The sequence below is a fragment of the Vineibacter terrae genome (assembly GCF_008039615.1).
In the GTDB taxonomy this organism is placed as follows: domain Bacteria; phylum Pseudomonadota; class Alphaproteobacteria; order Reyranellales; family Reyranellaceae; genus Vineibacter; species Vineibacter terrae.
Map to the genome: position 1 here is coordinate 1 of NZ_VDUZ01000033.1, position 55,144 is coordinate 55,144.

Genomic DNA, 55,144 nt, shown 5'->3' on the forward strand with positions numbered 1-55,144 from the left:
CGCCACGGCGCCGTCACGCCAAGACCCAGTGCCAGCACCCGATTCCCGTCCAACCCAACCCCCGCTCCGTCTCTCGGCGAAGGTTACCAACAATTCCCCCCAATTCCATTCGCCACGTCGAGGAGCCAATATTTTCCGCCACAAGCTCCTTCCGGGTCTATCGTGCAGCATGATGCGCAAACGGTAGATCTTCCAGAAGGCGCTGTGATTTCGAGTGACCCGCCGTATTATGACAACATCGGTTATTCGGATTTATCGGACTTTTTCTTTTGTTGGTTGCGACCGTCTCTGAGGAAAATTTTTCCAGATATTTTTGGCTTCTTGGCCACGCCGAAGACGGAGGAGCTTGTTGCAACTCCATATCGTCATGAAGGTAAGGGCTCTGCCGAGACGTTTTTCTTGACGGGAATGCGTTCTGCCATCCGCAATATGGCCTTGAAATCGTCTGATAAGTTTCCGGCGACGATTTACTATGCCTTCAAGCAGAGCGAAGTCTCCCAAGAAGGTATTAGTTCGACGGGCTGGGCGACCTTTCTTCAGGCTGTGATTGAGGCCGGTTATGCTGTTGTCGGCACTTGGCCGGTCAGAACGGAGATGGCAAGCCGGATGATTGCTTCCGGCACGAACGCTCTTGCAAATTCGGTCGTCTTGGTTTGCCGGAAGAAGGAGAACACGGCGGAGGTCGTCACCCGTGCCGAGTTCATTCGCGCGCTGAAACGGGAGCTACCGCCAGCGATTTCCGAACTTCAGGCCGCGAACATCGCGCCGGCCGACATGCCGCAATCTGCGATCGGACCCGGCATGGGCGTGTTCTCGCGCTACAAGGCTGTGTTGGAGTCGGATGACAATCCAATGAGCGTGAAAACCGCGCTTCAACTCATCAACAAGGAACTCGACGAATACCTGGGCGGTATTCAGGGCGAGTTCGATCCTGACACCCGGTTTGCCATCACCTGGTTCGAGCAGAACGGGCTGAAGACGGGCGACTATGGCACGGCCAACAGCATCGCCACGGCGCGCGGCATCTCGGTCGAAAGCGTCAAGCATGCCGGAATCGTTGACAGCGCCGCCGGCAAGGTCCGCATCCTCGCGCGTGATGAACTCGACGACGATTGGGACCCGGAAGAGGATCGGCACCTGACGGTGTGGGAGTGCCTCCAGCATCTGGTCCGTCTGCACGAGAAGGACGGCATCTCCCATGACACCGCCGTCCTTTTGAAGAAGATAATCACCCAAGCCGAGGCGGTGAAGGATCTCGCCTACTGCCTCTACGACATCAGCGCCAATAAGCGGAAGGATGCGAAGGAGGCCACGGCCTACAACGCCCTGATCGCCGATTGGACTGAGCTGACAAAGGCCGCCGCGGCCATCCACGACACAAGCGGCGATCGTCAGATCCGGCTGGATATTTAAGGGGGAACGGGACGTGGCAAAAAGCACGCGCCAATATGTGTTTGAAGGGATGGAACTGCTGCCGGCGGCGTTGATCCCCTTCGTCGAAAAGCGGCTCGAAACCTCGCTCAAGGGGCACTGGCAAGTCCAGGTTCTGGAGAAGTTGCCGAGCCTGCGCCCCAACAGCAACGGTGAGGTTGGCTGGGACCAGGCCGCGCTGTTCAACGCGATGGATCGCTTCTGGAGCGAGGCGTTCAAGGCGGTTCTCGGCCGTGCCGAACGCTCGCTGGTCAACGAGCTCGGCGACGTTCGCAACAAGCTCTCGCACAACGAGACCTTCACCTATGACGACGCCGAGCGTGCGCTCGATTCCATGCGCCGGCTGATGGAGGCGATCAGCGCGGGGGAGACGGCGGAGCAGCTTGGCAAGATGCGCGACACCATCCTGCGCACGAAGTTCACCGAGCTCGCGCGCAACGAGGAGCGGCGGAAAACCCAGCGCCTCGAAATCTCGGTCGAGACCGTCGCGGGCCTGCTGCCGTGGCGCGAGGTGGTCGAGCCCCACCAGGATGTCGCCACTGGCGAGTTTCAGCAGGCAGAGTTCGCGGCCGACCTCGCCAAGGTGCATTCCGGAAGCGCACCGCCGGAATATCGTGACCCGCGTCAGTTCTTCAGCCGCACCTATCTGACCGAGGGGCTGAGCGCGCTTTTGGTCGGCGCCGCCAAGCGGCTGTCGGGCAGTGGTGGCGATCCGGTTGTCGAACTGCAAACCAATTTCGGCGGCGGCAAGACGCACTCGATGCTGGCCCTCTATCACATGTCGGGGCCGACGCCGGTGCAGGATCTGTCGGGCCTGGATCAGTTGCTCGACAAGCTCGGTCTGACCGTGCCGAAGAGCATCAACCGTGCGGTGCTCGTCGGCACGTCGCGGGGACCGCAGGACGTGCTCCACGCCGAGGGCGATCGGAAGATCCGCACGACCTGGGGAGAACTCGCCTGGCAGCTCGGCGGCGCCGACGCCTTCGCCATGGTGGCGGAAAATGACGCCAGCGGCATCGCACCGGGCTCGAACCTCCTGGAGGCGCTCTTCAAGAAATATGCGCCGTGCCTGATCCTGATTGATGAATGGGTCGCTTACCTGCGGCAGATCTACAAGGTCGAGGGGCTGCCATCCGGGTCGTTCGATGCGAACCTCTCGTTCGTCCAGTCGCTGACCGAAGCGGTCAAGGCCAGCCCCGGCACGCTGCTGGTCGCCTCCTTGCCGGCCTCGCAGATCGAGGTTGGTGGTGAAGGTGGTCAGGAAGCGCTGGCCCGCCTCAAGCAAACCTTCAGCCGCGTGGAATCTTCTTGGCGGCCGGCGAGCCAGGAAGAGAGCTATGAGATCGTCCGACGGCGGCTGTTCAAGGACATCCCCGGCGACAAATTCCATCACCGCGACAACACACTGAAGCAGTTCGCCAAGCTGTACCGGGAGAACGCCAACGATTTCCCGCAGGGCTGTGCGGACGAGGACTACCGGCGCAAGCTGGAGAAGGCTTATCCGATCCATCCCGAGCTGTTCGACCAGCTCTACACGAGCTGGGGATCGCTCGAAAAATTCCAGCGCACGCGCGGCGTGCTGCGTCTGATGGCGCAGGCCATTCACGAGCTTTGGATGAACGCCGATCCGTCGGTGATGATCATGCCAGGCAGCGTGGCCGTGAGTTCGCCGCGCGTGGAGCCGGAATTGCTCCACTATCTCGACGTGAGCTGGCAATCGATCATCGCCGGCGATGTCGATGGCACGGCGTCCACTCCCTACAGGGTCGATCAGTCGGCGCCCAACCTGAACCGCTATTCGGCGACCCGGCGCGTCGCGCGCGCGATCTTCATGGGGACGGCGCCCACCCATCAGCAGCAGAACACCGGCCTCGACGACAAGCAGATCAACCTCGGCGTCGTGCAACCGGGTGAGCGTCCGGCTATTTTCGGCGACGCGCTGCGTCGGCTGACCAACCAGGCCAAGTTCATGCACGCCGATCTCGGCCGGTACTGGTACTCGATGTCGGCGAGCCTCAACCGCATCGCAGCGGACAAGGCGGCGCAGATGGAGGCGGCGTTGGTCGACGTGACGATCGACGCCGAACTCGGAAAATATGTGAATGGCCTTGGCGATCGAGGGCATTTCGACGCCGTGCAGGTTGCGCCGACGTCATCGGCCGAAGTCCCCGATGAAGCGGGCGGTGTGCGCGCCGTCGTGCTCGGCGTCAGACATCCACACAATGGGCGCGATGGCTCGGAGGCGCTGGTCGAGGCGAAAGATATCCTCACGCAACGCGGCAGCACGCCGCGTGTCTATCGTAACATGCTGGTGTTCATCGCCGCGGAAGCCCGGCAACTCGACCATCTGAGAGATGCCGTGCGCGCCTCCCTGGCCTGGGGCGAAATCGTCCGTGACAAGGAGCGCCTTGAACTCCGACCGAGCGACCAGAAGCTCGCTGAGGCCAAATTAGCCGAAGCTAAGGAGACGATGAAGACGCGCATGAAAGAGGCGTGGTGTTATCTGCATTATCCGGCCCAGGAGAGCGCCCAAGCCGATTGGGAATGGGTGTCAGGCAAGATTCCCGCCCAAGACGGATTGCTAGCCCGCGCGAGCAAGAAGTTGGTGGCGGAAGAAGGTTTGCTCGTCGAGTTGGGACCGTCGCGCCTCGACCGTGATCTTCAGAAATACATCTGGAACGACAAGTCGCGACTGTCGCTGAAGGATCTGCGGGAATATCTCAACCGCTACATCTATCTGCCGCGCCTCAAGGGGCAGGATGTTTTGGTCAAGGCCGTGCAGGCAGCCGTGAGCGGTATGCTGCCCGGTCCCTTCGCCTATGCCGAACGATGGGACGAGAAGTCGGACGCCTATCTGGGGCTGGCGATCGAGCGGGCGGTAAGCGCCGTGGTCGTGATCGACAGCGACAGTGTCATCGTGAAACCCGATGTGGCGGAGGCACACCGCCCGATGCCAACGCAAACTGGGTCGCCTGGCGATCCGGAAGCACCTGGCGAGAAGCCGGGGGAGGCCGGGGAGCTGCCCGCCGGTGCAACAACGACGAGCTCGCCTCCTGCAGAGAAGAAGCCGACGCGATTTACCGGGAGTGTGATGATTTCGTCGGAGCGGCCGGCGAGGGACATCCATCAGATCGTTGAAGCGATTGTCGAGCAGCTTACGACGTTGCCGGGCAGCCAGGTGAAACTCAGGCTCGAGATCGAAGCAGAAGTGCCCGGTGGGCTTGAGCGTACCAAGGTGCGGACGCTGGTCGAAAACGCCAATACGCTCGGCTTTATCGACAAGTCGGTCGAGTAACGACAGCACATATTGCATGTTCGACACGCCCAACTGTCCTCAAGCTTGAGGATTCAGGCACGACGAAGAGTTGGACAATTCACTTGGACATAGCGCCAGCCCAGGTTGGCGAAATACTTGTACTAGTGTTGTTGCCTTGTCGAGCGGTAGTGAAGAATTAGCGGCGACAAACCAGCAAGACACGCCAGAATGCAGAGCCCAGCGCAGATCAGAACAGTCTCGATGCCAGGCCATGGGGTTGAAGCACGGCGCACCACAAAGAAGTCAAATCCCGTCACAGCAAGTCCCGTCAAAGGAATTGCGCTGCCAATTGTGGCTTGCAAACGAGCCTTCCTCAATGAACGATAGCTTCCCCGACTGACAAAGATGGCCGTTACAACGAGGCTGATCACGGCCCACGGCAGGACCATCCCGAAGGTATACAGAAATGAGAAAGTGCCGGTTGGATCGGAAGCAAAGGCCGGCGACGCGGTCAGGACCGCATCGCCGACGGCGCAGAATCGCGACACAAATCTAACGCAGGAAATACGTTTCAAGACATTTCCCGTTGAACTAGGCGACGCCTATCCATTCTTACTACCGTGCGGCCAACGTTGCATCCAAATGCATGAGCGACAAAAGCGCTCTTCGCTCCCGACTGATCCAGATACTCAGGCCTGTAACGACAAGCGCCAGCCGAATTCGGTCAGGTCTGGCTGATGGCCTTCAAAAGCGTGATCAAATCTATCTTCCCAAGGGAAGATGCCTTGTCGATCAGGCCACACGATCTGGAGGCAAGGGAAATCGTCTCCGCGGTAGAAAAAACGGGTCCACCCCAGAAACTCTCTGTAGTATCTCTTGGAGACTGGGAACACGTATGCTGCGAGGTTGGCGAATGCTCGCTCCGTCCGAGCGCGCGGCAAGAGTCGGCTACCATTCTTGGCGTCCCTGTAGAGGCCCCAAAGCACGCCATGCGCAATTTCATGCTTCAGCCCGAACACGATAATCTCCGGATGGTTCGCGGTTATCCAAAACCCGGTTGAATAGTTAAAGCTTGGTCCTTCGGCGTCCGCAAAAACGTGGGTATCGAACCATCCGTGTTCTCGAATTTCAGCTACGAAATTTTGTTCGGCTTGATCAAGCTCTTCATGGGGCGTGTCCAGGGCGGTTATTGTCTTCATTGCATGTCGCTCTCGAAGAAAGACTCAAATTCCAATCTTCCCGACACGTATCGGCGCAAAGCTCGCGGCCGGTCATCGCGCGCAGGTCGCGAATGGCTTTCTGGATTGATCGAGAAGTCCCGCTCGACCGACGGGAACTGGACATCTGGAGACGTCCTATCTGCAGTCAGCAGCGAAGTCAGCGACCGAGCGTGAATCCAACCGGATGACAGCATATCACTACGCAGCGTGAGACGACATGGATTGGAACGGGACAATGAGGAAGGTTGGCGTTCAAGTGTAAACTCATGACTCTCTTTTCGGGAAGAAGGCATAGCGCAAGGCCATCGTTCATTTTGGAAGGGCGCTCGAAGTCAGCAAGTTAAATTGCGAGGTGAGAGACGAGGATTATGCTTCTCAAACTTAGCTCGACCCTTCTCGTTGTGACCAATGTCGCGATCCTCATTTTTGGGATGGTGATGGTGGTCTATCCGCAAAGCGCAAGCCCCCATGATGGGCAGTTGTTGCGATCGCTCGGTGCGGCGGCCGTTGGGATGGGATTGTTCGGTGCGATGATCAGCGTCGTGCCCTACAAACAGAAACAGAGATGGTCGTGGTTTACCCTTTGGTATCTACCGGTGTTCTGGACAGCGCATCTGGTCGGGCAATTGCCGCCGGGTAACGATCATGTTCACCAGTATGCCCTGATAGCGGCATCGATTTTGGGGCTGATGTTGCCCGTTAGGGAATTCTTCCCCGGAGGTGACACGCGAGGTGATGCCGGCTGAAATGTCACGGAGCTAAGTGGAAGCATCCTCCGGCTCGCTACGCGCGGCGGTGTGAACACGACCACCGTCGCGATATGGTTCCCCGCGATCACAACAAATCCTGGCGCGTTCTTCAGCTTCTTTGATGCCATGTCGAGCCTCCGCGTTGTCGAGCCAATCCATTGCATCGACAAAGGGATCGACCGGAGTTTGTGGCGAGGATTGGAACCGAGATCATCCAACACGCGCCGAACCACACGCCCATCTCATCCTCGGTATCATCGCAGCAGCAGGACCGAGAGGCATCGGCGATGCTTCCCATTCAAGCCATCAGCGTTCTGATTAGTGTCTCAGCCAGCCAACTTTCGTATTCGTCGGACGACCAGCCACGCTCCAATACGAGCATGCGATAGACGTCCCGACCGGTGTACATCCACAAGATATCGCGCACGCGATCGAGGCCGAGACGGCGAGCGGCGGGCACGAGCTTCACGAGTCGTTTGGCGCGCGCTGCCTGAAGCGTGAAGCGAACGGTTTCCAGTTCTGCTTCGATGGCTCCCAGTTCGGGCGACAGAACAGAGAGCCCCCGCATGAGACCGATCTCATTGCGCTCCGTATCGAGGATAACCCGCGAGATCGAGGCTGTGATTCGCAATATTTCCTCGGGATCTCGCACCTTCTCGGCCCGCTGCGCGATCTCGACGTAGCGTGGATTGAAGAAGGAACGCTCGACGACCGCTTTCAGTATGCCGGCTTTTGATTGGAACAAGGCGTAAAGGGTTGGCGCAGAGACGCCTGCGACCGATGCGATTTCGCTGATCGTCACCTTATCCACGCCGCGCGCGGTGAAGAGCTCCTTCGCCGCATCGAGAATGCGCTCACGCGTGCCTAGCGCGCGCTCGGCGCGAAGGCTGGCGTCATAGCGCCTGCGGGCTGTTGGCTTGCCAATCATATTAGATGTAGTATACTATATCGAAATTGCGATGCAAGGACGAAAGTCAGGAGCGGTTTGGCATCGGAAGACATGTCGGGCCGCAGCAGTCTCGACCGTCCTCGGGTCACATTGGGTCGGTCAACGGAGTTTCACCGATGTCACGCGTAGCACCAACTTCGACGAACGCCGGCCCGCTCAATTTCCGCACGAAAGTTCTTACTGCGGGAAAGACAGCGACTGGAATCCAGATTCCCGACGAGGTGATCGACAAGCTGGCGGCCGGGCGAAAGCCAGCGGTGAAAGTCACGATCAACGGCTTCACCTACCGCAGCACGGTGGCCGTCATGAACGGACGCTTCATGGTCGGCATCAATGCCGAGAACCGCGAGAAAGCCAAGGTCGTGGGCGGCGATACCATTGATGTCGGAATCGCTCTGGATACCGAGGTCCGCAAAGTCGTCGTGCCGGCCGACTTCCAGCAGGTGCTGGAGCGCGACCCGGACCTGAAGAGGGCGTTCGACAGCCTCTCCTATACCAAGCGTCGCGTGATCGCCGAAGCCATCGCGGGCGCCAAAACGGCCGAGACGCGCGAACGACGGATCAAGAAGGCGGCTCGCGATCTCAAAGACGCTTTGGACAAGAATAAGAAATAGCAACGAGACGGGAGAATTCGGCATGGCTGACGGTGCAATTCCAACAACGGGCGGCAAGTCCCGAATCGCGGGCTACGTCCTGAGCGGGCTCGCCGTCGCTTTCATGATGTTCGATGGCGGCATCAAGCTTGTTCCGATCCAGGCGGTTACGGATTCGATGCAGGAATTCGGCTTCCCGACCACCGACGGATTTGCGCGTGGCCTCGGTGGCCTGCTTCTCGTCTGCACGGCGCTCTACGTCTATCGCCGCACCTCGGTGCTGGGAGCCATCCTCCTGACCGCCTATCTCGGCGGCGCTGTGGTTACCCAGTTGCGGGCCGGGACTCCGATCTTCTCTCACCTTTTGTTCGGCGTCTATCTCGGCCTCTTCGTGTGGGGCGGACTCTATCTGCGCGACGGCCGTATTCGCGCGCTAATCCCATTCGACGCAGCCGATCGCTGACCACCGGCCAATGGCGATCCACTGGAAAGGAGATCCAACGTGAAACAGATCAATCCCTATCTGAAATTCAACGGCAACTGTCGCGAGGCCATGACCTTCTACAAGGACTGCCTCGGCGGAGAACTCACGCTCAACACCGTCGCGGGATCGCCCATGGAGGCAGCCATGCCGGCCGCGATGAAGGACCTCGTCCTTCACGCGGTCTTGAGCACCGGCGCGGCCACCGTGATGGGCTCGGACATGTCCGGTCCGAACGGCGTCTCGGCCGGCAACAACATGACGATCTGCGTCGTCTGCGAAAGCCGGGAAGAAATCGAGACGGCTTTCGCCAGGATGGCCGAAGGCGGCACGATCAAGCAGCCGCTCAGCCAGCAGCCGTTCGGAATGTACGGCGACCTCATCGATAAATATGGCTACGCGTGGATGTTTCAGTTCACCGGTGCTTGACCTTTGGCGCAGCTTTTCTCGCAACGCTGGGAAAGCTACCGGTACGCAAGAGTCCACCGGCAGGCGCGTCCGCGAGTTCGAGGACCAAGCCGTTTCCGCGGCATCCATCTCGGCGTTACAGACTGGTTCATCCAGCGGGAGCGTTCCAATGTCAAAAGATGGGCTCACCGCCGCCCTAACCCTGCAATTTGCTAAATGAGTCGGGCTGCCAGACGTGGGAGAAGTAGCAGTTATTGAGTTACGCCATCTACGTTATTTCATTGCTGCGGCCGACCATGGCAGTTTCCGCAAAGCGGGAGCGGACATAGGCGTTCAGGAATCGGCGATCAGCCGTCGTATCCGCGATCTCGAAGATGCATTGGGAGCTTCGTTGTTCCAACGACACAGTGGCGGTGTACTCTTGACACACGCCGGCCAACGTTTTTTGTGCCGGGCACGCGCTGCTCTTCAACAGATACACCACGGCGCCAAGGACGTTGCCGCGATAGGGCGCTCCGAAGATGGGCGGGTCAAGGTCGGTATCTTCTCTTCACTCGCATCCGGCTTCCTCGCCGATCTCCTGCGAGCATATGATAGAGATCATGCCGGCGTGATGGTTGACTTGGTCGACGGCAATCCGCCCGAACACGTGGCTGCGGTTCGGCAACTTCAGCTCGACGTTGCGTTCATCACTGGGACGTCTCAGTGGCCGGGGTGCGAGACGGAAAATCTCTGGTTTGAACGTGTCTTTGTAGTTTTGCCAATCGATCATCCGCTCACAGCCAAGAGTAGGCTCGATTGGCAGGACCTAGCCCACGAGACCTTTATCGTCAGTGAGGCAGCGCCCGGACAGGAGATTCGCGACTACTTGGTGCAACGGTTGGCGGCTCTCGGCCATCATCCCGATATCCAGCTACAATTCGTGGGCCGTGACAATATGTTGTCACTCGTAGCTGTCGGGCGTGGATTGACGCTGACCAGCGAAGCCACCACCGTCGCGCGATTTCCAGGCATCGTCTATCGACCCGTTGCTGATGAGATTCTTCCGTTTTCTGCGGTGTGGTCGCCACGAAATGATAATCCGGCCTGCCGTCGCTTGCTGAGCCTCGCACGTTCGATGTCACGGTCGGCCGCTGCGACAATTATTCAGGCGACCGCGGTGATCCTTTTAACCTCCTCGCCGCTACAAATCCCCGATCCGTGGCTATGAACCGCTCCAGCATCGGGACGATCAGGCGAACCGGATCGGCCGATGGCTGTCCCGCCTCGCGGCCGAGAATCTCGGCATAGGCGACGAGATCGCGGTGAAGGCTCGCCGGCAGCTCCATCGTGACCTTCACGGGCTTGTCGTCAACGATCGGTCCCAATTTCAGCTTGGCCATCTCAGCCTCCGTAAGGTTCGAGCACGAGATCGCGCGTGACGATGACGCGGACGGGGAAGCCTGGCCGGATGGTGAGCGTGGGGGCGATGTTGAGCTGGCGCTGTACGATCTGCTGGCCGGTTTGGCTAACGCTGTTGGACGCGCCCTGTCGTAGCGCCCGCAGGATGTCGCTTTCCTGGCTAGACGAGCCGGCCTCCGCGCCAACGCTTAGGAGCGTGGAAAGCGCAGCGGCCTTGAAGAGTTCGCCCCAATGATAGTCGACACCATCCTCGAGCCCAGCGTAGCCCTCCGCGTCTGTACCAGGCTGACGCTCCAGCACGATGGAGCGGCCATTGGGGAAGATCAGCCGATTCCAGACGAGGAGAATGCGCCGCTGACCGAAGCCGACGCCGCTGTCATACTGTCCGATGACCCGCGTGCCCTGGGGCACGAGCAGGATCTTGCCGGTCGGGCTATCATAGATGTTCTCCGTCACCTGCGCGGTGATCTGACCTGGCAGGTCCGAGCGGATGCCGGTGATGAGGGCGGCTGCGATCACAGCGCCCGCCTGCAGGACGCTCTTTGAGGCCGGCGCCGCAACGCGATCGGGCGAGACGGTGCGCTTGTCGGGCGCCTGGTTGAGGAATGCGAGCTGGCGGTCCTGTGCCGAGGGCGTGGCCGGCTGTGGCGCGAGGCCGAGGCTCGCGAGATCGGCCGGCGGCGTGGCGGTCGCGGATGGTCGTGCCGAGGCCGCGGCACTGGCGGATCGAGTCTCGGTCGAGGCGAACAGCCTTGCGGTCCGCGCAGCCTCCAGCTCCTGGGCCCGGCGTTGTTCCTCCGGGCTTGGCCCCACAGGGCCTGTCGCCGGCACGCCGATCGCCGGCACGGGAGCGCCATTCTGCGCATTGAGGATTGGTCGGCCGAGGTCGCCGGGCAGCGGCGGGCCGAGCTTCGGAACGCCGGAATAATCCTTCGGCAAGCCGGCCAGTCCATCGGGCGTCGAGCGGTTGTCCGTCGAGTACAGCTCCTGACCCTGGCCACCGTGACGGGTCTGAAGCGCATAGATCAGCGCCCCGCCGACACCGAGGCTCGCGGCGAGCCCCAGACCAACCAGCACTTTGCGGGACAGGCGGGTCACGCGCGGCGGTTCTGCGCGCAGCCGCATCGTCGCCGCAGGCTCGCCGGTCAGCGTCCGAGCGTCATCGTCCGTCAGCTGAGGCTGGGGCGCCCGACCCTGCGCCCGCCCTTCTTCCTTCTCGGGATCGCGTTCGTCGCTCACGATGCTGGCCTCCCATCGGTGCGGGAGATGCGGACGCGCTTCTGGCTCTTGCCCGCGCCGAACCGCAATTCTGCGGCGGCGAACAAGCGATCCACGATCATGTAGTTGCCGCGCACGCGATAGTTCACCAACTCGGAGGTGTCGCCCTCCGGCCCGACCACGAACAGCGGCGGCATCTCGCCTTGGCCGATGCCGCGCGGAAATTCGATGAACACCTGCTTGCCGTCATCGAAGGCGCGTAGCGGCCGCCACGGCGCGCGGTCGCCCGTCACCTCGTATCGGAAATTGACGCGCGCGAGATCGATGCTGCCCGACACCGGCTGCGCGGCCTCGGCCTGTTGGTTCTGACGGCGCAGTGCGATGAGCTGGTCCTGCGGATATTGCCACGATACCGACGCCATATAGGTCGAAGGCGTCGCGCGCAGCTCCATATGATAGGTGCGCCGATCGGTATTGATGACGAGATTGGTCATCAGCTCGGCTCGCGTGGGCTTCACGAGGATATGGATCTGCTTGGCCGCGCCAATGCCGCTCTCGGTATCGCCGATGATCCAGCGCACGGTGTCGCCGGCGGCGACGGGACCGGAGCCGACGAGTTGCTCGCCGGGCTGAAGCGCGATGTCGGTTATCTGCCCCGGCGAGGCGTAGACCTGATAGAGCGCGCCATCGACGAAGGGATAGACCTGCATCGAGTTGATGAAGCCGTTGCGGACGGGCTGGACGCGCGCGGCGGCGTTAGCCTGGTTGACGCGCGCGGCGGGATCGGCAGGCTCCGGCTCTGGCTTGCCGTCCTTGCCGAGCGGCTTCAACTGGCCAGGCAGCGGGAGCGGCTTCGGCAATTCCACGACCCGCACGGGTTTCGGCGGATCGGCGGCGATGACAGCGGGCGCGGCATCGTCATAGGAAATCTCGGGCGGCGGCGTGTGTCCGGCGCAGCCGGCGAGCGCCGATGTGCAAAGCAGGAGAAGCGGCAAGCCGGATTTACGGAAACCCGGAACGGCATGGTTGAGGAAAGCCGGCCTCCCGGCTTTGCGGAAGGTCGGTGTCATTGTCCAAGCTCCTTCGACCAGTTGATGGCGTTGATGTAGATTCCGAGGGGATTCTTCCGCAGCGTGTCGGCGTCACGCGGGGGCTGCACGACAACGGTGAGGATGGCGGACCAGCGCTCGGTGGAAGCCAGCGAGCCGTCCTGATAGCGGCGCTCTATCCAGGCAATGCGGAAGCTCGACGGCGAGGCGCGGATGACCGAGGACACCTCGATCGCGATCTGCTGCTTGCCGACCTTGGTGAACGGGTCGTTGGCGCGAGCATAGTCGTTGAGTGCGAGCGCGCCGCCCTGTGTCGTGAAATCATAGGCGCGCAGCCAGTTCTGCCGCACGATGATGGCGTCGGACGGGATCGAGCGGACCTGCTCGATGAAGCGCGCGAGGTAGAAGGCGATCTGCGGGTCGTTGGGCTGATAGTCGGCGGTCGCTGGCGCGATTGCCTGCGCCTGGCCGAGCCGATCGACCTGCACCACCCAGGGCACGATCGAACCGTTGGCCGAGTGCCAGACCAGCGCCGCCGAAAGCCCGCCCGCGAGCGTCAGCGAGCCGAACGCCATGTAGCGCCAGTTGCGGGCCTGGACGCGAGCGGAGCCGATACGATCGTCCCAGACCTGAGCGGCGCGCTGATAGGGCGTTTCGGGCTGCGGGGATTTACCGTAGTGGGTCGATGGTCGCTTGAACATGGTCAGTCGCTTTCGGAGAGGTTGACGGAGGAGCCGCCGCCGTGGCTGTCGCCGCTGCGCACGGCGTGGGCGGCCGCGGAGACGCCGTGGGACATTTGCTGCGAGCGTTTCATGCGCTTCGCCCAGGCCGGCGGGCCGTCGCTGGTGGAAGATGCGGCCTCCGCGGTGGCGGCGGGCGCGGCCCCCGATGCGCCCGTGGCGATGTCCGTCGCGGCCTGGCCACCGGCCTGATAGCTCCGCTTCAGGCTGTCGGCGGCGCGACCGGCTGCGCGCTTAAAGGGCGAGACGGCGGCCTTCGCGCCGGTGCTGGCGACACTGCCGAGGCCGGAGGCGACACCCGATGCGCCCGACTGTCCGGCCGCGCCGAGGCTGTAAGCGGTGGAGGCCCCGCCCGCGAGGGCAGCGCCTCCACGAGCAGCGGCCGCAGCGCCGCCAGCAAGAGCAGCGCCGCCTGACACGATGGCGCCGGTGGCGGCCGCGCCCGCTGCGACAACGCCGCCGGCGGCAAGACCGGTGCCAGTGGCCGCGCCGGCGCCGAGCTGCGGGCCACCGGAGATGAGGCCGTTGGCGATGCCGGGGCCGAAGATGCCGAGACCGAGAAGCGACAGCGCGGCGAGCACGATCGCCATGGCGTCGTCGATCGATGGTGTTGGGCCGGTGAAGCCCGAGGTGAACTCGGAGAACAGCATCGAGCCGATGCCGATGATGACGGCGAGCACCAGCACCTTGATGCCGGAAGAGATGACGTTGCCCAGTACGCGCTCGGCCATGAAGGTGGATTTGCCGAACAGGCCGAAGGGAATGAGGACGAAGCCGGCGAGCGTGGTCAGCTTGAACTCGATCAGGGTGACGAAGAGCTGAATCGCGAGGATGAAGAAGGCGAGCAGCACCAGCGCCCAGGCGAAAAACATGCAGGCGATCTGGATGAAGTTCTCGAAAAACGACCAGTAGCCCATCAGGCTGGAGATGGAGTCGAGCAGCGGGCGGCCGGCATCGAGGCCTGTCTGCGCCACCTTGCCTGGGCGCATGAGATCGCTGACGGCAAAGCCGGTGCCTGACGCCTTCAGGCCGAGGCCCGCGAAGCTCTCGAAGACGATGCGGGCGAGATTGTTCCAGTTGGAGATCAGGTAGGCGAAGACACCGACGAAGAGCGTCTTCTTGACCAGCCTCGCCATGATGTCGTCGTCGGCCCCCCACGACCAGAAGAGCGCGGCGAGCGTGACGTCGATGACGATCAAGGTGGTGGCGATGAACCCGACTTCGCCGCCGAGCAGCCCGAATCCGCCGTCGATGTAGCGGGTGAAGACCTCGAGGAAATGGTCGATGACGCCGGTGCCGCCCATGTCAGCGAACCTCCGGCCGGGCGGGCTCGGCCTGCATCGCAGGCCCGGTCACGCCTGCTGGCGCACTGTCGTTGTGGATGGGATCAGCCGACGCCGGCGCACTTGGAAACATCGTGGTCGGCGCGACCGGCGACGGTGATGAAACCGGGGCCGGCCGGCCGAGGAAGCGGCGCCGGTTCTCTGCCCATGCCTTCAGGCAATTGGGATCGCGCGTGCCGGCTTCGCCGATCTCGGAACAGCGAAGCAGTTCTGCGGCGAGAGGATCTGGTGCTGTGACCGAACGGCCCTGCGTCGCGAGGACGTCCGGCGCCACGTCCTTGCGGTTCATCTCGATCGCGGTCGCCATGATGGCGACCGCGACGAAGACGATGGCGCCGACGCGAGCAAGGGTCTTGCCGTCCATCGCGCCAGCCTCAGTTGCCGCTGTTCGGGAACATGCGGGCGTTTCCGGGCTGATAGCCCGAGCCTGGCGTCAGGAAACGCCGACGCTGCTCGCGGCCCTGTTCGGCGGCGGCAGCCTGCTCGGCCGACTGCAATGCCTGCGCCCGACCGTTCGCCGCCACGACTGCGGTGAGGTCGGCGAGCTGCTGCGCCTGGAGCGCGAGGAGCTGGTTGCCGGCCTGCGTGGCTTGCAGCGCGCCGGTCGCGCCCTGGCTCTGACCGATCAGCGCCGACATCTGCGTGCGGTTGGTGTCGATGTTGCCGACGACACCCGCCTGCACCCGCATCGCGTCCTGCAGGCCACCGACCGTATTCTGCCAGCGCGAACGAGCGTCAGTGACGAGCTGCTGATCGCTCGCCGACATCGGGACGTTCCCGTATTTCTGCTGGAACATCTGGTCGATCTTCTGAACGTCGAAGGCGATGTTTTGCGCCTGATTGAGAAGCTGCTGGGTCCGCTGAACCGACTGCTGAAGCTGTTGCAGCGACGAGTACGGCAGGCTCGCAAGATTGCGAGCCTGGTTGATCAGCATCTGTGCTTCGTTCTGAAGCGAGGTGATCTGGTTCGTGATCTGCTGGAGTGAGCGCGCGGCCGTCAACATGTTCTGCGCATAGTTCGACGGATCGAATACGATGATGGCGTGCGCGGGCGGCGTGAGCATGGGCGCAAGCGCGACGGGAGCGATCAGCAGCGCGGCAGCAAAACGCGCTGCGCGGGAATTGCGCGGTTTCATTGGGACGTCTCCTTGTTGGTGAGCGTGGGGATGAGATCGACGGCCCAGCCGACCTCACGATGATCGAGCCAGGCGGCGAGGAAGCCGTCGTGGCCGTGTTCGGCGACGATGCGGGCGATGGCCGCCTGGTCGGTCTTCGACGATGCGGCGCAAAGCGCGAGCGCGACATCGGACAGGCCGAGCTCGAACAGCCGGTTACCGCGGCGAGACTGGCAGTAGTAGTCGCGCTTCGGCATCGCCCGCGCGATGATCTCGATCTGGCGATCGTTGAGGCCGAAGCGCCGGTAGATCGCGGTGATCTGCGGCTCGATCGCGCGCTCGTTCGGCAAAAGGAGCCGCGTCTGGCAGCTCTCGATGATGGCGGGCGCGATTGCCGAGCCATCGATGTCGCTGAGCGATTGCGTGGCGAAGATGACGCTGGCGTTTTTCTTGCGCAACGTCTTCAGCCATTCGCGGAGCTGGCCGGCGAAGCCATCATCGTCCAGCGCCAGCCAGCCCTCATCGATGATGAGAAGAGTCGCCGAACCGTCGAGCCGATCTTCGATGCGATGGAAGAGATAGGAGAGAACCGCGGGCGCCGCGCCGGTGCCGATCAGCCCTTCAGTCTCAAACGCCTGGACGGAGGCCGAGCCGAGATATTCACGCTCGGCGTCGAGCAGCCGGCCATAGGGACCGCCGACGCAATAGGGCCTGAGCGCCTGTTTGAGATCGTTCGACTGGAGCAGCACGACCAGGCCGGTGATCGTGCGCTCCTCGACGGGCGCCGATGCGAGCGAGGTCAGCGCCGTCCAGATATGCTCCTTCACCTCGGGCGTGATCGCCACACCCTCGCGGGTCAGGATCGACACAATCCAGTCGCCCGCCCAGGCGCGCTCGGGCACGTCGTGAACGCGAGCGAGCGGTTGAAGGCTGACGCTATCGGTCGCGCCGTCGCTGAGATCGCCGCCGAGGTCATGCCAATCGCCGCCCATGCCGAGCGCCGCCGCACGGATCGAGCCGCCGAAGTCGAAGGCGAAGACTTGGGCGCGGGCATAGCGTCGGAACTGCAGCGCCATCAGCGCCAGCAGGACCGATTTGCCAGCGCCGGTCGGGCCGACGATCAGCGTGTGGCCGACATCGCCGACGTGAAGCGAAAGCCGGAACGGGGTCGAGCCTTCAGTCTTGCCGAAGAGCAGAGGGGGCGCTGCAAAATGCTCGTCCCGGTCCGGCCCCGCCCACACCGCCGACAGCGGGATCATGTGGGCGAGATTGAGCGTGGAGATCGGCGGCTGGCGGACGTTCGCATAGACGTGGCCGGGCAACGAGCCGAGCCAGGCGTCCACCGCGTTGATGGTCTCGGCCATGGCGGTGAAGTCGCGGCCTTGGATGACCTTCTCGACCAGCCGCAGCTTCTCGTCGGCTATGCGCGGATCATCATCCCACACCGTCACTGTCGCGGTGACGTAGGCCATGCCGGCATAATCGGCGCCGAGTTCCTGCAGCGCCATGTCGGCGTCGGCGGCCTTGTTCGCGGCATCGGTGTCCACGAGGACGGACGCCTCGTTGGTCATCACCTCCTTGAGGATCGCGGCGATCGACTTGCGCTTGGCGAACCACTGCCGCCGAATCTTGGTGAGGAGCTTGGTGGCGTCGGTCTTGTCGAGCAGGATCGCGCGCGTCGACCAGCGATATGGAAATGCGAGACGGTTCAGCTCGTCGAGCAGGCCAGGCGTCGTCGCCGTCGGAAAGCCGGTGACTGTGAGGATGCGCAGATGCGACGCGCCAAGGCGCGGCTCAAGCCCGCCAGTGAGTGGCTGGTCGGCGAGCAGCGCGTCGAGATAGATCGGCGTTTCGGGGACGCGGACCCGATGCCGCTTCGTTGAGACGCAGCCGTGGAGATAGGTGAGCGTCTCCGCGTCATCGAGCCAGCGGCATTCCGGCATGAAGGCTTCGACCAGGCGCAGGATGCGATCGGTGCGATCGGCAAACCCGGCCATCATCTCGTTGGGGTCGACGCCCGACTTTTCCCGCCCCTCGTAGAGCCAGGATTCTGCACGCGCGGCGTCTTCGGCCGGCGGCAGATAGGTGAAGGTCAGGAAATAGCTCGACTCGAAATGGGCGCCGGCTTCCTCGAAATCCGCCTTGCGCTCGGCATCGACCAGCGCCGAGGCGGGATCTGGAAAGCGGCTGTCGGGATAGAGGTTCGAGGCATGGCGCTGTGCCTCGACGAAGATCGCCCAGCCGGAGCCGAGACGACGGAAGGCATTGTTGAGCCGGCCGGCGACCGCGACCAGCTCGGCCGGGACGGCGCTGTCGAGGTCGGGGCCGCGAAACCGGGCGGTGCGTTGGAAGCTGCCGTCCTTATTGAGGACGATGCCGGCGCCCACCAGCGCGACCCAGGGCAGGAAGTCGGCGAGCCGGCTGTTGCGGTCGCGATATTCGACGAGGTTCATCATCGGCGCGCTCCCCCTCAAACCGTGAGGAGCGCGGGGACGCGCAGATGGCGGCGCACCACGTCGACGAAGAGCGGATCGCGTTTGGCCGCCCACACCGCCGCGACATGACCGATCGCCCAGATGGCGATGCCGACCAGCCAGAGGCGAAGGCCGAGGCCGACGGCGCCAGCGAGTGTCCCGTTCATGATGGCGATAGCGCGCGGTGCCCCGCCGAGCAGGATCGGCTCGGTCAGCGCCCGGTGAACCGGGACCGTGTAACCCGGAACCTCGCCGCCCTGTTCGACACCGCCCGTCATCAGACCAGCGCCCCGCCGCCGAACGAGAAGAACGACAGGAAGAAGCTCGACGCGGCGAAGGCGATCGAGAGTCCGAACACGATCTGGATCAGCCGTCGGAAGCCGCCGGACGTGTCGCCGAAAGCGAGCGTCAGGCCAGTGACGATGATGATGATCACCGCGATGATCTTGGCCACAGGGCCTTCGATCGACTGCAGGATCTGTTGCAGCGGTTGCTCCCACGGCATCGACGAGCCCGAGGCGTGGGCGGGCGCGGCCATCACTACCGACAGCGTGGCGACGGACACGGTCATGGCGAGGTGACGGCGCGCGAGGCGCAGGCGTTGGATCACAGGCTTTCTCCTTCAGGGCTTCGGGTGAACAAGGTCGGGCCGCCGTCGCCCTCGATGACGGCCGGCGCGATGCGGTAGTCACCGTCGAGGCCGAGGCCCTCGACGCGCGCGAGTTCAGAGAGACGGCGAGCGGCGCCGCGGCCGGAGAGGACGGCAACGATGTCGATCGTCTCGGCGATCAGCGCGCGCGGGACGGTGACGACGGCTTCCTGGATGAGCTGCTCCATCCGCCGCAGCGCGCCGATCGCGCTGCCGGCGTGGATCGTGCCGACGCCGCCGGGGTGGCCTGTGCCCCATGCCTTGAGCAGCTCCAGCGCCTCGGCTCCACGCACCTCGCCGACCGGAATGCGATCGGGGCGCAGGCGCAGCGAAGAGCGGACGAGATCGGAGAGCGAGGCGACGCCATCTTTGGTGCGCATCGCCACGAGGTTCGGCGCGGCGCATTGCAGCTCGCGCGTATCCTCTATGATGACGACGCGATCGGCGGTTTTCGCGACCTCGGCAAGCAGCGCGTTGGTGAGCGTGGTCTTGCCGGTGGATGTGCCGCCGGCGACGAGGATGTTGGCGCGAGAAGCCACGCCCTGGCGCAGCATCTCGGCCTGTCCGGTCGACATGATCCCGGCGTGGACATAGTCGTTGAGTGTGAACACGGCGACCGCCGGCTTGCGGATCGCGAAGGCCGGCGCTGCAACGACTGGTGGCAGCAGGCCCTCGAACCGCTCTCCCGTTTCGGGCAGCTCCGCCGACACCCGCGGCGCGCCCGCATGAACCTCGGCGCCGACGTGATGGGCGACCAGGCGAATGATGCGTTCACCGTCCGCCGCAGACAGCCGTTCGCCCGTATCGGCGAGCCCTTCCGACAGGCGGTCGATCCACAGCCGCCCATCGGGGTTGAGCATCACTTCAACGATGCTGGAGTCATCGAGGTAGCGGGCGATCGCCGGGCCGAGCGCAGTGCGCAGCATCCGTGCGCCGCGCGCGAGACCTTCCGCATGTTGATGTGAAGCTGCCACATGACCCCCGATTCCATCGGGGTCGAGACAGTCCTTCCCCGGACGGGGATGATTAAAAGGGCCTGATTTTGGGCCGATTCAACAAAGATTCATCGGCGTAGTAGTCTGGCGTGCAAATACAGGAGAACGGCGGCGCAGGCTTTGTCTTGAACGCCAGGCGCCAGACACTATTCGTCGCGTGCGAGCCCCATTCCTGTGTGTGAGTCGCTGAAGTCTTCAGCGATTTCCTGCCGCAGCTTCGGCCCCTTCGCTAACCTCCTCCCGAGGGCTGTCACGAATTGATCGTAGCGCTCGCCAGCTTTGGCACGGGCGGCTTGCACGGCAGGTTCAGGAAGTGCTGGCGTGGTGGCGACCCAGAAGCGCACGAATACGGCAAGCATCTCGACGGAGATGCCGACATCGCGTTCCATTCGCGTCATACGGCGATCGAGCTGGTCGAGGCGCTTGGTGATGGCCGCTTCCTGCCGTTCGGCCGCATCGGGCGATAAGAAGGACTCGATGGCGGCCTCCGCGATCAGCGATCGGGAGTGATCGCGTCGCGCGGCATGTTCGGCGAGCCGACGCATCACGGCCGGATCGAGATAGACAGACAGGCGCTGTTTCTTCGCGGATTTCGTCATAGCGACCCTCACAGCTCCATCCCATCACCGGGATCGAGCGAGACCTGACGGGCGACACCCTGCATCAGTCGGTTCATCCGGCTGTTGCGGGCGGCGTCATCCTCGGCCTCGTCGGCAAGGCCGATCTCGAATTCATTCTCGATCGGCGCCTTCTTCTCGACAGGCTTCACGCGGCTCAATTCGGGCTGCTGGCGACGCTCGGACTCGGTCGGATCTTCGTCGCCCGTTTCCCTTCCCGGCTTCGCTTCGGCGATCACAGGCCGAGCCGGGAGCGGGAGGGCGATCCAATCGTCAACATGACCCTGTTTCGGTTGCGCGAGCGCCGGCGGCGGCAGGACACGCTCTTTGAAGCGGGCGTCCTCGTAGTAGCGCGCCTTCTTCGCTCGGATCGGTGGCGTCCCTGCGACCATTACGATCTCGTCGGTCGGCGGGAGCTGCATGACCTCGCCGGGTGTGAGTAACTGGCGGGCCGTCTCCGAGCGCGAGACCATAAGGTGCCCGAGCCAGGGCGACAGCCGATGCCCGGCATAGTTCCGCATCGCCTTCATCTCGGTGGCTGTGCCGAGCGCGTCTGACACGCGTTTGGCGGTTCGTTCGTCGTTCGTGGCGAAGCTCACGCGCACATGGCAGTTATCGAGGATCGAATTGTTCGCTCCGTAGGCTTTTTCGATCTGGTTGAGACTCTGGGCGATCAGGAAGCTCTTGAGGCCATAGCCCGCCATGAAGGCCAGCGCGGACTCGAAGAAGTCGAGCCGCCCAAGCGCCGGAAACTCGTCCAGCATCAACAGCAGCCGATGGCGGCCCGCCTTCGCCTGCAGATCCTCGGTCAGGCGTCGGCCGACCTGATTGAGGATCAAACGGATCAGCGGCTTCGTGCGGTTGATGTCGGAGGGCGGCACGACGAGGTAGAGCGTGGTCGGGTGCCTGCCGCCCACGATATCGGTGATGCGCCAGTCGCAGCGCCGCGTCACCTCGGCCACCACGGGATCACGGTAGAGGCCGAGGAACGACATGGCGGTGCTCAGCACGCCCGACCGCTCATTGTCGCTCTTGTTGAGCAGCTCGCGCGCCGCGCTAGCGATGACGGGATGCGGGCCGGCTTCACCGAGATGTGCCGTCTTCATCATCGCCGCGAGGGTGGACTCAATCGGGCGCTTCGGGTCCGACAGAAACGCCGCGACACCAGCGAGCGTCTTGTCCTCCTCGGCATAGAGGACATGGAGGATGGCGCCGACCAGTAGCGCGTGGCTGGTCTTTTCCCAGTGGTTGCGCTTCTCCAATGAGCCTTCGGGATCGACCAGGATGTCGGCGATGTTCTGAACGTCACGGACTTCCCATTCGCCGCGGCGCACCTCGAGCAGCGGATTGTAGGCCGACGATTTGGCGTTGGTCGGATCGAACAGCAGCACCCGGCCATGCTTGGCGCGGAAGCCGGCGGTGAGCTGCCAGTTCTCCCCCTTGATGTCGTGGACGATGGCCGAGCCGGGCCAGGTCAACAGCGTCGGCACCACCAGTCCGACGCCCTTGCCGCTGCGGGTCGGCGCGAAGCACAGCACATGCTCCGGCCCGTCGTGGCGGAGATAGTCGCGATCATATCGGCCGAGGACGACGCCATCGGCGCCGAGCAGACCGGCGGCCTGCACCTCCTGCCGTTCGGCCCATCGCGCCGAGCCATAGGTCTCCACCTTCTTGGCTTCGCGCGCCCGCCAGACCGACATGCCGATGGCGACAGCGATCGAGATGAAGCCGCCCGACGCTGCAATGTAAGCGCCCTCGACAAAGATCGCCGGCGCATAGGCATCGAAGCCGTACCACCACCAGAAAAATGAGGGCGGCAGATAGAAGGGAAACCCGAACAGCCGGAACCATGGTTGCCCCAGCTCGGGCTGGAATGCCAGCCGCCAGGCCACCCACTCGGTCGCGCCCCAGGTCGTGACCAGCACGATCGCGAAGACGGCGAGAATCTGGCCCCAGAGGATTTTCGTAGCGGACATAGCGGTTAAGTCTTTCTGCGAGGGATCAGAGGCCGAGGCTGCGCTTGCGGCCGAAGCTCCAGTCGATGCCGCCGTCATCGCGGGCGACGCCGGAGACGTGCTTGCCGAGCTGCTTTTCGAGGGAGGGCGTCCACGGCACAAGCTGGAAGCCGAGGCCGTCGTCGAGCATGGCGAACCGGCCCGAGGCGAGCGTGAAGCGCTGACGGTAGGAGCCGGCGACGTATTCGCCGCTGGCCGCGCGATTGAACGGCTGGCCGGTCTCGGCGGCGAGCTTGTCGCCGAGCGCCTCCAGCTCGCGGCGGCGCAGCGTGTCGATCAGATTGCGGGTGAAGGTAACACGCTGGCCATGACGCTCGCCGAAGCCTTGTCCGACTAGGTGATCGGCCCGGCGCTCCAACGCCTGTCGAACCTCAGCGCCGAAGCCGCCCTCGGACAGCGCAGCCGGCTCGCGGGCGATGTTCTGCCGGTCGAGCCAGGTTGCGCCTGACGCGATGACCTGGCGGTCGATATCGAGATCGGAGCGGATGGCGATCGCCACGCGCCGCTGCCCTTGAGCGTCTTCGAACCTGCGCAGCTCGACGATCGAGCCGGGCGCGCTGTCGCCGGCCGCAGCGAGGTCGGGGAGCTTGATGTGATGGGTGCGGCCATCGACACCATCGACCACGGCATAGGCCGTGCCCTTCAGCTCGTCGTCGAGGCCGCGATCGACCAGCCGACCGATGATCGGCGTGTCGAGACTCTCTGCCGCGAGCACATAGCTGGCCGAGCCGCGCTCGATGCCGCGTTCCGTCAGCGCGCGGTGCATCCGCTTGATGATGTCACCGCGCTCGCCGAGCTCGCGCAGCGTCACCTCGGTTCCGCCGTCGATCATCCATTGGCCGGGGCCGACCTGCTCGGCGAGGCCAAGGGTTTCCAGCTTGCGAAGCCGCCCAACCTTCAGGGCGTGATATTCGTCGGGCCGGGTGCTCGGATCAGGCGCCATGTCAATGACGCCGGCCTCGCGGCCGTCGCGGACGAGCTGCCGGTCGAGCTGGGTCCAGCGCTCCGCCTCGACCTGGCGCTCCAGATTGCGACGGATGTCGAGGTCGGTGCGCGGCCCCAATTCCTGTGTGACCAGATCGGCTGCGCGGGCGCGCATCCCTTCCTTGATATAATCGCGCGCGATGACAAGGTCCTGCCCGTCATCGGCGCGGCCGCGCAGGATGATGTGGACGTGCGGGTTGTCGGTGTTCCAGTGATCGACCGCGGCCCAATCGAGCTTGGTGCCGAGATCCTTTTCCATCTGGGCCATCAGGTCGCGTGCGAAGGATTTGAGGTCGGCCATGTCGACGGCGTCTTCGGGCGAGACGATGAAGCGGAAGTGATGCCTGTCGTCCTGGCAGCGCTCGGCGAAGCCGCGGCCATCGACGTCATCGGTCTCCGGCCCGAACAGCCGGGCTTTCTCCCCGTCGCGGGTCACGCCCTCGCGGCGCAGATAGCTCAGATGGGCGGCAAGCGGCGCGGCGCGCGCGTGATGGCGAACGAGCCTGGTCTTGATGACGACGATGCGCGATCGGCCCGTCAGCAGACGATTGGCGCGCACGCTCGCCGTGCGGCCGCGCCCGAAGGTCGAGCGGTTGCCGGAGCTGATCCGGCCGGTGCGAGAGATACGGGCACCGGCCTTCTGCGCGGCGGCGAGCGCCTGCGCGATGAAGGGTCGGGCGCGCTGTGCGTTGGATGAGCGGATGCGACCAGGCCGGATGCGGAAATTGTCCTCGCCGCTCATGGCTGAGAGCCCGCACATCGCGCCAAGCGCATGAAATCGCGGAGGAACAGACGTCGCCGCGAGGTGCGCGGAAATCCCGCACCTCGCGAAAGCGGGCCATAACCTATTGAAACAGAACAACCGACCGACGCCGCACCTCGCGGCTTTTTATCTCGCCATCGTGCGGTTGTGGTGCCTGCCTCCACCTTCCACGCACGCCATGACACGCCGGAGGCCGCTATCGTGCGATCGGGAACCGTGCCGCTCATGGCGCATTCCTTCCGCCCGAGCGCGGAACAAACAGCCCATCCGACTGCGGCTCGATGGCGGAGACGTCGCGCACGGATGATGCCGTCATCGTGGCATCGGAAGCGCGCTCACCCGGCACGGGATCGGCGGCCGGTCTGCGCTCGGGCTGCGCGATGAACAGCGGCGCGCGCGTCCAGGCGAGCGGATCGACCGCCGCGACCACGATGGACCTGGCCGCATCGCCACCGTCCACGGACGGCGCGACGATGGCGACATAGGCGCGCGTTTCTGCGGGCAGCCCACGGCCCTTCAGCGAGTCCTCGTAACGACCAGGACCGGCATTGTAGGCCGCGATCCAGCCGGGCGATCCGTAGCGATCGAACAACTCGCGGATATAGCCGGCGCCGGCGATGATGTTGTCATGCGGATCGTAAGGATCAGCGCCGAGACGGTAGCGAAGGCGCAAGCCTGCCCAGGTCGGCGGCATGATCTGCATCAGGCCCATCGCGCCCCTCGGCGAAAGGGCGCGTGGATCGCCTGCACTTTCGGCACGCATCACCGCCCTGATCCATGCGATCGGAATGCCGTAGCGCCGCGAAGCCTCGGCGATATGATCGCCATACGGATCGCGTGGCGACGGTTGAGCGGCGCCCAAGTCCTGCGCCATCGTGATCGCCGGCATGATGCTCGCGAGGGTGAGGCCGGAAAGGAGAAGGAGAGCCATGCGCCGAGCAGCGCAGCGCGGCCCGGACGCAATCGAACGGCTCGTCGGTTGACGAGAGCCAAGCATCGGTCAGTCCTTCTCGCCGCGATCGCGCGGACGCGACCAATGCAGCGAACAGGCCGAGCCGGCATCGTCGTCGCGGAACAGGTTGGCGCGGATCGGGTGCGGGAATGTTGGATCGTCGATCAGCAGCGCGACGTATTCGCCGGCCTTCTCGCCGGAGCGTTTCCATCCGGCGCCGATCTCCGCGCCCGGCTCATTGTTCATGCCGTCGAAGACATGGACGCGATACTGCGGTGCGTTCTCAACCTCGGTCGGTTCGGTTGCGATGATTATGACGTCCTGGTTCAAAACCAGCGTCGTCAGATGCCCGACGAAGCCGGTCTCGTCGTGCGTGAACTCGCCAATCTGGGGCATGTCAGTCTCCTTCGCGGTGGGATTGGGATAGCCATCGGCGAGCACCGCTCCCGCCGAATGGGAAGGCGGTCAGCGTGTCGGCGCACGCCATTCGAAGCGGCCGGTGCCGTCTTCATCAGTCCACAGCGGGACGGCACGGCCGATGATCTGGTCGGTCGAGATCAAGCCGAAGTAGCGGCCGTCGAGGCTGTCGCGGACCTGCCAGTTCATGAGGAAGACTTCGCCAGTCTGGACCCGGCGGCAGCCTTGCCAGACGGGAAGATTGCGGCCTGCGCGATCGCGCTCCAGTGCCGCACCGACCTCCACACCATCGACGGTGATAGTGAGGTTCGAACGGCAAACGGTCTGTCCGGAGACGGCGAGGATGCGCTTCATCAGCGGCACGCCCTTGGGCAGATAGCCGCGCTCGGCGAGGAAGGTCGCGAGCGGCTCGGGCGCGTCGACTGCAACGAGATCGGTGATGTCGAATGGCCCGTCGAAGTCGATCGAATAGAGGCCGATCGGCGCGCTCGCTGAAGCGTTCCAGATCAGCTTGATCGGCATCGGCGTAAGGCCGGGATAGCCAACGCCAAGCGCTGCGAGCGTCGTCACGAGGAGAAGCACAGCGCGGCTCACGGCTCGGCCCTCCGGCGTGCCAAGAACGCGCGATGATGGTCGAGCGTGTAGGTGCGCGGCTCCTGTCCGGCGGTCAGCCGGTTGTGGACGTGACGCCAATGATCGGGCGAGACCGCTTCGGGATCGATGCCGATGTGCTCGATGGCGTCGATCGCCTGCAGCACGCGCTCGACCCTGGGCCAGCTCTCGATCTTCAGCAGGATGTCGCCGCCAGGACGGACGAACGGCAGTGTCTGGTAGGCCTCGCCGTGCGCAACCGAGCACACGACGTCGATGCGCGAGATGATCGTGCCGAAGTCGTTCGAGGCCCAGCGGACGAAGGCGAAGACGGCGCCAGGGCGGAAGGATAGGACGCGCCGTCGACGGTCGAGAATCTGTTCGTGGGCGTGCGAACCGAAGCGGATCCAGTTCTCGATTTTCTTCTCGACCCACGTCAGCTCGACATGGGTGAGATTGTCCTGCGGAAGCGCGCTTGGCGTCGGGCCGCCGCGCACGCGGGGGGCCGCGGCGCCGGTCATGAAGGGTCTCCTTCAATCGGTGGGAATTCCCGCGCGAGCAGATCGCGCAGCATGTCGGCGACGGTGACGCCGCGCCGGAAGGCGGCGATCTTGATCCGTCCGCGCAGGTCGGGCGTGACGTCGATGGTCATGCGGGCGGTGAAGGCTTCACCGTCCGCCGCGCGCGCCGCGGGGGCATCGGCGGCCTTGATCCAGGCGTCAGGATTGCTCGGGCGCGCCGCGAAGCCGCGCCGTTGGGATCGCTCGCTCATGGCGCGATCCTTTCGATCTCGGTGACGAGCGCCGCGATCTCGCGCGCGGCGGGTCCGTTGTCGTCGATCTCGAAGGCGAGCCGGCCCGATTGCGCGGCGTCGGCGTAGATGACGCGCTGTCCGATCGCCGTGCGCAGCACTGGCGGATCGTGATCGGCGAGCGTCTCGGCCGTCTCGCGGGCGATCACGGTGCGAGCACCGCAGCGATTGAGGATGAAGCGGGCGCGCAGCTCCGGCCGATAGATGCGCGCCTCCGACAGGAGCGCCAGCATCTCGGCGGATGCCCAGCCGTCGAGCGGCGACGGCTGGACTGGGATCAACACCAGGTCGGCGGCGAGCAGCGCCGAGCGCATCAGCCCGGCGACACGCGGCGGCCCGTCGATCACCACATGATCGACATCGCGCGCCAGCTCGGGCGCCTCACGATGGAGCGTGTCGCGCGCCAGGCCGACGACGCCGAACAGGCGCGGCGCGTGCTCGCGGGCGCGTTGCTGCGACCAGTCGAGCGCCGAGCCCTGGGGATCGGCATCGACCAGCGTGACACGCTTTCCCTTACCGGCCCATTCGCCGGCGAGATGCAGCGCTAGCGTCGTCTTGCCGACGCCGCCCTTCTGATTGAGGAGGGCCACGATCATTGGCGGCCTCCCGAGCGTGGGCCGAAGGGAAGCCGCGGAGCGTCGGAGGCCCCGTTTCTCGCTGTGTCGGTGTTGGTGAGAGCGGTGCTGCTTGTGCGCCGTTTGCCAGCGGCGCTGAGCGCGTTCGCGGCCTGCCGGACGAGGTTTTCCACCTGGCGCGCGCGCTCTTCAAAGTTAGATTCTCTGTTAGATTCTAAGTTAGGGGCGCGATTTTCGGTTTTGCTGTCGTGGGTTAGGCCGTATTTCGGTTCCCGTTGGCACGAGGGGCCGGTTCCTGATGGCACGCGCTTTCGGGTTCCCGATGGCACGAAGCCTTTCACAGCTTTTCCACAGGGCGGCGTCCGCTCGAAAGCGAGCAACGTCCGGCCGCCGGCCTCGATCTCTAGGAACAGCGTATAGCCGGGCAGCGGCTGGCGACGGATGATGTCGCGCAGCTCGAAGGCGAACCGTTTGAACGGCGAGAGCGCACCGGATTTCTGATGGAGGTGGCGGAAGTCGAACCGCCAGCCATTGCGCTGGCGCCCGCCGTGCTTGCGCACCAGGCGGTAGAGCCAGCGATCGAGTCCGCCCGTGAGATCGAAATAGGCCCGGTCGATCGTCAGCACGAGCGCATCGTCGAGAACGGCCTGATAGAACCAGTCGGGCACGATCATCTCGATCCCGTTCGGCTTGCCGTTGCGGTTGGTGCGCTCCTTCCACTCGTTGATCCACGAGAAGCGATGACGCCGGCTCTCGGCGGGCTGGCGGATCGAGGTGCAGACCGTCGTGGATTGCAGGCGGTCGAGCGCCGCCTTCAGGCGCTGATAGTCGCGCAAGGACGTGCCGCGTCCGATGAATTTGAGGATTTCATAGGGGGTCGCGACCATCAGGCGTGAGGTGCGCAAGCCTGCGTCACGCGCCTCGACGATCTGGCTCGCCGCCCAGATCAGGATGTCGGCGTCCCAGATGGTCGCCATGCCGTGATCGGGCACGGCTTCCACTCGGATCGACACATCACCGGCGGCGAAGTCGATCGGCGCGACGCGGTGGGATTTGGAGAGGGAGAAAAACGGATAGGCCATGAGATCCTGTGCGTCTCGGGCTGCGAACTCACCGGGGAGCGCACGGAACAGATCGAGCTGCCCGCACTCCGAGAGGGATTGGTGTCGCGCCGCCATTCGGGAATCCGGGGGCGGTCAGCGCGCGTATCGTCCGGCATGTGCCGGTGGCGAAGGCGTATGGCGCTTGGCCGGAAGCACGCTGCCGCGCGGATCGGAGGTGGAGGTGACGGCGCCGCGCTCGGCCCAGGCCTCGAGATCGTCGACCGCATAGACGACGCGGCCGCCGAGCTTGCGATAGGCCGGACCTGTTCCGTAGGTCCGATGCTTTTCCAGGGTGCGGGCCGACAGGCTGAGGAATTCGGCGGCTTCCTTGGTGCGCAGGTAGCGCGGCGGGAGAACGGCGAGATCAGGTCGCATGGGAGGGCCTCCGTGGGTTCGTTGGGGCCGCCGGGAAGCGGCGGGTAACGAAGGCCACGTTGGCGAAGCAGGACCGGCGAGATGCAGGGCGAATTCAGGGGGGCCTAAATTCGCCCACCAAGAGTCGAAGCGAAGCCGGCTAGAATTGCCGGCGATGACGAAGCAGCGCGCGATACCCACCCACGATCATTGCGCGGGCATCCCGGAGCAGGGATTTGATGGCGTGGCGGGCGGAGGATGCCTGCCACTCGTCGCGGTCGAGCGGGCCAACACGAAATACGATCTGCGCGATCTCCTGCTGCGTGGCTCCAGCGCGATGACCGTCGAACGCTTGCAGCATCCGGCACAGTCGCGCGCGCTGCTGCCGCGTCAGGCGGGTGTCGGGAGGTATGGCACGGCCGTGGAGAGCGGCGAGCAAGCGGGCGACGGATTCGAGCCGGTCGAAGCCCTCCAGGCCGAGCGGGATGAAGGCGCCGAGAGGTTTGGCGGGTCGTGTGGCGGAGGGATGAACAAGCCCTACGCGCTGGCCATTGCCGAGATCGAAAACCAGATAGGTCTCGCCGCCGGTGTCGACGCTGACGGCGGCGTCGATCGTCGGTTGCGGGTCAGCGCGTGCGGACGGAATATCGGGAGGCGCGCCAAGAACGATGGCGCTTGTGTCTTTCTGGGGAAGCCAGATCACTCGCGCTTCGGGTGGTGCCTGCATCGGGTCCACCGGGAAATCGCAACCCCCAGCGCTGCCCGATTTCGTCGGTCAGCGCGTGCGGTTCGTCTTTGCTGGCGGCCAGTGCCTGAAAATCGCTGTCATAGGATTCGTTGCGACGCAGCCATTCCCACGCGATGTCGGACGCGGTCATGTCCGCGACATGCGCATAGCGTACCGAGGAGCGCCAGCCGGAAGCATCTGGTGTCATCGCGATCCTCCCTTCGTTCTTGAACTTGTGGGAGAATCAGGATTCCCGGCTGGGTTGTTCTGCGGAAGTCACGGAGCCGGCAAAGGGTGGTGCCGAAACGGCATCGCGGTGATCACTGCGCCGAGCGCACCAACTCGCGATAGCCGTGCTCGGTCATCCACTGCGCGCGGGCGAGATGCGTGTCATGGACCTGGCGGCACCGTTGCGGCTCACGCTCCGGATCGAGGCCAAAGAGTACCTGGACGGCTTCGCGCCAGTCGGCGCCATCGCGCGAGGAGTCGAGCAGGCGCAGATAGAGGACCATATGCTCGCGGTCATAGGCCGTAAGCGTTTGGCTGATCGGTGGCGCGTCCAGAAACGGCGGCATCGCGTGTCCCATGAGGCGACTATATTCGCGTGGAAAGCATTCGTTAACACATGCGCCTGGTTATCTTGTGACAAAGGGCGATGGACGATGTCCGCCACGCGACAGGAGGGTCGCTAGCGCTTTGCTGGTCGATCATCCCGCTCATGGAGCAACAGCACCCCTTCGCCCTTGTCGGTGGAGAGCAGGACGATGCCGGCTGCCTCGAATGCCCTGCGGACCTGATCGCGTGTCGATTCGTACACCTCCATTCCATTCTCGGATTCGAGGCGCTTGAGCGCGGTCAGCGATGTGCGGGCCTTGTCAGCGAGCGTCTCCTGTGTCCACCCCAGCAACGCGCGCGCGGCCCGTGATTGTCGGGCGGTGATCATGCATGATCACCTCCCACCGACGCGAACGCACTTGCCAGAACTACGACTATAATAGTCGTTCTTGGGGTTCTGAGCGAGGAAAATCGCCGTTAGACGGCTGGCGCACGCAAATCGGGCAGTAGGACTGATTCGGGCGCGTCATTCGCCGTTGCGGCGGCTTGGTCGGGGTCAGATGAGCAAGTGTGTTTTGGGCTTCACCAATCCGAGCGGCCAAGCGAGCGCTCAGCCCGCACAGCACGACAGCTTGGTGACGTCCTTGCCAAACGCCAGCGCCGTGAGCTTCAGGCCCTCGACGGTGGTGAGATACGGAAAGATTGTGTCCGCGAGATCGTCGACGGTAAGCCCTTGCCGGATCGCGATCGTCGCGGTTTGGATGCTGTCTGCTCCTTCCGGCGCGAGGATATGCGCACCGAGCAGCCGGCCGCTGCCAGTGTCGGCAACGAGCTTGATGAGCCCGCGGGTGTCGCGGGCGGCGAGCGCGCGTGGCACCTGGTCGAGACCGACTATCGAGACGCAAACCGCATGTCCGGCGGCGCGCGCCGCGGTCTCGGTCAGCCCGACACTAGCCACCTGCGGATCGGTGAACACGATGGCCGGCATGGCGCTGTTGTCGTAGCGCAGGCTGTTACCGTTGAGGGCGTTCTTGGCCGCGAGCTTGGCTCCGTAGGCAGCCATGTAAACGAACTGGTCTCGTCCGGTGACGTCGCCGGCGGCATAGATGCCGGACCGGGTCGTGCGCATGCGGTCGTCAACAATGATGCCGCCTTTCGCCGAGATGGCGATGTCGTGCTCGGCGAGCCCAAGGCCTTCGATGTTAGGCGTGCGGCCGGTCGTGATCAGCACCCGATCGGCGTTGATCGCAATATCCTGACCGTTGCGCGTGGCGGTCAGGGAAACACCGTCCTCGGTCTTGCGGATCGCGCGGTAGGCAATACCTGAGACGACGGCGATCCTTTCCTCTTCAAAATACCCCGTGAGCGCCGCGCCGATCTCTGGCTCGGCCTCGGGGAGGAGACGGGATCGGCACACGAGCGTCACCTTGACGCCGGCGCGGGCAAACATCTGGGCGAGTTCCGCCCCGATATAGCCGCCACCGATGACGAGCAACGATCGCGGCAGCTCCTCGAGGTCGAGCGCGGTCGTGCTGGTCAGATAGGGCACAGTCTCGATCCCAGGGATAGCGGGCACCGCTGGCCGCGCGCCGGTCGCGATGATGATCTTGCCAACGGGAATGCGGGCGCCATTCACCTCTACGCCGCCGTTGACGAGTCGCGCGGCGCCCTCATGATACGCGATGCCGTTATAGGCCGGGAGCAGGTCGGCGTATTTGGCCTGGCGTAACTCAGCAACGAGCGCATCCTTCTGACGGACGGTGCCGCGCCAGTCGGTCAATTCGGCCTCGGCCGTGATGCCGGCGAATCGTGCCGCGACGCGCGCGTTGTGAAGCGTCTCGGCAGCGCGGATCAAGGTCTTCGACGGCACGCAACCGATATTGACGCAAGTGCCGCCGATGGTGCCGCTGCCGATGAGGGCCACCTGCGCACCTTGATCGACGGCGGCGATCGAGGCAGAAAAACCGGCCGAGCCGGCGCCGATGACCGCGAGATCGTAGGCGCCACCATTGCGACCGTTGGTGCGGAGCGGTCGGTCTGCCAACGAGGCGACCTTCGACGTCGAGCCGGTCGACGGCCGCGGCCTCATGCCGAGGCCAGCGAGGCTCGGCCCGAACAGTGCCCGGCCAGCCTCCAGCCCCTCCTCGATCGACAGCCGAAATCCGGGCTCGCCGGCGGAACGCTCACGGCGCCAGGCGGAGAGATGGTCGTCCGAGCAGAAGAAGGCCGTGGTCGCGCACAGCGAACTTGCGGCGCATCCGCCATCATAGCGGACGCTCTGCCACATGACGGTCGTCGCTGGCTCAATCTGGGCCAGCGCTCGCCCTTGGTTCCGCGTGGCGATGCGGATGGGCGTACCGCAATGGCGGCAGCGCGAGGCTATTGCGATGTCGCGATCGGTCATCGCGCCGATGCCAAGCGCGTCGACCGCGCACATCGCGTTAACGACGCGTCCGCCCAAGGTGACCTGATGGTCCGCATCCCGGTCGGTAAAGGGATAGGCGCCGACGATCCGATCGCCGTCGAGCACGACGAGATCACGACGGTGGAGCTCTTCGAGCTGCGGCTGAACGGCCGTCTCGCTCAGCCCCGCGCGCTTGGCAATCGCGCTTCGGGTCGGTGCTCGCCCTGCCTCGGCGTAGAGCATCAGCAGCGCAACACGAACTCGATCCACGAGACGGTCGCCGCCGTTCCAATGATCGGCGGCCCGGTTGGGTCCAGCCATGATCCGTAGAACATCGTTCATGGCCAGCAATGCGTCTTTGGCCCGGAGAGATGTGACCACCGACCAGTCCGGAAACGTCACACCGGGCCGCACGCGGTAACTCGGCAATGTCGCGGATGCGGAAGCGGTCACCTGGGACGAGGAGGATGCGCAGCAATCGTTCATGGCTTCACCCTTTCATTCGGAACCTTCATGTTGGCGGAGGCGGCTCTCGCCCGACGATGATGCATGCTCCACACGACAAGCCCGAGGCCCGCGATCATCAGAGGAAGCACCACAAGATCCGCACCTATCAGCCACGAGCCGAGCCCCGCCAACGGTAGGCCCACGGCGAGAAGTGGCGCCACGCAGCAGATCGCGGCGAGAATGGCGCCAGCCATGCCTGCGCGGACCAGGGCGCGGTCACTCATCTCAACTGCCCTTCTGTGTCGGATGGGCCGGATAGCCGGCATTCATGCTGGCAGCCGCAATGGCGTCCGGACTCGTCTTCGCATCATCGAAGGTCACGGTCGCGGTCCTGGCTTGAAACGAGACGGCCACCTTCGCAACGCCGGGGACCGCCGCCATCGAGCTCTTCACGATGTAGGGACATGAAGCGCAGGTCATATTGTCGACAGCGAACGTAACTGTTCGCTCGCCCGCGAAGGCGGCTGGAGCCGCCAGCACCGAGCTGACCAGGGCGAGCGTGCTCAAATACTTGTTCATGGGATCAGTCTCCTAGTGATGTCAGGCGCGAAGCAGTAGCGGGGCGACGTAATCGAAGGCAAAGGCGGCGATTACGAGCAGTGTCGCGATCCAAAGCGCGAGCTGCACGAGGCGGTTGGGAATGGGGCGTGCGCAGGCGGCATCCTCGGCACAAGCTCGCCGCGGCTTCCAATAAACGAGGTAGAAGCCGTAGCCGAGGATGCCAGCCGTTCCAGCGACGAAGAGCGGTTTGTAGGGCGCAAGCGCCGTCAGATTGCCGATCCAGGCGCCGCCGATGCCGAGGCTGAACAGGATGAGCGGCACGATGCAGCAAGAGGAGGCGGCGAGCGCGCCGAGGATGCCGCCGACGGCGATCAGACGTTGCCGTCCGACCTCGCCTCGTTCAGCGGCGGAGACGTCCGTTGCAAGCGGCGCTGCGCCTGCAGTTCCCGATCGCAACGTGACCATATCTAACCTCTCTTCACCTTGCCGAAATCCCAAGTATGCCGTAGCATGCGGTCTGTAGTAACTACAGGGTCAAGAGGGTATTTTGCGATGCGCGATCACGCCGTGGTGAAAGGCCTGCAGCGCGCCGAGCTCGCCGAGCGGACGGGCTGCAACCTGGAGACCGTCCGCTATTACGAGAAGGTCGGCCTTTTGCCTGAGCCGCCGCGCACGACCAGCGGCTATCGCAGCTACGACACCACACATGAGCGGCGCCTTCGCTTCATCTTGCGGGCGCGCGAGCTCGGCTTCTCTCTTGACGAAATCCGAGAGCTGCTACGCCTTGTCGACGAGCGCGACCAGCCCTGCTCCGAGGCGCGCGCTGTCGCCGCTACGCACCTTGACGACGTTCGCGCGAAGATCGCCGATCTGAAACGCATGGAGCGGGTGCTGAAGGATGTGGTTGCGCAATGCGCAGACGGGACGTTACCGGAATGCCCGCTGATCGAGACATTGTTCGGCGAAACCGCGAACGTTCGTAAAACAAATGCAAGTTCGGGCGGTGTTAAGCGCAACTAGTGTTGATCGGTGTCCGCCCCGAATACCCCATCTATAATAGTCGCTCTTGGCGCCCGTTGCGAGGGAAATCGGCGTCTCAGGGCTGGCGGTGCCCTCGCTGGGCGGCCAGAGTGATTCGCGCTAGCAGGGGAAAGGCCCCGGCCTGTTCGGCCGGGGCCTTGCTCGGGGCTCAGTCGCCGCGGCGGGTCGGGCGGGACCAGATCAGCGAGTGGGTGTCGCCATCCTCGTCGTCGAAGAGGTTGGCGTAGATGGGAGCGTTGAAGCTCGGATCGTCGAGCTTGAGGCCCAGATATTCGCGCCCTTCGTTGGAGCGCTTGGACCAGGCGGCGCCGATCTCCGCGCGACCGACCAGAACCCGATGGCTGGGGGCGTTTTCGCCGGTGGCGCGCTGGTCGGGGACGATGCGCACGCCCTTGGCCTGGACGCTGAGGGTGACGATTTCGCCGGTGAACTCGTTCGAGCCGGTCTTCTTGAAGGTGCCGATGGTCGCCATTGTAAGTCTCCGTTTCGTTTTCGGGACCGCTCCATTGCGGCCTCGATGGCGATCGACAGGCCGGAGGCGACCGACGCCGCATCGCTTGCGACCGGAGCAACGCGGAGGATGGCGCAGGTACGACTTTGTTGTTTCGCGAGGAATGACGGCCTTGGCCGGCAGGGGAAGAAAGTCGGGACGCGCCGTTGCGGCATAGGCGGTCGAGGCGCAGCCGTCCTTCGGTCAGATCAGGCCATTGAAGAGGCCGTATGGAGCGGTCTGGATATGATCAGGAACGACAGATCATGGCGCCCCGGTCGCAACCAGCAAGAGGCGCAAGTCGAAGATCTTCCGCAACTCGTCCTCCCCGCGCAAAGGCGAGGATCCAGCTTTCGTTTCGAGACGGGCCAGTGGAGATGATGGCCCTCGACTTCGTGTTGCACCGTTCCCGCGCACAAGGGCGCCGAGCAGAAATCCGGGCGCTCTTAAAGGGGGCGGTCGCATGGTGGCTTCAGTCAGATTCCGATGATACGGCTCCCTCTCCAACTGCACAACGCGGAGGGCTGAAGTCCCCGATCTGGTCGTACCGGCGACGCTCCCGTTGTGGTGTCAGGCTGATGCAACGCCCTGGCTGGACGGGCCGGTGCCTGCCATCCCAGCGACGCGCGCGAACGCGGTGACGCCGACCGCGACCGCACCGATGACGGAGAGCACGAGCTGCCAGGTCTCCGACGGCATGGTGTGTTTCACGATGCCATGCGTGGCGTGGAAGCCGGCGATCGCCGCGGGTGCGACAAATGCCAGCGCGATCAGTAGGCGCGCCCAGAGCGGGCGGACAATTCCGAGCAGGAGCTGCCCCGCGCCCAGCGTGAGGCCGGCGCCGAGCATGCCGACGAGGATCGCGCCGAGCCAGCCCGCGCCAGTGTCGTAGGCCCAAGAGCCGGCGGTCACGCCCGCGAAGAATGGCAGCGCGAAGACCGCGAGCGTGAACAGCAACCAGCACAAGATGCCGATGGCTGCGAAGGATAGGACGATGCCGAGGATAATCATGGTGGTGTCTCCGAAAGAACAAAATCTGACGGTCGCGCCTTCCACCACCACCACGGCGCACTCGGGAGCATAGCAAAAGCTATGCTCCAGCGGGAGCGGAAACCGCGGGGGTCTCCGCGTCGCCTGAAAGGGTGGCGCGCCGTCATGGCGCGAAGGGATCGACCTCGTGGATGATCTCCGAGACGTCGCCGTCGTATTCGCTGGCTGGCGAGACTGACAGGGTGCCGTCGCCGGCGCGGAAGATCACGATGGCGACCATCAAGGTGGCGGCGAGGCTGAAGGCGAAGGCATATGCGTCGGGGAAAGACATCGAACCGGCTCCTGTTTCGAGCGGAGGACCATCCCCCGCTGACAGGCGCCCGATGTGTTCGGCCGGTGGCCGCAATCACCGCGCGGGCGAAGCCGGCGCGGCGGCACGCTCTGCGTAGTCCGACCCCTTGCGGGTTGATGGCGTCAGGCCACCGGCTGGACCAAGGATCAGCGACATGAAGCGGGGGTGGTTCTTTCCGCCGTGGGGCTGGCGAGCACTGTTCCTCGACCGTATTGTCTTTATCGGCGTCTGTGCTGCACCGGTATTCGCCAACTGATCGATAAGAAGATGACGGCGGTCGGCATCCACCGCCCTTGCGTGGAGTATGACGTTTGAGATTTAGAGAGTTTGCGAGCCTCGTAACTTTGAGTGACGTTCTCGTTTCCGACGACGATGTTGGGTTCGAGCGACTGGACGAAGGCAAATGGGTGAAGGGGCGCTTCGACAGCAGCATTCGCATAGATCAGCCGACCCACGGTGTCGGGCAGACTCACGCGCATGTTTATGGGCGTAAGGGCGACGAAATCGGTGTCGTCAATTTCGACGGCTCCTCAAGTCATGGCACGAAATGCCGCTTGAGTGACGCCGATGCTGACGCTCTGCGAGAGCGTGGCTTTAAGATTAAGGCTGGCAATATCGTCGAGTGGATCGTGCTGCCCGATCAGCCCGAACTACCGTTCGGGTGATGGCGGCGCTTACGCGCCGCCGAACCTCCAGACCGGAATGCCGAGCTTCTTGGCCTTGTCGGCGAGGTTGTCGTTGATGCCGGTGCCGGGGAAGTGCAGCACGCCCTTCGGTACGATCTGCAACATCTCGTCGTTGCGCTTGAAGGGTGCGGCCCGGCCATGCTTCGTCCAGTCCGGTGCGAAGCCGATCTGCGGGACATTGCGATTCCTGGCCCAGAGGGAAGCGATCTTCTCGGCGCCCTTCGGCGACTTGCCGTGGATCAGCACCATGTCGGGGTGCTTTTCGTGGACCTGGTCGAGCTTGGCCCAGATCAGACGATGGTTGTCGAAATCGAGCCCCCCGGTGACGGCGATCTTGGGGCCGGGCGGCAGGAGCACTTCCTGCTCGGCACGCTTCTTCGCCATGATGAAGTCGCGGCTGTCGATCATCGCCGAGGTGAGGTTGCGATGATTGACCTTCGATCCGGACCGCGGGAGCCATGCTTTGCCGACCTGACGTTCGTAGTGCTCGGCGGCTTGGTCGCGCATCAGTTCGAAGGCGGTCTGGCGTTCGACCAGTGTCTTGCCCTCGGCGGTGAGGCGCTCAAGATCGACCGACTTCACCTCGCTGCCATCCTGTTCACGCTGGGAGCGTTTCTGGGCCTGCTCGTTGTCGTCGAGCTCGCGGTTGATCCGTTCGGCAGCGCGGTGGAAGACGTTGACGGTCGACCAGAGGAGATCGTCGAGGTCGGGTTCGAGGCGCGTGTCCTCCAGGGTCACGATCAGGGCGTCGAAGATGTCGGCGATCGCGCCTGCGACTGCGTTGCCGTCTGGCAGAAGCCGCTGATCGGGTTCGTCGGCGAAGGGCCGGTAGCCGTGGAGCTGCAATTCGTTGAGGACGTGGTCGGTCGGTGAGGATTCGTGGTGCGGTTCGTAGTCGTCGAGATCGCGCATCGGATGCTCCGTCGGATGGACCGCGACCGTCGCGGCCTTCATGGCGACGAAGCCCACCGGCGGGACGGCGCTGCACCCGGAGCGCGAGCGAGGGGCCGGAGCGTCAGCGGAGGATGGCGGAGGCCGGCTATTTTGTTTCGCGATGGAAAGCGGCCTCTTGGGGCCGCGCCGGAAAATAGTCGGCCGCAGCCATTGCCGGGCCGGCCCGCCTGTGGGCCGATCGCCCTCTCGAAGGCCGAGGCGCGGTCCTCTCCGATGCCCTGCATCTGTGTGAACACGGCGAAGGCGCCGCCACCGCGTCCTTGCCGGCTATGCCGCCAGCGCCATGAAGCGTGCGACGTCCTGCGGCCCGAGCTGCACCCGTGTCTGGCTGCGCAGCGTCGCGAGGCCGAGGGTGCGGAGATCCTCGTTGAAGTCGCCGAGCTGTGGCGAGATCACGATCGCCTCGATCCCGGCCGTATTCGCCCGTTCGACCAGGCTGTCACGCGCACCATCGCCCGCCGGATCGTCATCGCGCAGGATGTAGAGCCGCCGCAACGTGTCCGGGAACAGGATGGCGGCGAGATGTGCTGCGGAGAGCGCCGCCACCATCGGCATGTTGGGCACGACCTGTCGGACCGAAAGGACCGTCTCGATGCCTTCGCCGGCCGCCATGACCTCGCCGCCGACGCCAAAGCGGACCGCGTTGCCGAGGAGATCGCCCATCGCTCGACGAGGGGTGTCGAGTGGCGCCTTGTCATGGCGTTGCGGGTCGAGCCAGGTGCGATGCGCCCCGGTGATCCTGCCGTGGAGATCGGTGACGGCGGCGATCATGGCCGGCCATGTCTCGGTCGGCGCATACTCGTCAGGCCGGTAATAGCAGCGCGGGTGGTAATACAGATTTCCCGTTCCACGCAGATCCGTAATGCCGCGTTGCCGCAGATACGCCGCCACGATCGTGCCTGGAATCGGTTGCGACATGTGGATGAGACGCCGTGCGGCTTCGGGCGATCCATGCGGTGCGGGCGCCAGGGGCTGGAAGGTGGACGGTTCCGGCGCTGGTGGTGGCATGCTGAGGAAGAGCCGAGCCTCGTCGGCGACATCCTTGAAGTCGATGAGGCCGCAGCTCTCGCGGATCACGTCGAGAAGATCGCCATGCTCGCCAGTCGCCGCGTCGGTCCATTTCCCGGCGGGGCCTTTGGGCGAGTCCTTGAGCCGGACGTACATCGAGCGGCCCTTGGTGTTGCGGACGTCGCCCACCTGCCAATAATTGCCCTGGCGGTGGCCATTGCCGAGATAATGGCGGCACACCGCCTCGGCCTGCCGGCCGAGACGTTGCGCGAGATCGGATGCGTCGAGACGGGCCATCACGCCGCCTCCCGCTCGTCGACGCGCTGGATCGGATAGCTGTCGATCAGCTTGCCGATGATGGCCGCGCCGTCCGCGCCGACGGGCACGAAGAAGCGAAGCTTCCACGAGATGATCTCGCTGAAGAGGCCATAGGCGCGCAGGCGTTCGCGCATCGCGCCAGTGAAGCCCGTGAGTTCGATGCGATCGCCGCCCATGACGCGCACGCGGCGAAGCTGAAGACCCTCGGCGAGATCGAGGATCGTTTTGCCCTCGACCAGCGCGCCATAGGCATGGTCGGCGGACAGGTTCGTCGTTCCGACCGTCGTGGCGTTGGCGACCCACGCGGGCGACACGCGGCGGCCGATGATCCGTTCCCCGTCATCGGTCTGGAGCCGATAGACGCGGCTCGATTCGTTAGGCAGCCGCTTCCAGATCGGCAGCAACAGGCCCGCGACGATGTGGATGGTGGAATCGGACCAGGCCGGCACGTCTGCGACCTCGGCGTTCCAGGCAGCCGTGAATTCTGCCCGACTGGCGGCTATCCAGTGGCTTTCGTCCATCATGCGCAGCGAGGCGTGATGCTGCTCCATCGGCCGGATCAGCCGCACGCGGCGTTCGATCTCGCCATCGTCAAGCATGAGCGAAGGCGCCGGAAGCTGAACGGCGGCGCGGTGCGAGCGTTCGTTGACCAGCAACATCGCGGCCGGATCGTCGAGCCAGGCCATCGCTTCCTCGGCGGTCATCGGCCGGTTGCGCTCGCGCTGCTGGATGGTCAGCAGGCTGGTTTCCGCGCCTGTGCCCGGATGGGTGTAGATGGTCTGGCGATCAGTGACGACGAAGCTCTCCGCGCGCAGCGTCTCAAGCCCGACGTCGTAGATGCCGGCGGCGATCGCGCCCTCGACCTTGGCAGTCAGGAGCTGCTCGAAGGCCGCGAACAGGACGTCCTGCAGGTCGATGGTCAGCGCGAGCAGGCGGTTGAGGAAGGTGGTGATCGGCGGCAGCTCGTCTTTGATGCCGTTGTCGTCCATCAGTTTCAGGCCGGTCGTGTCCTCAAACCGGCGGAGCGAGCACCCCTCGACCTTGCCGCGGACGATCAGGATATAGAGCTGGCGCAAGGCATCACGCGCATAGTGGCTCTCCAGATTGTCCTCGGGCCGGAACAGGCCCTGGCCGCCGGTCTGGCGCTGGCCGCGTGTGATCGCGCCCAGCGTGTCGAGCCGGCGTGCGATGGTCGACAGGAAGCGCTTCTCCGCCTTCACATTGGTCGCGATCGGACGGAAGAGCGGCGGCTGCGCCTGGTTGGTGCGGTGGGTGCGGCCGAGGCCCTGGATCGCGGCGTCGGCTTTCCAGCCCGGTTCGAGCAGATAATGGACGCGAAGCCGCGTGTTCCGCGCCGACAGCTCGGCATGGTAGCTGCGTCCCGTGCCGCCGGCGTCGGAGAAGACCAGCACGCGCTTCAAATCGTCCATGAAGGCCTGGGTCTCGGCGAGATTGGCCGACGCGGCGCGGGTCTCAACCACAAGGCTCTGTCCTTTGCGCACGATTCGACGCGAGCGGCCGGTGACCTCGGCCACCATGTCCACGCCGAAGTGCTGGACGATCTGGTCGAGCGCGCCAGGGACCGGCGGAAGGCTCGCGAGCTTCTCGATCAGCTCGGTGCGGCGGGCGACCGCCTCGCGGCTTTCGACCGGCTGGCCGTCGCGATAGACCGGCCGCGAGGACAGATTGCCCTCGCCGTCGGTGAAGGGCTCGTAGAGCTGGACCGGGAAGGAATGGGCGAGATAGTCGAGGACATATTCGCGCGGCGTGATGTCAACGCGAATGTCGTTCCATTCCTCGGTCGGGACTTCTGCCAGGCGCCGTTCCATGAGCGCCTCTCCGGTCGAGACGATCTGGATGACGGCGGAATGCCCGGCCTCCAGGTCCGCCGCGATCGAGCGGATCAGCGTCGGCGTCTTCATCGACGTCAGCAGATGACCGAAGAAGCGCTGCTTGGCGCTCTCGAAGGCGGAGCGCGCGGCGGATTTGGCCTGGCGGTTCAATGTGCCGGTCGAGCCGGTGATGTTGGCCGCCTCCATGGCCGCATCGAGGTGGTTGTGGATGATGGCGAAGGCGCCGGCATAGGCATCGTAGATGCGCCGCTGCTCGGGCGTCAGCTCATGCTCGACCAGTTCGTATTCCACCCCGTCGAACGACAGCGATCGCGCGGTGTAGAGACCGAGTGCGCGTAGATCGCGAGCCAGCACCTCCATCGCCGCGACCCCGCCGGCTTCGATCGCCTCGACGAACTCGGCGCGGGTGGAGAATGGAAAATCGTCGCCACCCCAGAGGCCAAGGCGCTGCGCATAGGCAAGATTCTGGACCGTGGTGGCGCCGGTGGCGGAGACGTAGACGACGCGGGCATTGGGCAAGGCATGCTGCAGGCGAAGCCCCGCGCGCCCTTGCTGCGAGGGCGTGACGTCGCCCCGTTCTCCCTTGCCGCCGCCGGCGTTCTGCATCGCGTGCGCCTCGTCGAAGATGATCACTCCGTCGAAATCGGAGCCCAACCATTCGACGATCTGCTTGACCCGCGAAACCTTCTCGCCGCGGTCGTCGGAGCGCAGCGTGGCGTAGGTTGTAAATAGGATGCCTTCCGGTAGCGCGATCGGCTTGCCCTGCGGGAAGCGCGAGAGCGGTGTGACCAGCAGGCGCTCCATGCCGAGCGCGGACCAGTCGCGCTGGGCGTCCTCGATCAGCTTGTCGGATTTGGAGATCCAGACCGCCTTGCGCCGGCCCTGCATCCAGTTGTCGAGCACGATGCTGGCGGACTCGCGCCCCTTCCCGACGCCGGTGCCGTCGCCGATGAAGAAGCCACGACGGAAGCGGATGGCGCCGCGCGCATCATCCGCGGCGGCGGCCACGACATCGAAGGTGGCGTCGACGGTCCAGGAGCCCGCGAGAAAATCGGAATGGGCTTCGCCCGCGAAGATCAGGGTTTCGAGCTGGGCGTCGGAGAGCGAGTCCAGGATGGTTGCCGGAAGCGTCGGCCGATAGCTCGGCTTGGGCAGGGCGACCGAGGCCATGGCGGCGGATTGCACGAGCTTGGTGGGATGGGCCTGAGAGCCAGGAATACGGATCGTCTGCAATCCGTATTGCTCGTAGATCGCGTCGCTGAGGCGGGCGCCCTCAGCCGGGGTCCAGTCGACGGTCTCATAGGCGAGCGGCACGCCCTCGGGATCGGCGAGGCCCACGCGGGTCGCCGATGTCGCCGCGGTGCGCGTGAGATAGCCGCGAACGGTGCGCGGTGCGGCGGCGAACGGCGTAACTTGCATCGCGTGTGCGACCGGCGGACGCGGCGGCACATGATCGGCGATCCACGTCATCAGCGTGGCGATGTCGGGAGCGGTGCCGGGGGACGCCGGAAAGGCGGATGGGTCGGCGGCTGGGATCTTGTCGATCACGGTCAGCCGGGTTTCGACGGTCGTGCCGTGCTTGGCATAGACTGAGCCATGGACGGCGGCGGTGAAGACGACGCGGCCCCGCTCCTGCAGGCGGACGAAGGCGTCGCGCCAGGCCGGTATGTCGGGTCCGAAGTTCGCGCCGGTGATCGCGACCAGACGCCCGCCATCGGCGAGCCGCGCGAGTGCAGAGGCCAGATGGCGATAGGCGGCGTCAGCGACACGCCCCTCGACATTGGCGAGCACGGAGAATGGTGGGTTCATTACGACGACGGTCGGGACGGTCGCCGGATCGAGATGGTCGTCGATCTGGGCCGCGTCGAAACGGGTCACGGGAACGGCCGGAAAGAGGGATGAGAGGAGGGCGGCCCGGGTCTCGGCGAGTTCGTTGAGGACGAGCGTGCCGCCGGCGATCTCGGCGAGGATGGCGAGCAGGCCGGTGCCGGCCGATGGTTCGAGCACGCGATCGGCGGGTGTGATGGCGGCAGCCGTGATCGCGGCCAGGCCGAGCGGGATCGGCGTCGAGAATTGCTGGAAGGCCTGGGATTCTTCGGAGCGGCGCGTATGGGTAGGGAGCAAGCTCGCAATCTTGCTGAACAGGGGCGCGGCCCCAGCCGCAGAGCCAGCTTTGCGCAGAAGCGTCTGTCCGTACTTGCGGAGCATGAGGATGGTTGCGGCTTCGCAGGCGTCGTAGGCATCCTTCCAGTCCCAGGCACCGGCAGTATCGGACGCGCCGAAGGCGGTCTCCATAGCGGTGCGCAGGATTGCAGCGTCGATGCGCTCGCCGCGCTCGAGATGGGGCAGAAGGTGGCTCGCCGCCGCGAAGATCGCTGCGAAAGATTCCTGATTGAAGCCGAGCCGAAGGGATGCGGCGGCAGGCGCCGCCGATACGGACATCATGTTCATGGGAAAGCCTTAAGGAGAGCGGGACAGGATCGAGCCCGCGCAGCGCTCTCTCTCGACCGCACCGGCTCAAACCCGTCCCGGCCTTCCTCTGCCTCTCATCCGGCAGGCCGTGGCCCCATGACAAAAGCGCCCCGGCGGTGCGGCGGGGGCGCTTTGCGATGTCATTTCCAATGTCCGTCCGCGATCTCGGAAGCAATCAGCGCGCGCGCCCTCCGCATCAGGTCATCGCCGCTGGTGTCGATATGGCCGAAGAATCTGGCTCGTCCGCCGTTCACGGTCCAATCGGCATAAGCGCAGTATTCCCGAACATCGGATCGGAAGGCCCGCATGTCCCTTGCCCAATGGGGTTTCGGCTCGATGACGACAGTGACGCAGTCCTTCGTTTCGGACCAGGGTAGAGACCGCTCGTGTGGCGGTCGTTCACGATCGGCCGTGAAGATAGCGTCGATGTTCATCATGACGTCTCTCCCTGCACGTCGGGGCGCACGAAGCCGTCTGGATCGCCGGGATCTGGTGGCAGATAGGCATCGTAGGGATTGCCGTCCGTGAGATGGCCAAAAGGGGTGAAGACGTAATCGCCATCGTCCCTCCCTACGGCGCAGATGACGTAGCGGGGGCTGCCCGTCTGCGCGTCGAGGCACGCCATCAGCGCGAGGTTGCCGTCACCCGCCGCGCGTAACAGCGTCTGGAAATTGCTCCGGGCATAAGCGGGGATGCTCATATCCGCTCTCCATCGCCAGAGAGCGTGTCGGCGAGCCAGCCATCGGTATAGGTCCAGGCGACAGTGTCGCCGGTCGCGAGATCGATGACATGTGCGCCGCCGCCGAACCGATCGAGCCGAGGGCGCGAGCAGGTGTTGGCGTATTGGAACCCCCAACGGCCCGTCAGCCTGAACTCGGCGGCGCAGATTTTCACGAACTGAAGCAACCGTTCGGGATCGCCGGTGACGTCATCGCGCATCCATAGCTGGGTGCCGCCATGTTCGGGCTGGATCGACAGAAGGAAGCCTTCTGAGGGCGGTTCTTCCGATGCGCCGTCCTTGGACAGCTTGATGTAGAGGTCGAGCGCGCGGGCGGCGTTGTCGGGCGTGCCGACGTCGAGCAGGCACGAGAAACGGGTGTAATAGTCAGCCATGACGGCCTCCTGAAACGAAAATGCCCGGCGCGATGGCCGGGCTGATGAACGGATTAGGAAGGAAGGCGCGGGACGGCTGAAACCGCCCCGCGCCAGTGCGCTACTCGGCGGCGATGGCCTGCAGACCTTCGTCCTCTTCGTCGGACAGCTCATCATCGTCGGCGAGGAAGGCGGGCAACGCCTCGTCGCCCTCGGCGCTCGTCGCGGGCTCGTTATGCTCCGCCATGCGCAGCGGCTCGGGTAGCCAGCCGCTGTCGGCGAGCAGACGTTCGGCCTCCTTCGCCATGTCGCCTTTCTTCAGATGGTCGATGAGCTGGGCGGCGCGCTCGCCGGCACCTTCGCGCACCGCGGCGAGGATGCGCGGCTTCGTCACACGGCCGAGATAGTTCCCGACGGTCGGGCGGAAGCCCACCCCCACCATATCGAGGCCGGTTGCGCGTGCCAGCCGATCCGCCTCGGCCATGCGACGGTCGAGGCCCGATTGCGAGACGCCGCTGCCGCTGAACGGATTGGGCCGCTCATATAGGGCGTTGACGCCGTAGCTGACGCAATGGGCAAGGAGCGCCAGGCGACTGGCGTCATCGAGCATCGCCAGCCAGTCCCACAGTGCGTTTTCGTCCGCGGGCAGGTCCGCCTTCCAGTCTTCGTGCCGCTGGGTGATGGACTTGGCATAGGACGTCTCGGCAAGATCCTTGCCCTGTTCGCGGAAGAAGACGTGATTGACCGACGCCTGCAGGCTCGCGCCGGAGGTGCCGGTGCGCTGGAAGGTGTCGCGCACCAGCTTATGCAGCAGGGCCGTGAGCGCGACTTGCGGATTGGCGCCGACCGCATCGCGAAGCGCGAGCGTGCGATGCGCAGTCAGCTCGGTGACGAGCCGTTCGGGCAGCGGCTTGATGACGTCTCCCTCGTCATCTTCCTCCGGCTCGGCCGACTGGCCGCCGATGGTGATGATGGCGCGCTGGACGTTGCCCGCGTTTTCGGCGCCGGCGGGGTCGGTGACGCCGTCGATTTCATGGCCCTCGGCGTCGATCGGCGCCTCATCCTCCGGTCGGACATAGCCGCGACGGATGACAACCTGTCCATCGCGGTCGATGCTGACGAACACGCCGGCGCGCAGGATCTCGGCGGGATCGTAGATGACCGGCCGCTGTTCGAACGCTTCGAGCGCCGCTTCGATCTCGCCCAGGCGCTGGTCGATCTCATCGGGCAGTTCGTCGGCTTCCGAATATTCCGCCTCGAGCCGGTCATACTCCGCGCGCAGTGCCTCGCGTGCGGCACGCTCATCGTCCGCAAGATCGACGGGGGTGCCGGTCAGGACGCGAAGGCCGTGATCGTGGCCGTAAGGCAGGTCGGTGTCGACGCTGATCCATTTCCAGCCTTCGGCCGCGATCTCGTCGGCGATCGCCTTCAGCTTGTCGGAGACCAGACGGTCGAGCAACGCCGGGTCCTGAAGCCAGCCGCCATCATCAGTCTCGAACAGGTCGCGCAGGATTTCGCCGCCGGCTGCCTGATAAGCTTCGATGCCGACGAACTGCGCCCGCTTGTCGGACGCGGGGAGGGAGGTTTCGGTGAGGAGCTGTCGGATGTGCCAAGGCTGGCGGTTATAGGAATGCTGAATCGCCTCCCAGACCTGCTCCTGACGCGCGTGGTCCGGGTTGACGGTGAAAGCCATCAGCATCTCCAGCGTCATGCCGTCCTCGGCATAGATGCCGCAGAGCGTGGGCGAGACCGCAGCCAACCTCAGGCGCTGCTTCACGATCTGGACCGTGGTGAAGAACGCGGTGGCGATTTCCTCCTCGGTCATGCCTTTGGCCCGCATGTCGAGGAACGCCCGGAACTGATCAAGAGGATGGAGGGCGACGCGCTGTGTGTTTTCGGCCAGGCTGTCGTCCTCTGCCAGAATCGGCGTCGAGGGGTTACGCACGACGCAGGGCACCGGCGAGGTCTTGGTCAGGCGCTTCTGTCTCACTAGCAGCGCCAGCGCCTGATAGCGGCGACCGCCGGCGGGCACCTCGAACATGCCAGTCTCGCAGCCTTCGCTGTCGAGAACCGGACGAACATTGAGACTCTGGAGGAGCGTGCCGCGGCGCGCGATATCCTCGGCCAGTTCCTCGACCGAGACGCCGGACTTCACGCGCCGGACGTTGGATTGGCTGAGAACCAGCTTGTTGAAGGGGATGTCGCGCGAGGGCGAGAGGATGAGCTTCTGAACGGCAGTAGCCATCGTGGTAGTCTCCGCGACGGGCGCCGAGAGCCTCTCTCTCGACCCTAAACCCGTCACGAAGCGAAGCGCCGCCCTCTTTCTCTAAAGAGAGCAGCGCGACGGACACGGAACAGCGGAAAACCGGAAATCCGCACCTCCGCATTTCCGGTTTTCATGAGATCACGCTGCCTCCAGCTCATCACCGGCCACCCCATGATCGGCGTCCGGTGCGAAGCTGAGGAGCCAGTCCGCAGCCTTGCTGGCTTGCGAGGCGGCCCGGACGATGGCGCGGTTGTCCTCGCGCAGCACTTCCAGCCAGGAGCCGATATAGTCGGCATGACGGACGGTCGGCACGATGCCGAGCGAGGCGCAGCAGAAAGCGGCGTTGATCTCGGCCACCAACTCCTCGAATGCGTATTTCTTGGTGCCGAAGGCGCCGGAGAGATCGCGGTTCAAGCGATGGGCGGCGCCGCTGGCGTGGCCCAGCTCGTGCAGGGCGGTGCGGTGCCAGTTGATCGGTTCGAAATAAGCCTGCGGCGGCGGAACCTGCACATAGTCGAGCGCCGGGACATAGAAGGCGCGGTTGCCGCCGATGCGGAAGTCGATGCCCGTCGCCTGGATCAGCGCCTCAACCTTTGGTTCGATCAGGCCGGGCGCAAGCGGCGGGGCGATCGTGGCGATGTCATCCGGCAGGCCATCGCATTGCGCCGTGTTGAACACCGTGAACCGCTTTAGAAACGGAATGGCGGCGGCTTCCTCGCCGGCCTCGCGTGCCCGGCGCTTCTCTTCCTCCGGGGTGAAGCGGTCGGCATAGACGACGGTGGTTCCGCGCTCGCCCTTGCGGACATTGCCGCCCAGTGAAAGCGCTTGGCGGAAGGTAAGCCAGCTCTGACCGGGAAAGCCGTGCTGGATCACGGCGCCCCAAAGGATCAGGACATTGATGCCCGAATAATGCCGACCGGTTGCGCCGTTCCTCGGCATCGCGAGCGGCGCTTTCGTCGAGGCCGATCCCCAGGGCTGCACCCAGGGCACGCGACCCGCCTCCAGCTCGGCAATGATCTTGCCGGTGATTTCATCATAGAGGCTCGCCCGGTCTTGGCCGGCGCGCGAGGAGACATCTTTCCTGAACATCGCGGTTCTCCGCGACGGGCGCCGAAGACCTCTTCTCCAGCCATTAACCCGTCACGGAAAACCCGTCCGCACTCTCACTCTCAGGGGGCGTTGCGGGGATCTCCCCGCAGAAGGGGTCGGCCGAGACCTTGGGCTCGGCCGCAGGGGAAGGCTTTCCCCTTTGTCGGGCTTTCCCTCATCGGATGAGGGTTCGTTGAACAATGTCAGAAAACTATATATATTTCTGACATAGGGAAGACCATGACGCGGCTGAGCGAACAGATTCTGATGCATATGGCGGGTCTGCCCGAAGGAGCTCCCGTGTCCGCCAAGGGCCTGCTGCACCTCGGAAACCGAGCGGCCGTGGATCAGGCGTTGTCACGCCTGACGGAGCGCGGTCAGCTCATCCGCGCGGGTCGTGGCGTCTATTTGCGCCCCGTCGCCAGCCGATTCGGTACGCGCACGCCTTCGGTCGAGCAGGCTGTCGAGGCCCTTGCGACCCAAAAGGGAGAGATCATCGTTTCGAATGGTGCCGCCGCGGCGAACGCCCTTGGCTTGACGACGCAGGTGCCCGTCCGCTCGGTCTATCTGACCTCCGGGCGCAGCCGAAAGATGCACCTCGGCAAGCAAGTCGTGGAATTGCGGCACGCCCCGCGCTGGCAATTGGCCCTGGCCAACCGGCCGGCAGGGGAGGCCGTCCGGGCGCTGGCTTGGCTCGGTCCGGACAACGCTGAAATCGCGCTCAGGACTTTGAAAGCGAAACTGCCGCCACGAGTATTTGGCGAATTGGTCGCCGCCGCGCCACAGTTTCCGACATGGCTTGCGCAGAGTGTCGGTAATGTCGCGTATGAATGCATGGTCATGGGGAACTAATGCCAACTTTAATCTTAATGAGAAATCGCTCCGGAGGGCATCATGGCTGAAACCCAAATCGAGTGGACTGACTCCACTTGGAATCCAGTTGCCGGATGCTCAATCATTACGGCCGGTTGCACCCATTGCTACGCGATGGAAATGGCCAAGCGTTTGGAAGCGATGGGCATCGAAAAATACGCCGGCCTGACTCGAAAGACTGGACGGCGCACGGTTTGGAACGGCGCCGTGCGGGAGGATCGCGATGCTCTTGCGATTCCCTATAGCTGGCGCAAGCCGCGAAAGATCTTCGTCAATTCGATGAGCGACCTGTTCCACGAACGCGTCAGCGACGCCTTCATTCTCGACGTATGGAAGGTGATGCGTGAGACGCCGCGCCACAACTACCAGATCCTGACGAAACGACCCGAGCGCATGGCGAAGCTGGTCGCTACCAAGATCGGCGATGTGCTGCCTAATGTGTGGCTCGGGACCAGCATCGAGGACAAAAACGTCGTCGACAGGATCGATTATCTGCGTGCCGCGCCGGCCGCGATCCGCTTCATTTCCTTTGAACCATTAATCGGTTCCGTAGGCACCGTTGATCTTCAAGATATCCATTGGGCCATCGTGGGCGGAGAAAGCGGAAAATCCGCGCGACCGATCCGAGAGGAATGGATCGACGAAATCTATGTTCAATGCTTGTCGGCTAACACGGCCTTCTTCTTCAAACAGTGGGGGACTTGGGGCAAGGACAACAAGAAACGGTCGAAGAAGGCCAATGGTCGCGAATATCGCGGCCGGACTTGGGATGAAATGCCTGCCGCTCCGCAAGCGGTTGCATGAGGCGCGGGCGCATGGTCGGGGCGTAACATGGTCGAGAAGCGATACGAATGGGCCGACGGGGCGAAACTTGAAGAGCATTCCAAGCGCAAGCACAAAATCCTCCGCGAGTATGTCTTCGACTATCTGACCGTTCGCTGCAAACTGCCGCAGCAAGAGCGCTTCCGTCTTGCTATCGTCGATGGATTTGCCGGTGGCGGGCGCTACCAATGTGGCGCATCAGGCTCCCCGCTAATTTTTATAGAGGAATTGAAGCGCGCGACCGAGGCGGTGAATACCCATCGTGCGGTTCAATGGCTCGGCGCAATCGAGGTCGAGTGCCTACTCGTTTTCAACGACGCCAGCCCCGATGCTATCGAACTTTTGAAGACCCATGTGTCACCGCTTCAGGCTGACATCGCCGCGACATGCCCGAAGCTTCATCTTCGTGTTGAGTATCTGAATCAGTTCTTCGAGGCGGCCTATCCGACGATTAAAGGCTTTCTGGAACAAGGCCGCTATCGAAGCGTGATCTTCAATCTGGACCAATGCGGGCACAGCCATGTCGAACGGAATACGATTCTCGACATCATGCATTCCTATCCGGCGGCCGAAATCTTCTACACGTTCGTCATCAGTTCCCTGCTGGCGTTTCTCCAGAAGGATCAGCCGCAGCGGCTGCGTGCTCAACTTGACCATCTCGGACTAGCCAGCAGCGATGTCCAGGCGCTCGATGGCTTGATGAGCCAGAAAGATTGGCTTGGTGCGGCAGAGAAAATCGTCTTCGACGCCTTCCGCCTATGCGCGCCCTATGTCAGCCCCTTCTCGATCAACAATCCCGGCGGCTGGCGGTATTGGCTGATCCATTTCGCCAACGCCTACCGGGCACGGCAGGTTTACAACAATATCCTGCACGACAATGCGAGCCTCCAAGCGCATTTCGGCCGGTCGGGGCTCAACATGTTGTCCTACGACCCGCGGCACGATGAAGGGATGCTCTACCTCTTTGACGATAGTGGCCGCGCTTCGGCGAAAACCCAGCTTCTGGGCGATATTCCGCGTCTTGTGACCGAAGCTGGCGACGCCATGTCGGTGATGGAGTTTTACGAGAGCATTTACAACGTCACGCCTGCGCATGCTGATGACGTCCACGCTGCAATCATAGAAAACCCTGACCTTGAGGTGATTACACCAGCCGGTGGCGAGAGGCGAAAAGCCAATACGATTGGGGTGAATGACATCATCAAGGTCAAAACGCAGCGCAGTTTCTTTCCCATGTTCTTTGACGCACGGAAGCCCTGATCGCCTGGGTGGGCGGAGATGGTCGGGTTAACCCGGAACCATGTGCGACGCGACGCCAAGCATTCATCCGGCCTGCGTATTGCGCCAAGGTCCGCCGGGCTGCCATTTCTGATCGAACCGCTGGGTTCCTGCGACGGCCTGGGCCGGTGGCATCATCAGCGCGGCAATCTGAGCTTGGATGTCGTGAAACGGCTCAGGCGCAAGGGCGATGTCAGTGCGGCGCAGGAAGGCGGTCCATTGCGCCTGCTTGGCGGCGGCGAAGGCGGCCGAGAGTGCCAGCGGCGGTTCGGCCGGCAGCTCGGTTTCTCGCCGGGCGAATGTCGCGGCGATGGCCTCGGCTAGTACCGGCCCCTCGAAGGCGAAGGTATTGGCGATCGCCCAAACGTCGAAGAAATCCTTCATCCGCGAGTTGGCGATTCCCAGCGCCGTCATCGCCTGGAATTTCTCCGCCAGCACCGTTTCTGGCGGATAGGCCTTGAGCCGGGGCATGGGCAGATCGAGAAGCGATGGATAGTCGATGTCGAGCACGCCGGGCGTGATGGCGTCGCCGTAGCCGATGTCCACATGGATCGGCAGCCGCGCCCCGGCCAGCTCGGCCTGAACGTCCAAGGAAACGCCACTGTATTCGTCTTCGGCCCGCGCCGCGACTGCCCCGAGCGTCTCCGGCTTGAAGATCACTCCGTCCTCGCTCGGGACCTTCAGCACCTGACGGAAAATCTCGGCCACCCGAGCGGGCGCGTTGTCGCCGAACCCGAGTAGGTCGAGGTCGCCTGTCGCCCGATAGGGCGTCGGCGCCCAAAGGCTGAACAACATGGCGCCCTTCAGCACGAACGCTTCCCGGAAGGGGGACAAGCTGAGCCGATAGAGGAGACGCTCGATAGCATAGCGAGTCATGACGAGCTGGGCGTTTTCCCGCCGCTCGCGGGCTCGCTGTGTCAGCCGAGCCCGCGCCGACGCGGCGAGATTTACAGGCGCCTTGGTCATGCCAGCGCTTCCAGATACGGCCGGATCACGGTCTGAACGCGGTCCAGCTCGGCATACCGCCAGAGATCGTCGATGGGCGGCTGCCGAGATCGGGTGAACAGGTCTCGGAGGGCTTCCACGGCGACATCGACGCCGATCTTGTTGCGGTACTTGAAGCAATCCGCGACGGTCTTGGCCGGCGTGGTGATCGGTACGGGTACGCCGTCGATCGGATGGACTTCTACCCCGGCGCGCAGCGAGGGGGCGCTGGCGCGGATGATCCTGATCTGCACGGCGGGGTTGACCGGCGCCCAATCCTTTGGTCCCAGCAGCATCCAAACGGCGTGAGGCGTTTGGGTGGTCAGCTTATGGAATTGCAGGGCCGACAGCAGGCCGATCACGCCCTTCGGCAGGATTCGGGACGCTTCGGCCAGGCTGGACGCGACGTCGGACGGGGCGTCGCTGAGCTTGTAGAGCCCGCGCCCAACCCGTTGCAGGACCCCGTCCTTTGTGAGGCGCTGGAGATAGGCTCTCGGCACGCCGGCCTGATCGAAGTCGATGCCGCGCGCGATCCCACGCTCACGGACGACCTCGATGGCGCGGTCCTTATGGCGACGGGCTTCCATGAGAATGTTCCAAATCCTCGGTAATTGACGATTATCTCCGAGGTTTTGTAACACATCGCTGGGCGGCTTGCGAGTGGCGACGACGGCCAGGGAGCGGTCACGCGATCCGGCCTACATGACAATCGGCTGTCTTGATGATAGGGTCATAGGGTGAAATAGGCGAGATGCACGGATCGAATCGGATTGTTTCCTGCATCCCTCGCTTGACGATAGTCCCCGAAAGTACGGTTTTTGGGGTCATCCCGAAAAAGCCAATGATTTCAAGAGCCGGCCATTTTGGCGGGACGGCTGACGGTATATTCCTGCCAAAAATATTTTTTATACTGTGATTTCAAGACTTTATGATGCTCATTGATAATAGAGTGGGAGTGAGGGAGGAAGACCCGAGGTGGAGATTTGCGCCATGGCGAAGATCGTCTTTGGAATGAACCAGTCCCTGGACGGCTACGTCGACCATCTGGAGATGCGGACAGGTCCCGCGCTCTTCCGTCACTGGATAGAGCACGTGCGCGGCCTGACCGGCAGTGTGTACGGGCGTCGCATGTACGAGGTCATGCGTTATTGGGACGAAGACAGTCCCGAGTGGGACGCAGAGCAACGCGAGTTCGCGGCGGCGTGGCGGCGCCAACCGAAGTGGGTCGTGTCACGTTCGTTGAAGTCAGTCGGCCCCAACGCCACCCTTGTCGCGGATGACGTCGAGGCGGTGATGCGTGGCCTGAAGACCCGGCTCGTTGGGGAGGTCGCAGTTTCCGGACCAGAGCTGGCACGAAGCCTGACTGACCTTGGTCTTATTGATGAGTATCGACTCTACTTTCACCCCGTTGTGCTGGGCCGCGGCAAGCGGTTCTTCGCCGGCCCTCGTCCGCCGCTCCGCCTTGTGGCCAGCGATCTCATCGGCGAGGACGTGATCAGGTTGACATACGTTGCTGCATGATCGCGCCGCTCGCCCCATGTTGATCGCGCAGGACCTGTGACGGATCTCGGCGGCACAGTTGAGAAAATGCGGTGGAAATCCAGCGCACAGGATGACAAAGAGCAATCGAGCGGGAGCGACGGAGACACGCAGCCGCAACACTTCCCGCCAGCACGGACCTCATGATTCGTCTCGATAACATCAGCAGGCAGCACGGCCATCAGATCCTGTTCATCGACGCTTCGATGGGCATCCAGAAAGGAGAGAAGGTGGGGCTAGTCGGGCCTAATGGCGCCGGCAAGACGACGCTTTTCCGGATGATCGCCGGCGAGGAGCGGCCCGACGATGGCCAGGTGACGATCGATCCCGGCATGACGATCGGCTATTTCAGCCAGGATGTCGGCGAGATGTCGGGCCGCAGCGCGGTCGCGGCGGTGATGGATGGCGTCGGGCCGGTGAGCGCGCTGGCCAGCGAAATGGCCAGGCTTGAGGCCGCGATGGTCGATCCGGACCAGGCCGGCGACATGGACGCCATCATCGAGCGCTATGGCGAGGTGCAGGGGCGCTTCGAGGAGCTGGATGGCTATGCGCTGGATGCCCGGGCGCGCGAGGTGCTCGCGGGCCTGAGCTTCAGCCAGGAACGAATGGACGGCGACGTCGGCCTGCTCTCCGGCGGCTGGAAGATGCGCGTGGCGCTCGCCCGCATCCTGCTGATGCGGCCCGACGGCATGCTGCTGGACGAGCCGAGCAACCATCTCGACCTCGAAAGCCTGATCTGGCTGGAGGATTTCCTCAAGAAATACGACGGCGCGCTGCTGATGACGTCGCATGACCGTGAGTTCATGAACCGCATCATCGGCAAGGTCGTGGAGATCGACGGGGGTTCGCTCGCCACGTATTCGGGTAACTTCGATTTCTACGAGCAACAGCGCGCGCTGGGCGAGAGGCAGCGCCAGGCGCAATTCGACCGCCAGCAGGCGATGCTCGCCAAGGAGATGAAGTTCATCGAGCGCTTCAAGGCGCGCGCGTCTCACGCCGCCCAGGTCCAGAGCCGGGTGAAGAAGCTGGACAAGATCGAACGGGTGGAGCCGCCCAGGCGTCGCCAGTCCGTCCAGTTTGAATTCCGCGC

General features: G+C 64.1%; 59 protein-coding genes (1 of these 59 cut by a window edge). 14 read left to right on the forward strand and 45 right to left on the reverse strand.

Annotation, left to right across the window (positions count from 1 at the left end):
* A partial coding sequence (locus FHP25_RS41505; RefSeq protein WP_408068548.1) for a DUF1156 domain-containing protein occupies window positions 1–1,413 on the forward strand: 1,413 nt, incomplete at its 5' end.
* A gap of 13 nt (window positions 1,414–1,426) precedes the next feature.
* Window positions 1,427–4,726 carry a DUF499 domain-containing protein gene (locus tag FHP25_RS25385; protein WP_147849778.1) on the forward strand — a complete coding sequence of 1,100 codons (3,300 nt, stop codon included), beginning with the start codon at window positions 1,427–1,429 and terminating at the stop codon, window positions 4,724–4,726.
* Between the two features lie 122 nt (window positions 4,727–4,848).
* Here the strand turns inward: FHP25_RS25385 and FHP25_RS25390 are convergent, their stop codons facing one another.
* Together FHP25_RS25390 and FHP25_RS25395 are read right to left on the reverse strand one after the other, a co-directional pair.
* The gene (locus FHP25_RS25390) at window positions 4,849–5,262 is read right to left on the reverse strand and encodes a hypothetical protein (protein ID WP_147849779.1); all 414 of its coding nucleotides are present in this window, start codon (window positions 5,260–5,262) and stop codon (window positions 4,849–4,851) included.
* A gap of 114 nt (window positions 5,263–5,376) precedes the next feature.
* Complete coding sequence (locus FHP25_RS25395; RefSeq protein WP_147849780.1) at window positions 5,377–5,886, reverse strand: DUF4262 domain-containing protein; 510 nt, start codon at window positions 5,884–5,886, stop codon at window positions 5,377–5,379.
* A gap of 389 nt (window positions 5,887–6,275) precedes the next feature.
* On the opposite strand from FHP25_RS25395, the gene FHP25_RS25400 reads away from it, so the two are divergent.
* The gene (locus tag FHP25_RS25400) at window positions 6,276–6,653 is read left to right on the forward strand and encodes a hypothetical protein (RefSeq protein WP_147849781.1); all 378 of its coding nucleotides are present in this window, start codon (window positions 6,276–6,278) and stop codon (window positions 6,651–6,653) included.
* A gap of 301 nt (window positions 6,654–6,954) precedes the next feature.
* Here FHP25_RS25400 and FHP25_RS25405 read toward each other — a convergent pair whose 3' ends face one another.
* Window positions 6,955–7,584, reverse strand: a complete 630-nt coding sequence (locus tag FHP25_RS25405) for a TetR/AcrR family transcriptional regulator (RefSeq protein ID WP_147849782.1) — start codon at window positions 7,582–7,584, stop codon at window positions 6,955–6,957.
* A gap of 137 nt (window positions 7,585–7,721) precedes the next feature.
* Here FHP25_RS25405 and FHP25_RS25410 point away from each other — a divergent pair, with 137 nt between their 5' ends.
* The 4 genes from FHP25_RS25410 to FHP25_RS25425 all read left to right on the forward strand — a co-directional run bounded on the left by FHP25_RS25410 (window position 7,722) and on the right by FHP25_RS25425 (window position 10,297).
* Window positions 7,722–8,219 (forward strand): YdeI/OmpD-associated family protein, encoded by a 498-nt coding sequence (locus FHP25_RS25410; RefSeq protein WP_147849783.1) that lies wholly within the window; start codon window positions 7,722–7,724, stop codon window positions 8,217–8,219.
* Window positions 8,220–8,241: 22 nt separating this feature from the next.
* A complete protein-coding gene (locus FHP25_RS25415) occupies window positions 8,242–8,661 on the forward strand; it encodes a DoxX family protein (protein WP_147849784.1) in 420 nt (139 codons plus the stop codon).
* 39 nt (window positions 8,662–8,700) lie between these two features.
* A complete protein-coding gene (locus FHP25_RS25420) occupies window positions 8,701–9,108 on the forward strand; it encodes a VOC family protein (protein ID WP_147849785.1) in 408 nt (135 codons plus the stop codon).
* A gap of 214 nt (window positions 9,109–9,322) precedes the next feature.
* Window positions 9,323–10,297, forward strand: a complete 975-nt coding sequence (locus tag FHP25_RS25425; RefSeq protein ID WP_218578582.1) for a LysR family transcriptional regulator — start codon at window positions 9,323–9,325, stop codon at window positions 10,295–10,297.
* Here the strand turns inward: FHP25_RS25425 and FHP25_RS25430 are convergent.
* From FHP25_RS25430 to FHP25_RS25575, 29 genes are all read right to left on the reverse strand, one after another.
* Window positions 10,230–10,469: a DUF2274 domain-containing protein gene (locus tag FHP25_RS25430; RefSeq protein ID WP_147849787.1), complete on the reverse strand. Its 240-nt coding sequence runs from the start codon at window positions 10,467–10,469 to the stop codon at window positions 10,230–10,232. The two genes, FHP25_RS25425 and FHP25_RS25430, sit on opposite strands and share 68 nt — an antisense overlap.
* A 1-nt stretch (window position 10,470) precedes the next feature.
* A complete protein-coding gene (locus FHP25_RS25435; protein ID WP_147849788.1) occupies window positions 10,471–11,727 on the reverse strand; it encodes a TrbI/VirB10 family protein in 1,257 nt (418 codons plus the stop codon).
* Window positions 11,724–12,776: a P-type conjugative transfer protein TrbG gene (gene trbG, locus FHP25_RS25440; RefSeq protein WP_147849789.1), complete on the reverse strand. Its 1,053-nt coding sequence runs from the start codon at window positions 12,774–12,776 to the stop codon at window positions 11,724–11,726. Before trbG ends, FHP25_RS25435 begins: the two co-directional genes overlap by 4 nt.
* Window positions 12,773–13,456: a conjugal transfer protein TrbF gene (gene trbF / locus FHP25_RS25445; protein ID WP_147849790.1), complete on the reverse strand. Its 684-nt coding sequence runs from the start codon at window positions 13,454–13,456 to the stop codon at window positions 12,773–12,775. Before trbF ends, trbG begins: the two co-directional genes overlap by 4 nt.
* A 2-nt stretch (window positions 13,457–13,458) precedes the next feature.
* Window positions 13,459–14,799, reverse strand: a complete 1,341-nt coding sequence (gene trbL / locus FHP25_RS25450) for a P-type conjugative transfer protein TrbL (RefSeq protein ID WP_147849791.1) — start codon at window positions 14,797–14,799, stop codon at window positions 13,459–13,461.
* Between the two features lies 1 nt (window position 14,800).
* Complete coding sequence (gene trbK-alt, locus FHP25_RS25455) at window positions 14,801–15,202, reverse strand: putative entry exclusion protein TrbK-alt (RefSeq protein ID WP_147849792.1); 402 nt, start codon at window positions 15,200–15,202, stop codon at window positions 14,801–14,803.
* A 10-nt stretch (window positions 15,203–15,212) separates the two neighbouring features.
* Window positions 15,213–15,974: a P-type conjugative transfer protein TrbJ gene (gene trbJ, locus FHP25_RS25460; RefSeq protein ID WP_147849793.1), complete on the reverse strand. Its 762-nt coding sequence runs from the start codon at window positions 15,972–15,974 to the stop codon at window positions 15,213–15,215.
* Window positions 15,971–18,409, reverse strand: a complete 2,439-nt coding sequence (gene trbE / locus FHP25_RS25465) for a conjugal transfer protein TrbE (protein WP_147849881.1) — start codon at window positions 18,407–18,409, stop codon at window positions 15,971–15,973. The genes trbJ and trbE overlap by 4 nt, the downstream gene beginning before the upstream one ends.
* A gap of 14 nt (window positions 18,410–18,423) precedes the next feature.
* Window positions 18,424–18,705 (reverse strand): VirB3 family type IV secretion system protein, encoded by a 282-nt coding sequence (locus tag FHP25_RS25470; RefSeq protein ID WP_147849794.1) that lies wholly within the window; start codon window positions 18,703–18,705, stop codon window positions 18,424–18,426.
* Window positions 18,705–18,998, reverse strand: coding sequence for a TrbC/VirB2 family protein (locus FHP25_RS25475; protein WP_231712474.1), 294 nt, complete (start codon window positions 18,996–18,998; stop codon window positions 18,705–18,707). The genes FHP25_RS25470 and FHP25_RS25475 overlap by 1 nt, the downstream gene beginning before the upstream one ends.
* 35 nt (window positions 18,999–19,033) lie before the next feature.
* Entirely contained in the window at window positions 19,034–20,050 is a 1,017-nt protein-coding gene (trbB, locus tag FHP25_RS25480; RefSeq protein WP_147849796.1) for a P-type conjugative transfer ATPase TrbB, read from the reverse strand.
* A gap of 167 nt (window positions 20,051–20,217) precedes the next feature.
* Window positions 20,218–20,670 (reverse strand): ribbon-helix-helix protein, CopG family, encoded by a 453-nt coding sequence (locus FHP25_RS25485; protein ID WP_147849797.1) that lies wholly within the window; start codon window positions 20,668–20,670, stop codon window positions 20,218–20,220.
* A gap of 8 nt (window positions 20,671–20,678) precedes the next feature.
* Complete coding sequence (locus FHP25_RS25490) at window positions 20,679–22,664, reverse strand: conjugal transfer protein TraG (RefSeq protein WP_147849798.1); 1,986 nt, start codon at window positions 22,662–22,664, stop codon at window positions 20,679–20,681.
* Window positions 22,665–22,689: 25 nt separating this feature from the next.
* Window positions 22,690–24,429: a relaxase/mobilization nuclease domain-containing protein gene (locus tag FHP25_RS25495; RefSeq protein WP_147849799.1), complete on the reverse strand. Its 1,740-nt coding sequence runs from the start codon at window positions 24,427–24,429 to the stop codon at window positions 22,690–22,692.
* A gap of 244 nt (window positions 24,430–24,673) precedes the next feature.
* Complete coding sequence (locus FHP25_RS25500) at window positions 24,674–25,447, reverse strand: lytic transglycosylase domain-containing protein (RefSeq protein WP_147849800.1); 774 nt, start codon at window positions 25,445–25,447, stop codon at window positions 24,674–24,676.
* A gap of 3 nt (window positions 25,448–25,450) precedes the next feature.
* Window positions 25,451–25,798, reverse strand: coding sequence for a DUF736 domain-containing protein (locus FHP25_RS25505; RefSeq protein WP_147849801.1), 348 nt, complete (start codon window positions 25,796–25,798; stop codon window positions 25,451–25,453).
* A gap of 69 nt (window positions 25,799–25,867) precedes the next feature.
* On the reverse strand, window positions 25,868–26,413 hold the full coding sequence (locus FHP25_RS25510) for a S26 family signal peptidase (RefSeq protein WP_147849802.1): 546 nt from the start codon (window positions 26,411–26,413) through the stop codon (window positions 25,868–25,870).
* Window positions 26,410–26,931, reverse strand: a complete 522-nt coding sequence (locus tag FHP25_RS25515; RefSeq protein WP_147849803.1) for a DUF2840 domain-containing protein — start codon at window positions 26,929–26,931, stop codon at window positions 26,410–26,412. Before FHP25_RS25515 ends, FHP25_RS25510 begins: the two co-directional genes overlap by 4 nt.
* Window positions 26,928–27,182 (reverse strand): hypothetical protein, encoded by a 255-nt coding sequence (locus tag FHP25_RS25520; RefSeq protein ID WP_147849804.1) that lies wholly within the window; start codon window positions 27,180–27,182, stop codon window positions 26,928–26,930. The genes FHP25_RS25515 and FHP25_RS25520 overlap by 4 nt, the downstream gene beginning before the upstream one ends.
* Window positions 27,179–27,817 (reverse strand): ParA family partition ATPase, encoded by a 639-nt coding sequence (gene parA, locus FHP25_RS25525; RefSeq protein WP_147849805.1) that lies wholly within the window; start codon window positions 27,815–27,817, stop codon window positions 27,179–27,181. Before parA ends, FHP25_RS25520 begins: the two co-directional genes overlap by 4 nt.
* Window positions 27,814–28,974, reverse strand: a complete 1,161-nt coding sequence (locus FHP25_RS25530) for a replication initiator protein A (protein WP_147849806.1) — start codon at window positions 28,972–28,974, stop codon at window positions 27,814–27,816. Before FHP25_RS25530 ends, parA begins: the two co-directional genes overlap by 4 nt.
* A gap of 18 nt (window positions 28,975–28,992) precedes the next feature.
* On the reverse strand, window positions 28,993–29,274 hold the full coding sequence (locus FHP25_RS25535; protein ID WP_147849807.1) for a helix-turn-helix transcriptional regulator: 282 nt from the start codon (window positions 29,272–29,274) through the stop codon (window positions 28,993–28,995).
* A gap of 139 nt (window positions 29,275–29,413) precedes the next feature.
* On the reverse strand, window positions 29,414–29,956 hold the full coding sequence (locus FHP25_RS25540; protein ID WP_231712470.1) for a DUF2285 domain-containing protein: 543 nt from the start codon (window positions 29,954–29,956) through the stop codon (window positions 29,414–29,416).
* Window positions 29,880–30,188, reverse strand: coding sequence for a transcriptional regulator domain-containing protein (locus FHP25_RS25545; protein ID WP_147849809.1), 309 nt, complete (start codon window positions 30,186–30,188; stop codon window positions 29,880–29,882). The genes FHP25_RS25540 and FHP25_RS25545 overlap by 77 nt, the downstream gene beginning before the upstream one ends.
* 112 nt (window positions 30,189–30,300) lie before the next feature.
* Window positions 30,301–30,567, reverse strand: coding sequence for a DNA -binding domain-containing protein (locus FHP25_RS25550; protein WP_178133777.1), 267 nt, complete (start codon window positions 30,565–30,567; stop codon window positions 30,301–30,303).
* Window positions 30,568–30,668: 101 nt separating this feature from the next.
* Window positions 30,669–30,923 (reverse strand): helix-turn-helix domain-containing protein, encoded by a 255-nt coding sequence (locus tag FHP25_RS25555; protein ID WP_147849811.1) that lies wholly within the window; start codon window positions 30,921–30,923, stop codon window positions 30,669–30,671.
* A gap of 222 nt (window positions 30,924–31,145) precedes the next feature.
* A complete protein-coding gene (merBA, locus tag FHP25_RS25560; protein ID WP_147849812.1) occupies window positions 31,146–33,425 on the reverse strand; it encodes a bifunctional organomercurial lyase/mercury(II) reductase MerBA in 2,280 nt (759 codons plus the stop codon).
* Between the two features lie 246 nt (window positions 33,426–33,671).
* The gene (locus FHP25_RS25570) at window positions 33,672–33,965 is read right to left on the reverse strand and encodes a heavy-metal-associated domain-containing protein (RefSeq protein WP_147849814.1); all 294 of its coding nucleotides are present in this window, start codon (window positions 33,963–33,965) and stop codon (window positions 33,672–33,674) included.
* A gap of 21 nt (window positions 33,966–33,986) precedes the next feature.
* A complete protein-coding gene (locus tag FHP25_RS25575; protein ID WP_147849815.1) occupies window positions 33,987–34,412 on the reverse strand; it encodes a mercuric transporter MerT family protein in 426 nt (141 codons plus the stop codon).
* 87 nt (window positions 34,413–34,499) lie between these two features.
* On the opposite strand from FHP25_RS25575, the gene FHP25_RS25580 reads away from it, so the two are divergent.
* The gene (locus FHP25_RS25580; RefSeq protein ID WP_147849816.1) at window positions 34,500–34,967 is read left to right on the forward strand and encodes a MerR family transcriptional regulator; all 468 of its coding nucleotides are present in this window, start codon (window positions 34,500–34,502) and stop codon (window positions 34,965–34,967) included.
* Window positions 34,968–35,136: 169 nt separating this feature from the next.
* On the opposite strand, the gene FHP25_RS25585 is transcribed toward FHP25_RS25580, so the two are convergent.
* The 3 genes from FHP25_RS25585 to FHP25_RS40920 all read right to left on the reverse strand — a co-directional run bounded on the left by FHP25_RS25585 (window position 35,137) and on the right by FHP25_RS40920 (window position 36,799).
* Window positions 35,137–35,460, reverse strand: a complete 324-nt coding sequence (locus tag FHP25_RS25585) for a DUF736 domain-containing protein (protein ID WP_147849817.1) — start codon at window positions 35,458–35,460, stop codon at window positions 35,137–35,139.
* Window positions 35,461–36,048: 588 nt separating this feature from the next.
* A complete protein-coding gene (locus FHP25_RS25590) occupies window positions 36,049–36,489 on the reverse strand; it encodes a hypothetical protein (protein WP_147849818.1) in 441 nt (146 codons plus the stop codon).
* Window positions 36,490–36,631: 142 nt separating this feature from the next.
* Window positions 36,632–36,799, reverse strand: a complete 168-nt coding sequence (locus FHP25_RS40920) for a hypothetical protein (RefSeq protein ID WP_178133778.1) — start codon at window positions 36,797–36,799, stop codon at window positions 36,632–36,634.
* Between the two features lie 365 nt (window positions 36,800–37,164).
* Here FHP25_RS40920 and FHP25_RS25595 point away from each other — a divergent pair, with 365 nt between their 5' ends.
* Complete coding sequence (locus tag FHP25_RS25595; protein ID WP_147849819.1) at window positions 37,165–37,485, forward strand: hypothetical protein; 321 nt, start codon at window positions 37,165–37,167, stop codon at window positions 37,483–37,485.
* Between the two features lie 9 nt (window positions 37,486–37,494).
* On the opposite strand, the gene FHP25_RS25600 is transcribed toward FHP25_RS25595, so the two are convergent.
* The 8 genes from FHP25_RS25600 to FHP25_RS25635 form a co-directional block, all read right to left on the reverse strand.
* On the reverse strand, window positions 37,495–38,418 hold the full coding sequence (locus tag FHP25_RS25600) for a DUF2493 domain-containing protein (protein ID WP_147849882.1): 924 nt from the start codon (window positions 38,416–38,418) through the stop codon (window positions 37,495–37,497).
* Between the two features lie 309 nt (window positions 38,419–38,727).
* The gene (locus FHP25_RS25605; protein WP_178133787.1) at window positions 38,728–39,765 is read right to left on the reverse strand and encodes a DUF7146 domain-containing protein; all 1,038 of its coding nucleotides are present in this window, start codon (window positions 39,763–39,765) and stop codon (window positions 38,728–38,730) included.
* Window positions 39,765–44,090: a strawberry notch family protein gene (locus tag FHP25_RS25610; RefSeq protein ID WP_147849820.1), complete on the reverse strand. Its 4,326-nt coding sequence runs from the start codon at window positions 44,088–44,090 to the stop codon at window positions 39,765–39,767. Before FHP25_RS25610 ends, FHP25_RS25605 begins: the two co-directional genes overlap by 1 nt.
* Window positions 44,091–44,251: 161 nt before the next feature.
* Window positions 44,252–44,548 carry a hypothetical protein gene (locus FHP25_RS25615; RefSeq protein ID WP_147849821.1) on the reverse strand — a complete coding sequence of 99 codons (297 nt, stop codon included), beginning with the start codon at window positions 44,546–44,548 and terminating at the stop codon, window positions 44,252–44,254.
* Window positions 44,545–44,811 (reverse strand): DUF6117 family protein, encoded by a 267-nt coding sequence (locus tag FHP25_RS25620; RefSeq protein ID WP_147849822.1) that lies wholly within the window; start codon window positions 44,809–44,811, stop codon window positions 44,545–44,547. The genes FHP25_RS25615 and FHP25_RS25620 overlap by 4 nt, the downstream gene beginning before the upstream one ends.
* Window positions 44,808–45,224 carry a hypothetical protein gene (locus FHP25_RS25625; protein ID WP_147849823.1) on the reverse strand — a complete coding sequence of 139 codons (417 nt, stop codon included), beginning with the start codon at window positions 45,222–45,224 and terminating at the stop codon, window positions 44,808–44,810. The genes FHP25_RS25620 and FHP25_RS25625 overlap by 4 nt, the downstream gene beginning before the upstream one ends.
* A gap of 100 nt (window positions 45,225–45,324) precedes the next feature.
* A complete protein-coding gene (locus FHP25_RS25630) occupies window positions 45,325–47,448 on the reverse strand; it encodes a ParB/RepB/Spo0J family partition protein (protein ID WP_147849824.1) in 2,124 nt (707 codons plus the stop codon).
* Window positions 47,449–47,607: 159 nt separating this feature from the next.
* Window positions 47,608–48,558, reverse strand: coding sequence for an ArdC family protein (locus FHP25_RS25635; protein WP_147849825.1), 951 nt, complete (start codon window positions 48,556–48,558; stop codon window positions 47,608–47,610).
* Window positions 48,559–48,798: 240 nt separating this feature from the next.
* On the opposite strand from FHP25_RS25635, the gene FHP25_RS25640 reads away from it, so the two are divergent.
* From FHP25_RS25640 to FHP25_RS25650, 3 genes are read left to right on the forward strand one after another with little or no spacing between them, the layout of a single operon-like run.
* Window positions 48,799–49,410 carry a DUF6088 family protein gene (locus FHP25_RS25640; RefSeq protein ID WP_147849826.1) on the forward strand — a complete coding sequence of 204 codons (612 nt, stop codon included), beginning with the start codon at window positions 48,799–48,801 and terminating at the stop codon, window positions 49,408–49,410.
* Window positions 49,411–49,452: 42 nt separating this feature from the next.
* On the forward strand, window positions 49,453–50,235 hold the full coding sequence (locus FHP25_RS25645) for a DUF5131 family protein (RefSeq protein ID WP_147849827.1): 783 nt from the start codon (window positions 49,453–49,455) through the stop codon (window positions 50,233–50,235).
* Between the two features lie 27 nt (window positions 50,236–50,262).
* On the forward strand, window positions 50,263–51,513 hold the full coding sequence (locus FHP25_RS25650) for a three-Cys-motif partner protein TcmP (protein WP_147849828.1): 1,251 nt from the start codon (window positions 50,263–50,265) through the stop codon (window positions 51,511–51,513).
* 63 nt (window positions 51,514–51,576) lie between these two features.
* On the opposite strand, the gene FHP25_RS25655 is transcribed toward FHP25_RS25650, so the two are convergent.
* Both FHP25_RS25655 and FHP25_RS25660 read right to left on the reverse strand, forming a co-directional pair.
* A complete protein-coding gene (locus FHP25_RS25655) occupies window positions 51,577–52,497 on the reverse strand; it encodes a nucleotidyl transferase AbiEii/AbiGii toxin family protein (protein WP_147849829.1) in 921 nt (306 codons plus the stop codon).
* Window positions 52,494–53,102, reverse strand: coding sequence for a type IV toxin-antitoxin system AbiEi family antitoxin domain-containing protein (locus tag FHP25_RS25660; protein ID WP_147849830.1), 609 nt, complete (start codon window positions 53,100–53,102; stop codon window positions 52,494–52,496). Before FHP25_RS25660 ends, FHP25_RS25655 begins: the two co-directional genes overlap by 4 nt.
* 403 nt (window positions 53,103–53,505) lie before the next feature.
* On the opposite strand from FHP25_RS25660, the gene FHP25_RS25665 reads away from it, so the two are divergent.
* Both FHP25_RS25665 and FHP25_RS25670 read left to right on the forward strand, forming a co-directional pair.
* Window positions 53,506–54,036, forward strand: coding sequence for a dihydrofolate reductase family protein (locus FHP25_RS25665; protein WP_147849831.1), 531 nt, complete (start codon window positions 53,506–53,508; stop codon window positions 54,034–54,036).
* A 161-nt stretch (window positions 54,037–54,197) separates the two neighbouring features.
* Window positions 54,198–55,144: the 5' portion of an ABC-F family ATP-binding cassette domain-containing protein gene (locus tag FHP25_RS25670; protein WP_147849832.1), read on the forward strand. The gene runs 682 nt beyond the window's last position; 947 of the gene's 1,629 nt are visible here — the first part of the coding sequence; it begins with the start codon at window positions 54,198–54,200; its stop codon lies beyond the right edge, outside the window.

Excerpts from the sequence above, each read along its gene's own strand:
- FHP25_RS25395 (WP_147849780.1), bottom strand. The coding sequence starts at position 5,886 with ATGAAGACAATAACCGCCCTGGACACGCCCCATGAAGAGCTTGATCAA.
- FHP25_RS25400 (WP_147849781.1), top strand. The coding sequence starts at position 6,276 with ATGCTTCTCAAACTTAGCTCGACCCTTCTCGTTGTGACCAATGTCGCG.
- FHP25_RS25405 (WP_147849782.1), bottom strand. The coding sequence starts at position 7,584 with ATGATTGGCAAGCCAACAGCCCGCAGGCGCTATGACGCCAGCCTTCGC.
- FHP25_RS25410 (WP_147849783.1), top strand. The coding sequence starts at position 7,722 with ATGTCACGCGTAGCACCAACTTCGACGAACGCCGGCCCGCTCAATTTC.
- FHP25_RS25415 (WP_147849784.1), top strand. The coding sequence starts at position 8,242 with ATGGCTGACGGTGCAATTCCAACAACGGGCGGCAAGTCCCGAATCGCG.
- FHP25_RS25430 (WP_147849787.1), bottom strand. The coding sequence starts at position 10,469 with ATGGCCAAGCTGAAATTGGGACCGATCGTTGACGACAAGCCCGTGAAG.
- trbG (WP_147849789.1), bottom strand. The coding sequence starts at position 12,776 with ATGACACCGACCTTCCGCAAAGCCGGGAGGCCGGCTTTCCTCAACCAT.
- trbF (WP_147849790.1), bottom strand. The coding sequence starts at position 13,456 with ATGTTCAAGCGACCATCGACCCACTACGGTAAATCCCCGCAGCCCGAA.
- trbL (WP_147849791.1), bottom strand. The coding sequence starts at position 14,799 with ATGGGCGGCACCGGCGTCATCGACCATTTCCTCGAGGTCTTCACCCGC.
- trbK-alt (WP_147849792.1), bottom strand. The coding sequence starts at position 15,202 with ATGGACGGCAAGACCCTTGCTCGCGTCGGCGCCATCGTCTTCGTCGCG.
- trbJ (WP_147849793.1), bottom strand. The coding sequence starts at position 15,974 with ATGAAACCGCGCAATTCCCGCGCAGCGCGTTTTGCTGCCGCGCTGCTG.
- trbE (WP_147849881.1), bottom strand. The coding sequence starts at position 18,409 with ATGATGAACCTCGTCGAATATCGCGACCGCAACAGCCGGCTCGCCGAC.
- FHP25_RS25470 (WP_147849794.1), bottom strand. The coding sequence starts at position 18,705 with ATGACGGGCGGTGTCGAACAGGGCGGCGAGGTTCCGGGTTACACGGTC.
- FHP25_RS25475 (WP_231712474.1), bottom strand. The coding sequence starts at position 18,998 with ATGACCGTGTCCGTCGCCACGCTGTCGGTAGTGATGGCCGCGCCCGCC.
- FHP25_RS25485 (WP_147849797.1), bottom strand. The coding sequence starts at position 20,670 with ATGACGAAATCCGCGAAGAAACAGCGCCTGTCTGTCTATCTCGATCCG.
- FHP25_RS25490 (WP_147849798.1), bottom strand. The coding sequence starts at position 22,664 with ATGTCCGCTACGAAAATCCTCTGGGGCCAGATTCTCGCCGTCTTCGCG.
- FHP25_RS25495 (WP_147849799.1), bottom strand. The coding sequence starts at position 24,429 with ATGAGCGGCGAGGACAATTTCCGCATCCGGCCTGGTCGCATCCGCTCA.
- FHP25_RS25500 (WP_147849800.1), bottom strand. The coding sequence starts at position 25,447 with ATGCTTGGCTCTCGTCAACCGACGAGCCGTTCGATTGCGTCCGGGCCG.
- FHP25_RS25505 (WP_147849801.1), bottom strand. The coding sequence starts at position 25,798 with ATGCCCCAGATTGGCGAGTTCACGCACGACGAGACCGGCTTCGTCGGG.
- FHP25_RS25515 (WP_147849803.1), bottom strand. The coding sequence starts at position 26,931 with ATGACCGGCGCCGCGGCCCCCCGCGTGCGCGGCGGCCCGACGCCAAGC.
- FHP25_RS25520 (WP_147849804.1), bottom strand. The coding sequence starts at position 27,182 with ATGAGCGAGCGATCCCAACGGCGCGGCTTCGCGGCGCGCCCGAGCAAT.
- parA (WP_147849805.1), bottom strand. The coding sequence starts at position 27,817 with ATGATCGTGGCCCTCCTCAATCAGAAGGGCGGCGTCGGCAAGACGACG.
- FHP25_RS25530 (WP_147849806.1), bottom strand. The coding sequence starts at position 28,974 with ATGGCGGCGCGACACCAATCCCTCTCGGAGTGCGGGCAGCTCGATCTG.
- FHP25_RS25535 (WP_147849807.1), bottom strand. The coding sequence starts at position 29,274 with ATGCGACCTGATCTCGCCGTTCTCCCGCCGCGCTACCTGCGCACCAAG.
- FHP25_RS25545 (WP_147849809.1), bottom strand. The coding sequence starts at position 30,188 with ATGACACCAGATGCTTCCGGCTGGCGCTCCTCGGTACGCTATGCGCAT.
- FHP25_RS25550 (WP_178133777.1), bottom strand. The coding sequence starts at position 30,567 with ATGGGACACGCGATGCCGCCGTTTCTGGACGCGCCACCGATCAGCCAA.
- FHP25_RS25555 (WP_147849811.1), bottom strand. The coding sequence starts at position 30,923 with ATGATCACCGCCCGACAATCACGGGCCGCGCGCGCGTTGCTGGGGTGG.
- merBA (WP_147849812.1), bottom strand. The coding sequence starts at position 33,425 with ATGAACGATTGCTGCGCATCCTCCTCGTCCCAGGTGACCGCTTCCGCA.
- FHP25_RS25570 (WP_147849814.1), bottom strand. The coding sequence starts at position 33,965 with ATGAACAAGTATTTGAGCACGCTCGCCCTGGTCAGCTCGGTGCTGGCG.
- FHP25_RS25575 (WP_147849815.1), bottom strand. The coding sequence starts at position 34,412 with ATGGTCACGTTGCGATCGGGAACTGCAGGCGCAGCGCCGCTTGCAACG.
- FHP25_RS25580 (WP_147849816.1), top strand. The coding sequence starts at position 34,500 with ATGCGCGATCACGCCGTGGTGAAAGGCCTGCAGCGCGCCGAGCTCGCC.
- FHP25_RS25585 (WP_147849817.1), bottom strand. The coding sequence starts at position 35,460 with ATGGCGACCATCGGCACCTTCAAGAAGACCGGCTCGAACGAGTTCACC.
- FHP25_RS25590 (WP_147849818.1), bottom strand. The coding sequence starts at position 36,489 with ATGATTATCCTCGGCATCGTCCTATCCTTCGCAGCCATCGGCATCTTG.
- FHP25_RS40920 (WP_178133778.1), bottom strand. The coding sequence starts at position 36,799 with ATGTCTTTCCCCGACGCATATGCCTTCGCCTTCAGCCTCGCCGCCACC.
- FHP25_RS25600 (WP_147849882.1), bottom strand. The coding sequence starts at position 38,418 with ATGCGCGATCTCGACGACTACGAACCGCACCACGAATCCTCACCGACC.
- FHP25_RS25605 (WP_178133787.1), bottom strand. The coding sequence starts at position 39,765 with ATGGCCCGTCTCGACGCATCCGATCTCGCGCAACGTCTCGGCCGGCAG.
- FHP25_RS25610 (WP_147849820.1), bottom strand. The coding sequence starts at position 44,090 with ATGAACATGATGTCCGTATCGGCGGCGCCTGCCGCCGCATCCCTTCGG.
- FHP25_RS25615 (WP_147849821.1), bottom strand. The coding sequence starts at position 44,548 with ATGATGAACATCGACGCTATCTTCACGGCCGATCGTGAACGACCGCCA.
- FHP25_RS25620 (WP_147849822.1), bottom strand. The coding sequence starts at position 44,811 with ATGAGCATCCCCGCTTATGCCCGGAGCAATTTCCAGACGCTGTTACGC.
- FHP25_RS25625 (WP_147849823.1), bottom strand. The coding sequence starts at position 45,224 with ATGGCTGACTATTACACCCGTTTCTCGTGCCTGCTCGACGTCGGCACG.
- FHP25_RS25630 (WP_147849824.1), bottom strand. The coding sequence starts at position 47,448 with ATGGCTACTGCCGTTCAGAAGCTCATCCTCTCGCCCTCGCGCGACATC.
- FHP25_RS25635 (WP_147849825.1), bottom strand. The coding sequence starts at position 48,558 with ATGTTCAGGAAAGATGTCTCCTCGCGCGCCGGCCAAGACCGGGCGAGC.
- FHP25_RS25640 (WP_147849826.1), top strand. The coding sequence starts at position 48,799 with ATGACGCGGCTGAGCGAACAGATTCTGATGCATATGGCGGGTCTGCCC.
- FHP25_RS25645 (WP_147849827.1), top strand. The coding sequence starts at position 49,453 with ATGGCTGAAACCCAAATCGAGTGGACTGACTCCACTTGGAATCCAGTT.
- FHP25_RS25650 (WP_147849828.1), top strand. The coding sequence starts at position 50,263 with ATGGTCGAGAAGCGATACGAATGGGCCGACGGGGCGAAACTTGAAGAG.
- FHP25_RS25655 (WP_147849829.1), bottom strand. The coding sequence starts at position 52,497 with ATGACCAAGGCGCCTGTAAATCTCGCCGCGTCGGCGCGGGCTCGGCTG.
- FHP25_RS25660 (WP_147849830.1), bottom strand. The coding sequence starts at position 53,102 with ATGGAAGCCCGTCGCCATAAGGACCGCGCCATCGAGGTCGTCCGTGAG.
- FHP25_RS25665 (WP_147849831.1), top strand. The coding sequence starts at position 53,506 with ATGGCGAAGATCGTCTTTGGAATGAACCAGTCCCTGGACGGCTACGTC.